This window comes from Streptosporangiales bacterium, assembly GCA_009379955.1.
Lineage (GTDB): Bacteria > Actinomycetota > Actinomycetes > Streptosporangiales > WHST01 > WHST01.
This window is the reverse complement of sequence record WHST01000029.1, coordinates 1-56,720: the sequence shown is the minus strand read 5'-3', so window position 1 is coordinate 56,720 and position 56,720 is coordinate 1. Positions and strand designations below refer to the sequence as shown.

Below are 56,720 nucleotides of genomic sequence, written 5' to 3'. Positions count from 1 at the left end.
CAGGGCGGTGCACGCCGCGGCGTTCGCGAAGCCGGAGAACCCGGCGGAGGTCCCGGTCGAGGCCGGCCTGGTCGACGCGCAGCGCGCCGATCCCGGCTGGCGACCCGAGCTGTCCCTCGTCGCCGTCACCGGCGACGACACGGTGGTCGGCCACGTCGTCTGCACCGACGGTGCGATCGGGACGACCGCAGTGCTCGGGCTCGGTCCGCTCGGGGTGCTGCCGGCCCATCAGGGCAGGCACGTGGGTCACGCGCTCATGCATGCGGTCCTCGGCGCGGCCGACGCCCTGGGCGAGCCGCTCGTGGTGCTGCTCGGCCACACCGACTACTACCCGCTCTTCGGCTTCCGTCCCGCCGCGGAGTACGGCATCACGCCACCCGAGCCGGGCTGGGACTCGCACTTCCAGGTGCGCACGCTGTCGGCGTACGACCCGGCACTGCGCGGCCGGTTCAGGTTCGCCGCCGCCTTCGACGGCCTCTGAGCGTCGCTCAGGCGTCGTCGCGGTGGCAGACCACCTCGAGCATGACGCCGTCGGGGTCGAGCCAGAACGCGGCGTAGTAGCCCGGGTGGTACTCGGGGAACTCGCGGGGCGCGTGCAGGATCTCCGACCCCCGCGCCGCCGCCCACCGGTGCGCCTCGTGCACGGCCGCACGGGTCTTGACGATGAACGCCAGGTGCTGCAGGCCGGGACGGTGACGGGAGTACGGGCTCGCCTCGAGTGCCGGGTGGAAGAACACCCAGGTGCCCGGCTTCTCGTCCGCGGGCAGGTACGAGAGCTGGTCGGGTCCGGTATGGAACGGGACGTACGAGACCAGGGCCATGAACCCGTCGTAGTACGCCTTCGCCCGCGCGAGGTCGGTGACGTTGACGCCGAGATGTCCCAGGGGCACGGCGCCGCCCTCAGCGTGCGCGTTCGAAGTCGATCGCGCTGTACGCGCGCAGCTTGGTGAGGCGGTGCTGGCTCTCGACCAGCCGGACCGTGCCGCTGCGCGAGCGCATCACGAGCGAGTGCGTGGTCGCGCCGCCCGGCGGGTACCGCACACCCTGCAGCAGCTCGCCGTCGGTGATGCCGGTCGCCGCGAAGAACACGTCGTCGGACGCGACGAGCTGCTCGGTCGTCAGCACCTGGTCGAGGTCGAGGCCCGCGTCGAGCGCGTGCCGGCGTTCGTCGTCGTCGCGGGGCCAGAGCTTGCCCTGGATGACGCCGCCGAGGCAGGCGATCGCGGCGGCCGAGATGATGCCCTCGGGGGTGCCGCCCACGCCGAGCAGCAGGTCGACGCCGGTCTCGGGACGCACGACCATGATGGAGCCCGCGACGTCGCCGTCGGTGATGAACTTGATGCGGGCGCCGGTGGCGCGGATCTCCTTGACGAGGTCCTCGTGTCGCGGCCGGTCGAGGACGACGACCGTGACGTCCTCGGCGGTGCCGCCCTTGGCCTTCGCGACCGCCTGGACGTTGTGGCGTACCGGTGCGCCGATGTCGACGACGTCGGCCGCGTCAGGACCGGCGACGAGCTTGTCCATGTAGAACACCGCGGAAGGGTCGTACATCGAGCCGCGCTCGGAGACGGCGATGACCGAGAGCGCGTTGCTCATCGCCATGGCGGTGAGACGGGTGCCGTCGATCGGGTCGACGGCCACGTCGCAGCCGGGACCGGTGCCGTCGCCGACCTCCTCGCCGTTGAAGAGCATCGGCGCGTGGTCCTTCTCGCCCTCGCCGATCACGACGACGCCGTTCATCGACACGGTGCCGATGAGCTGGCGCATGGCGTTGACGGCGGCGCCGTCGGCGCCGTTCTTGTCGCCGCGGCCGACCCAGCGGCCCGCGGACATGGCCGCGGCCTCGGTGACCCGGACGAGCTCCATCGCCAGGTTGCGGTCGGGGGCGGCCACCGCGGTCGCGAGCTCGTCGGGGGTGGTGGACTCCGGGTGCGCTCCGGTCATGATGGCTCCCTCGCCTCCAGGGTCGAATGCCCTCACCCTATAGACCGGTCAGCCTGACCTCGGTCGCCTTGACGCTGACCCACACCCGGGCGCCGGACGTGAGACGCAGCGTGGCCGCGGCCGCCGGGGTGACCTCGGCCACGAGGTCGGGGGAGCCGAGCACGTGCACGCGGACCCGGCCGCCGACGCCGGAGACCTCGCCGACCGTGCCCTGCCAGGTGTTGCGCGGGCTGCCGTCGGGACGTGCCGGGTAGAGCGCGGCCGCCTCGGGGATGACGGTCGCGAGCACACGCGTGCCGGCTGCGGGCAGGTCCGCGGCCACGAGCGTGCCGCCCTCGTCGAGCCGGACAACGCCGTCCGCGACCATCCCCTCGTACGCGTTCATGCCCAGCATCCGCGCCACCCACGGCGAACGCGGCGCCTGGAGCACCTCGCCAGGCGTGCCGTCCTGCACCGTGACGCCGTCCTCCAGCACGACGAGGCGGTCCGCGAGCGTCACCGCCTCGACGGGGTCGTGGGTGACGAGCAGGCAGGTGCCCTCGAACGTCGCGAGGTGGGTGCGCAGGGTGCGGCGCAGGTCGACCGCGGCGGTGGCGTCGACGGCGGCGAGCGGCTCGTCGAGCAGCAGCAGGTCGGGTTCCGTGGCGAGGGCACGGGCGAGCGCGACTCGTTGCGACTGGCCGCCGGACAGTGTCCGCGGGCGCCGGTCCGCCAGCGGGGTGAGGCCGAGCCGCTCGACCCACTCGGCGGCACGCCGGCGTGTCTCCGCCCGGCCGACGCCGCGGGCGCGCAGCCCGTACGCCACGTTCGCGCGGACGCTGAGATGGGGCAGCAGCGCGTGGCGCTGCGGGACGAGCCCGACCCGGCGCGCGTGCGCGGGCAGCCGGGACACGTCGTGGCCGCCGACCCTGACCCAGCCCTCCTCGAGCCGGACGAGACCGGCAAGCACGCGCAGCAGGGTCGACTTCCCCGCGCCGTTCGGGCCGAGCAGTGCCGTGGTCTCCCCGCGCTCGGCCGTGAGCGTGAGGTCGAGCGGGCCCGCGCGGACCGCGGCGTCGAGGTGCGCTGTCGTCCTCATGCGCGCCCGCCTCCTCCCACGCCTCCGGCGCGCTCGTCGAGCTCCTGCGCTGTCGTCATCATGCGACCCGCCCCAGCCACCTGTTGCGGAGCAGGATCAGGACGGCGAGCGAGACCGTGAGGAGCAGCAGGCTCAGCGAGATCGCGGCGTCGGGCTCGTCCTGCAGCAGGACGTACACGGCGAGCGGCAGGGTCTGCGTCGTGCCGGGGAAGTTGCCGGCGAACGTGATCGTCGCGCCGAACTCGCCGAGCGCTCGTGCCCAGGCGAGCGCCGCGCCGGCGGCGATGCCGGGGCCGACGAGCGGCACGGTGACGGTGAAGAAGACCCGCAGCGGCCGCGCGCCGAGCGTCGACGCGACGTCCTCGTGCTCCGGGTCGAGTCCCGCGAGCGCGCCCTCGACGGAGAGGACGAGGAACGGCATGGCGACGAACGCCTCGGCGAGTATCACGCCGGCCTTCGTGAACGGCAGTGAGACGTCGACGGCGGCGAGCAGGTCGCCGGCCAGCCCGCGCCGGCCGAACGCCAGCAGCAGCGCCACGCCGCCGGCGACCGGAGGCAGGACGAGCGGCAGCGTCACGAGTGCGCGGACGACCGCCTTGCCGCGGAAGTCGGTGCGGGCCAGCAGGAAGGCGAGCGGGACGCCGAGGACGAGGCTCAGCAGGAGTGCGCCGAGCGAGCACTCGACCGACAGCCACAGCGCCGACAGGACGTCCGGCGAGGACAGCTGCTCGCCGAGCGACCCCCACGGGGTCTTGGCGAGCAGGCCGACGAGGGGGAGGCCGACGAACAGCACCGCGCCGACCGCGGGCACGACGAGCAGGACGGGTGGGCGCGGCCGCCGGGCGATCGGCGGCCGACCCGCCCTCGTCTCAGGACTCGGTCGGGTCACCGAAGCCGTTCTTGTCGAAGATCGTCTTCGCGTCGGCACCGTGCAGCCACGTGGTGAACGCCTTCGCCGCGTCGGCGTTCTTGCTGTCCTTGACGGTGGCGACCGGGTAGGTCGCGACGAGGTTCTGCTCGGTGGGGATCGCGACGGCCTCGACCTCGGCGCCGGCGGCGGTGATGTCGGTGACGTAGACGATGCCGGCGTCGGCCTCACCGAGCCGGACGGGGGTGATGACCTGGCGGACGTCGGTGGCCTCGCTCTTCGGCTTCACCGTCACGTCCGCCTTCTTCAGGATCTGTCGGGCGTACCGTCCGGCCGGCACGGTGGGACCGGCGAGGACGACCTTGAGCTCCGGCTTCGCGAGGTCGGCGAGCGTCGCGATCTTCTCCGGGTTGCCCTTGCCGACGACGATCGCGAGACGGTTGGTGACGAAGGGCCGCGGGTCGCTGACGTGGTCGGTGAGGCCGTTCATCGTCTTCTCGTCGGCCGTCGCGATGACGTCGGCGGGCGAGCCCGCGCGGACCTGGGCGGCGAGCTCCTGCGAGCCGGCGAACGAGAACCGGAGGGTGACATCGGGTGCCTCCGCCGCGTACGCCGTGCGCACGTCGCCGAACGCGTCGGTCAGCGACGCCGCGGCGAGCACGGTCACCGTCGTCTTCTCGCCGGCGGGCGAGCCCTCGTCCCCACCGCAGCCGGCGACCGGGACGAGCAGCGCGAGGAGCGCGAGCACGGCGCCGAACGTGCGGGCGAGGGAAGACCGGGTCATCGGGGAACCTCCATGGTGACGTTGGTGGCCTTGACGCAGGCGACGACCTCGACGCCGGGCGCGAGGCCCAGCTCGTCGACGGCCTCGGTGCTGAGGAGCGAGACGACCCGGTGGGGACCCGACTGCACCTCGACCTGCGACATGACGTCGCCGCGCACCACCCGGGTGACCAGGCCGGGGAAGGTGTTGCGCGCCGACGTGCGCGGCCGGGCCAGCGGGTGCTCGCCGGACTCCCCGATATCGGCGGCGAAGGCCGCGAGGTCGGCCGAGTCGACGACCCGCCGGCCCTTGGCGTCGCGTCCGCAGGGCAGCCGGCCCGCGTCGATCCACCGGCGGAACGTGTCGGGGCTGACGCCGACCAGCTGAGCGGCGCGACCCACCTGATACTCCGGCATGTGCAAGACAATACCGCGCCGAGCGCTAGCAGATGCAAGCCCTACGTATGCGGCCGGTCGGTCTCCCGTTGATCACGTTAACGTGATCAAACGGGGACTTCACCTCGTGCCGGGACGAGGTGAAGTCCATGTTCGCTGGGTGGAGTGCGTGCTACGACTCGCGGTCGGTGTCGGTGTCGGTGTCGGTGGTGTTGGTGGCCTCCATCGCCTGCTGGAGGCGGATGCGGGCGCCGTCGAGCCAGTCCTGACAGATGCCGGCGAGCTCCTCGCCGCGCTCCCAGAGCGTCAGCGACTCCTCGAGCGTGGTGCCGCCGGCCTCGAGCCGCTGCACCACCTCGGCGAGCTCGGCGCGGGCGTGCTCGTAGCTGATCGCGGGACGGTCGGTCACGGTCACTCCGTCTCTACGTCGGTCACCTGGGCGCCGAACCTGCCGTCGACCAGTCGGACGGACACGGCCGCGCCGGGGTGCAGGTCGCCGGCCGAGCCGACCACGTGTCCGTCGTGCTGCACGACCGCGTAGCCGCGTTGCAGGGTCGCGGCGGGGGAGAGCGCGACGACCCTGGCGCGCACGTGGCGGACGTCGTCGGCGGCGCGGTCGAGCCGGTGGGTGAGCGAGCGCCTGGCCCGGTCGCGCATGGCGAGGACGTCGAGCTCGCGGCGGTCGAGCTCGCGCGGCGGGTCGGACAGCGCCGGCCGCGAGCGCAGTGCGACCAGCGCCGCGTGCTCCCGGCGCAGCCAGCCGGTCAGGTGCCGCCGGCCGCGGTCGCGCAGCTGCCGGATCAGCGCGACCTGCTCGCCGACGTCGGGGACGACGCGCTTCGCCGCGTCGGTCGGCGTGGACGCGCGGATGTCGGCGACGAGGTCGAGCAGCGGGGCGTCCTGTTCGTGACCGACGGCGCTGACGACCGGCGTGCGGCACGCGGCGACCGCGCGGAGCAGGCCCTCGTCGGAGAACGGCAGCAGATCCTCGAGCGAGCCGCCGCCGCGGGTGACGATGATCACGTCGACCGAGTCGTCGGCGTCGAGCCTGCGGACGGCCTCGGCGACCTCGATCGCGGCGTGGAGCCCCTGCACGGCGACCTGCTCGACCCGGAACCGCACCGCGGGCCAGCGGCGGCGCGCGTTCTCGCGGACGTCGCGCTCGGCCGCGGAGTCGCGTCCGCAGATCAGGCCGACGCGCTCGGGCAGGAAAGGCGGCCTGCGCTTGCGCTCGGCCGCGAACAGGCCCTCGGTGGCGAGCAGCTGGCGCAGCCGCTCGATGCGGGCGAGCAGCTCGCCGACCCCGACCGGGCGGATGTCGGTCGCGACAAGCGACAGCCGCCCGCGCGCGACGTACATCTCCGGCTTCGCGTGGACGACGACGCGGGCGCCGTCGACGAGCGGTGGCCGGATCGAGTCGAACAGCTGCCGCGCGCAGGTGACCGGGAGTGACACCTGGGCGACGGGGTCGCGCAGGGTCAGGAACACGGTCGCGGCGCCCGGGCGGCGTGAGACGTCGGTGAGCTGGCCGTCGACCCAGACCCGCCCCAGCCGACCGACCCACTGCGCGATGAGCTGCGCCACGGTGCGGACGGGCACCGGGCGCTCGGGTGTGGTGTCCATCCGACTCGCGCGTTCCATTGCGCACGCGAGCCTACGCGGCGACGCCGACGGCCCCACCGGTCCTCCACAGTTGCCCGTAGGGTGGACATATGCCTGCGTTTCCCGCCGCCCTCCTCCGCTCCGCTCCTCGCTCGGCGGGCGCGTGGTGTCGGCCCCTACTTCGAACCGCTGCGATGCTCACTTCGGAGGGCAGCTCGTGACGCGCCGTGTCCTGCTCGCGAAGCCGCGTGGCTACTGCGCGGGTGTCGACCGCGCGGTCGTCACCGTCGAGCGCGCGCTCGAGAAGTACGGCCGACCGGTCTACGTCCGCAAGCAGATCGTGCACAACACCCACGTGGTCAAGACGCTCGAGGAGCGCGGGGCGATCTTCGTGGAGGAGGTCGACGAGGTGCCCGAGGGCGAGCTCGTGGTGTTCTCCGCCCACGGCGTCGCCCCGAGCGTGCACGCGGGCGCCGCGCAGCGCGAGCTGCGCACCATCGACGCGACCTGCCCACTGGTGACGAAGGTGCACAACGAGGCGAAGCGCTTCGCCCGCGAGGACCGCCAGATCCTGCTCATCGGCCACGAGGGCCACGAGGAGGTCGAGGGCACCGCGGGCGAGGCACCCGACGACGTCGTGCTCGTCGACGGGCCCGAGCAGGCGCGCACCGTGGAGGTCCGCGACCCCGACAATCTCGTCTGGCTGTCCCAGACCACGCTGTCGGTCGACGAGACCAACGAGACGGTCCGCGCACTGCGGGAGCGGTTCCCACAACTCAGCGACCCGCCGAGCGACGACATCTGCTACGCCACCCAGAACCGCCAGAACGCCGTGAAGACCATCGCCGAGCAGTGCGACCTGCTCCTCGTGGTCGGGTCGCGCAACTCGTCCAACTCGGTCCGCCTCGTGGAGGTCGGGCTCTCGTACGGGGCACGCACCGCCTACCTCGTCGACACCGCCGACGAGATCGACGAGGCGTGGCTCGACGGCATCGAGACCGTGGGCGTGACCAGCGGCGCGTCCGTGCCCGAGATCCTGGTCGACGAGGTGCTCGGCTGGCTCGCGCGGCACGACTTCGCCGACGTCGAGCAGGTCGACGCTCCCGACGAGTCCACCCTGTTCGCACTGCCCAGAGAGCTGCGCGAGCGCCGCAGGCAGTCGGCCTCCTGACTCACGCCCTCCCGCTAGGCGCGGGGTGGGGCGCTCGGGTCGTCGGGCTCCTCGGTCGCCGGGTCGTCACCGGTGGGCTTGCGCTGGGCGCGGCCCTGGTCGGCGACCTTGCCCACCCCGTCGGCGAGGCGCTCGTTGGCCTTGCCGAGCTTGTCCGAGTAGCGGCGGCCGGTCTTCTCGTCGAGGAAGCTCGTGACCTTGCCGAGCTTGTCCTTGATGGTGTCCTCGTGCTTGGCGGTCTGCTCGGTGATGCCGTCACGGATCTCGCCGATGCCCTCGACGAAGGCGTCGGCGACCTGCTTGCCTTGCTTGCGGTGGTCCTCGCTGTTCACGGCGCTCTCCCGTACGTAGGTCGTCGGTCAGAGACTACCGTTGTCCGCGCCGCCACCTCACCACCCGCGCGAACGCGAGCAGCACCGAGATCGCGGTGCCCGTGAACAGCCACGGGGCGCCGGAGATCAGCGCGTAGGTCCAGAAGACGCGGAACGCGGTGCCGAACCTGTCGTCGCCGAACATCTGGATCGCGCCCGAGATCGCGACGATCGCCGCGAAGCAGACCGGTGCGGCGACGAACCCGACGACGATGTGCTCGATGCGCACGCGTCCGCCGAGGACCACGCAGCCGATCAGGAACGCGATGCCCGTCGCGACGCCGACGCCCTCGCCGATGACCCAGTCGATGATCGACGCGGCGAGACCGAGGACCACGACGGTGATCACCGCGGCGTACCAGGGGATGCCGCCGCCGGACGGCTGGGAGGGTGCATCCTCGAAGGTGCGCGTCTGCGCGAACATCAGGGCCCCCTTCTCGACACGTGTCGGCGAGCAGTATCGCAGGGTCAGCGCGCGGCGGGCCGGTCCTTGCGGTCGCGAGCCGTCTCGGGCGTCACGCCGTAGCGCTCGTCGACGGGTTCGCCGTCCTCCTCGGTCGGGTCGGAGGCGTAGAGCAGGCGGATCTGCCGCGCCTCGCCCGCGGACTCGACGAGCTCGGCGGTGCTCGGCGCCCGCGGGGTCTCCTCTACGGGACGGGGCGTGGGGAGGTCGCCCTCGACCAGCTGGAGGTCGCGCATGCGGCGCGCGCTGACGAGCACGCGGGTCTCGAGGGAGGCGACCGTGCCGTTGTACGCCGACACCACGCGTGTGATCGCCTTGCCGAGCCCGTCGACGCGGTCGCCGAGCTTGCCGAGGCGGTCGTACAGCTGGCGCCCGAGGTCGAAGACCTCGCGGGCGTTGTCGGTGAGGGCCGCCTGCTGCCAGGCGTACGCCACGGTGCGCAGCATGGACATGAGTGTCGTGGGGGTCGCGATCACGACGTGCCTGCTCATCGCGTGCTCGAGGAGCTGGGGGTCGTGCTCGAGTGCCGGGGCGAGGAACGCCTCGCCGGGCACGAACAGCACGACGAACTCCGGTGCGGGGCTGAACGCCGCCCAGTACTCCTTGGCGGCGAGCTGGTCGACGTGGCGGCGGAGGTTGCGCGCGTGGGCACCCAGGTGGCCCCTGCGACGGGTCTCGTCGGTGCTCTCGACGGCCTCGAGGTAGGACGACAGCGGCACCTTGGAGTCGACGACGACGCTCTTGCCACCGGCGAGATGGACGACGAGGTCGGGTCGCCGCTGGCCGTCGTCGGTGTCGACGGTGCCCTGCCTGGTGAAGTCGCACTGCTCGGACATGCCGGCCAGCTCGACGATCCGCTCGAGCTGCAGCTCGCCCCACCGGCCGCGGACCTGGGGCGCACGCAGGGCGTTGGCGAGTGACGCGGTCTCGTGCCGCAGGTGCTCGCCGGTCTGCCGGACGAGGCCGACCTGCTCGGTGAGTGAGTGATACGCGGCGACGCGTGCCTGCTCGAGCTCGCGCAGCTGCGCCTCGACCTTGGCGAGCGTGTCCTTCAGCGGCGCCACCATGTGCTCGACCGCCTGGCGCCGCTGGTCGAGCTCGCCGGTGGCCTTGGTCTGCGCCTCCTTGAACCGTTCGTCGGCGAGCCGGAGGAACTGCTCGTTGCTCTGCGCGAGCGCGGCGGACGACAGGGCAGTGAACCGTTCGGTCATGGTGCGCTCGACGAGGGCGGCGCGCTCGGCCGCGGCGCGGCGCTCGGTGTCGACCGTCGCCCGCAGGCCCGCCGCCTCGTTCTCCGCCTGTCGCAGGGCTGCGGACGCACGCTCGACGTCGGCGCGCAGCCGGTCGCGCTCGACGACGAGGGAGTCGCGCTCGCCGCGCAGCGAGGCGTCCCTGCTCCGGGAGAGCAGCACACCGATCGCCGCGCCGGCACCGGCGCCGACGAGCAGCCCGGTGACGAGGAGTACGACTGTGATCACGCCCATGCCCATGATCGTGACAGCCGCCACCGACGTCATGGCCCGCAACGCGCCGAATGTGGACAACTGGGTGGGCGTTAGGTTAAGGGGGTGAGTCTCACCATCGGCATCGTCGGCCTGCCCAACGTCGGCAAGTCCACGGTCTTCAACGCGCTGACCAAGGGCGACGTCCTCGCCGCGAACTACCCGTTCGCCACCATCGAGCCGAACGTCGGCGTGGTGGGGGTTCCCGACACGCGGCTGCCCGTGCTCGCGACGATGTTCGACTCCGCCAAGGTGATCCCCGCGTCGGTCAGCTTCGTCGACATCGCCGGGCTCGTGCGCGGCGCGTCGGAGGGCCAGGGCCTCGGCAACCAGTTCCTGTCGCACATCCGCGAGTCCGACGCCGTCTGCCAGGTCATCCGGGTGTTCGACGACGCCGACGTCGTCCACGTCGACGGCAGGGTCAGCCCGAAGGACGACATCGAGACGATCAACACCGAGCTGGTGCTCGCCGACCTGCAGACCATCGAGAAGGCGTTGCCGCGGCTGGAGAAGGAGTCGCGGCTGAAGAAGGACCTCGCGCCCGTCGTCGACGCCGTTCGGCAGGCGCGTGAGGTGCTCGACTCCGGCCAGACCGTCTTCGGCGCCGGCATCGACCGCGAGCCGCTGCGCGACCTGCACCTGCTGACGGCGAAGCCGTTCCTCTACGTCTTCAACGTCGACGACGACGAGATGGGCAACGAGGCACTCAAGGACGAGCTGCGCGCGCTCGTCACGCCCGCGGAGGCCGTCTTCCTCGACGCCAAGCTCGAGCACGAGCTGACCGAGCTGTCGGAGGAGGAGGCGCTCGAGCTGTTGCGGTCGGTCGGCCAGGAGGAGTCGAGTCTCGCGATCCTCGCGCGCGTGGGCTTCGAGACGCTCGGGCTGCAGACCTACCTCACGGCCGGCCCGAAGGAGTCGCGCGCCTGGACCATCCGCAAGGGCGCCACCGCACCCGAGGCCGCCGGCGTCATCCACAGCGACTTCCAGCGCGGCTTCATCAAGGCCGAGATCGTCTCGTACGACGACCTCGTCGACACCGGCTCGATGGCCGAGGCGCGATCCCGCGGCAAGGTGCGCATGGAGGGCAAGGACTACGTCATGCGCGACGGCGACGTGGTGGACTTCAAGTTCAACGTGTAGCCGGCCGACGACGTGTCGCGGGTAGTCGTCAGTAGGCTCGCCGCCCGCCACGTCGGTGAGGTGAAGCTCCGCCGACGATCCTCGCAGCGCACCCGTGAACGGCACCCTCACCGTGCCCCGACACGGTGAGGGTGCCCCTCACGGGTTGCGGCCGCGAGGCGACCGACACCACGACGAGGTCGCCGTACCAGCGGCGATGGATGACTGACAACTGACCAGGGCTCGTGAGCGGCGTGACTGCGCTGTGTCCTCCTCGATGTGCGGGCGTTGCCCGGACCTCGATACGGTGAGTCTCCGGTCGTCACGACTGGTGTCGGCCTCGTCCGAACGGTGACGGCGCATCTGCGGGCCGGTTGACGAGGTCGTCATACGTGGCATGCTGTTGCGAAACGCCCACCAGGTTGCGTATTGCGCAACGTCGCTGACGAGAGCGGGTCGAGGGAGGGCATGTGATCGAGGCGCGAGGCGTCACGAAGGTCTTCGGACTGCCGGAGCGGACGGCCGTCCAGGCACTTACCTCCGGGCGCGGTGACCGGCGGAGCCTGATCGGCGCGGGCGGGGTGTTCGCGGTCGACGACGTGTCGTTCTCCGTCGAGCGCGGTGAGCTGTTCGTCATCATGGGCCTGTCCGGGTCGGGCAAGTCGACGCTCATCCGCATGGTCAACCGGCTGATCGACCCGACGGTCGGTTCGGTGCTCGTCGACGGCACCGACGTCGTCACGATGAACGACAGCGCGCTGCGCGCGCTGCGCAACAAGCGCGTCAGCATGGTCTTCCAGCACTTCGCCCTGTTCCCGCACCGGTCGATCGGCGACAACGTCGCGTACGGGCTGAAGACCCGCGGGGTGGCACCGTCCGAGCGTGCGGCGAAGGCGCGTCAGGCGCTCGAACGCGTGGGGCTCGGCCACCGTCTCGACGCCTACCCCAGCGAGCTGTCGGGAGGCCAACAGCAGCGCGTCGGGCTGGCCCGCGCGCTGGCGACGGACGCCGACATCCTGCTGATGGACGAGCCGTTCAGCGCGCTCGACCCGCTCATCCGTCGGGACATGCAGGATCTCCTGCTCGAGCTGCAGGAGCAGTTCAGGAAGACGGTGCTGTTCGTCACGCACGACCTGAACGAGGCGATGCGCATCGGTGACCGCATCATGGTGATGAAGGACGGCGGCATCGTCCAGCTCGGCACCGGGCCGGAGATCATCGCCGACCCGGCGACCGAGTACGTGCGCGAGTTCGTGTCCGACGTCGACCGCACGCGGGTACTGACCGCGGGCGTCATCATGCGCGAGCCGCTCCTCGTCGTCGACGTCGGAGAGGAGCCGCGCCAGGTGCTCCACAAGCTCGAGGGCATCGAGGCGTCCGGCGTGTACGTCGTCGACGGAGAGCGGCGGGTGGTAGGCGTCGCCAAGGACGCGGCGCTCGCGGGGGCCGGCAGGCGCGACCTCCGCTCCGTCCTCGACGACGACGACTACGAGACGGTCACCGAGGACACCGCCATCAGCGACTTCGCGCATCTCACCGGGCACCACGCCGTCCCGATGGGCGTGCTCGACGGCGACGGACGGCTCATCGGCGTCGTGCCGCGTGCCGCCGTGCTGTCCGCGATATCGGCGGAGTCCGACGACGGGAACGCGACCGCCGGGAGCGACGAGACCGACGTGGACGAGGAGCCGGAGAAGGTGAGTGGCAATGCCTGACACGCCACGGCTTCCCATCGGTACCGCCATCGAGGCGGTCATCGACTTTCTGCGCCTGCACCTCAGTGTCGTCTTCGACGCGATCGCACAGTTCCTGCTGGCCCTCGCCAACCTCGTGTACCAGGTGCTGGCGGCGCCGCACCCGTACCTGCTGATCGCCATCCTGGCGGCGCTCGCCGTCCTGGTCACGCGCAGGCCCGGGCTGCCGATCTTCACGGTGCTCGCGTTCCTGCTCGTCGACGGCATGGAGCTGTGGCGCGCGTCGCTCCAGACCCTGTCCGCCGTCATCGTCGCCGGTGTCTTCGCGATCGTCGTGGGCGTGCCCGTCGGCATCTGGGCGGCCCGGGTCCAGGCGACGAGCGTCATCGTGCGCCCGATCCTCGACTTCATGCAGACGTTGCCCGTCTTCGTCTACCTGCTGCCCGCGGTGTTCTTCTTCGACATCGGGGTGCCCTCCGGCATCGTCGCGACGAGCGTGTTCGCGATCCCGCCGGCCGTGCGGCTGACCGAGCTGGGCATCAGGCAGGTCGACCGCGAGGTGGTCGAGGCCGCGCGCGCGTTCGGGTCCACACCGGGGCAGGTGCTCCGCGAGGTCCAGATCCCCCTGGCGATGCCGTCCATCATGGCCGGCGTCAACCAGGTCATCATGCTGGCGCTGTCGATGGTCGTCATCGCCGGGATGGTCGGCGGCGAGGGCCTCGGTGAGGTGGTCGTCGGCAGCACGCAGAGCCTCGACATCGCCGGTGGGTTCGAGGGTGGTATCGCCGTCGTGATCCTCGCGATCTACCTCGACCGTCTCACGGCAGGCGTGAGCCGGCTGACGCAGCGGCGGGGCAAGAAGAGGCAGCGCGTGGACCAGCGGCCCGCGGCCGAGGAAGACGCGATCGAGAGTGAGAAGCAGAAGAGGCCCGTGCCTGTAGGAGGCGGATCATGATCCGTCGTCGCGGGCGTCAGGCGAGTTCCAGGGAAGGGACAACAGTGCGATTCGGAAGAGTGTGGCGCACAGCCACCGCCGTCGTCGCGGCAGCCGCGATGACGCTCACCATGGCGGCGTGTGCGAACAACGGTGACGACGAAGGCTTCAGCGGCGGGGGCGGCGACGACAAGGGTGCCAAGGAGGTCACCCTTGGCTTCATCGCCTGGGACGAGAACATCGCCGTCACCGAGCTGTGGAAGCAACTGCTCGAGGCCAAGGGCTACAAGGTCAACACCAAGCAGCTCGAGGCCGCGCCGCTGTTCTCCGGCGTGGCGAGCGGCAGTCTCGACGTCTTCATGGACGCCTGGCTCCCCGGCACCCACGCGGACTACTGGAAGCAGTACGGCGAGAAGGTCAACGACATCGGCGTCTGGTACGAGCCGGCCGACCTCGGCCTCGCCGTCCCCAGCTACGTCAAGGTCGACTCGCTCGCCGAGCTGAAGGACCACGCCGACGAGTTCGACGGCAAGATCACCGGCATCGAGCCGTCCGCCGGCATGATGAAGATCCTGAAGGACGAGGTCGTGCCCCAGTACGGCATGGACGGCAAGCTCCGCGTCACGCAGAGCAGCACCCCGGCCATGCTCGCGTCGCTCGACAAGGCGTACCAGGCCAAGAAGCCGATCGTCGTCACGATGTGGCGTCCGCACTGGGCGTTCTCGAAGTACGACATCAAGTACCTCGACGACCCGAAGAAGGCGTGGGGCGAGCCCGACAAGATCCACACGATCACGTCGAAGGACTTCAGCAAGAACAACGCCGAGGCCGAGGGCTGGATGAAGAACTTCAAGCTGACGCCCGACCAGCTCCAGGAGCTGGAGAACAAGATCCAGGAGGAGGGCGTGAAGAACAAGGACGTCGCCGTCAAGGCCTGGATCGAGGACAACAAGAAACTGACCGACAGCTGGCTGACCGCGAAGTAGTCACGCCGCAGCCGATCCGTTCGAACGTGTCAGGGCACCCCGCCGAGGTGGGGTGCCCTGACCGCGTCCGGGGTCGGTCGGCGAGCTGGAAGTGCCAGACGATCGCGACCGGACTCCCGGAGTCTCCGGCGAGGCGCCGCGCGGTCGCTGCTACCTGACGGTGCCGTCGCGGTGGCCGGCGAGGGCGAGCTCCGCCCGCGTCGGCAGTCCCTCCCAGTCGCCGTACGTCGACACCGCGAAGCCGGCGACGGCGATGCCCCGGTCGAGGCGTTCGTCGACGGCGAGGCCGTCGAGTGTCGCGGACAGGTAGCCGGTGACGAACGCGTCGCCTGCGCCGACGGGGTCGACGGCAGTGACCTTCGCGGCCGGGCGGGTGACGGTGCCGGCGGACGTGACGACCTCGGCGCCGTCGCCGCCGCGGGTGACGACGACCTCCCGTGCGCCGCCCGCGAGCAGGTCGGCGGCGGCTTCTGCGGCGTCGGTCACGATCGACAGCTCGTCGGCCGACGCCACGAGCACGTCGACGTACGGCAGCAGCGGACGCAGGGCCTTGGCGGCGTCGTCGCGCGACCACAGCCGGCTGCGGTGGTTGACGTCGAGGCAGACCGTCCAGCCGTGTGCGTGGGCGTGCTCGACCGCGTGCCGTACCGCGTCGGCGGCAGTGGACGACAGAGCGACGGTGATGCCGGTGACGTGCAGGATCGCGGTGTGCTCCGCCAGTGCCGGCGCGATCGCGACCGGCGCGAGGCGGGAGCCGGCGGAGTTGCTGCGGTAGTAGTCCACCCGCACCAGGTCGGCGGTGCGGTGCTCCAGGAGCATCAGGCCGGTCGGCGCGTCAGGATCGGTGGTCACGAAGGCGGTGTCGACCGCCTCGGCGCGCAACGTGCGGGTGACCAGCGCCCCGGTCTCGTCGTCGCCGACCCGGCCCGCCCAGCGCACGGAGTGGCCGAGCCTCGCCAGCCCGATCGCGACGTTGGACTCCGCGCCTGCGACGGTGAGCCGGAACGTGCCGCCGAGACGTAGCGCGCCCTGGCCGCGCAGGTTGGCCATCGCCTCCCCGAACGTCAGGACGTCGGTCACGGGGCGCGCCCCGCCGCGACGGACTCGATGAACGCGGTCGCGCGCTTGCGCAGGAGTTCGAGCGAGCCACCGGACGCGGCGTCGCCGACCAGCGGCGAGCCGACGCCCACGGCGAGCGCGCCGGCGGCGAGGTAGGCGTGGGCGGCCTCGACGTCGACACCGCCGACGGGGATCAGCGGGATGTGGGGCAGCGGGTCGCGCAGCGCCCGGATGTAGCTGGGACCGCCGTGCATCGACGCGGGGAACACCTTGATCGCGGTCGCGCCGGCCTGGTGCGCGGCGACGATCTCGGTGGGCGTGAGCGCGCCGGCGATGACCGGCAGGCCGAGCTCGTGCGCCACGCGCTCGCCCTCGGCACTGGCCGGCGTCACGATGTACGTGGCGCCGGCGTCGCGTGCCCGGCGCGCCTCGTCGCCGGTGAGCACGGTGCCCGCGCCGATCATCGCGCCAGGGCCGGCCTCCTGTGCCGCGCCCGCGAGGACGGCGAACGCGTCCGGCGTCGTGAGCGACACCTCCACCAGTGGGATCCCGCACTGCACGAGCTCGAGCACGGTGTGCAGGGCCGCGTCGGCCTCGGTGCCGCGGACGACGGCGAGCAGGCGGTGCCGGCGAAGGGCGTGACTCAGTTCATCGGGCGTCATGCACCGATCCTGCCATCCGACCCACCGGTGTCGCTCCCGTACCCGCTGGTCACCGTACGTCTTCGTCGAATGACGCCGATCGCCCTGCGTGCGCGCGGGCGACCGGAGTGGGGCACCTGCGCCCCAGGTGTCCCGTATCACCGGGCACGTCCGCATCCTCTACAAGTGGGGCGTCCTGTGCGGAGCGGAGGCACTGGACCGATGAGTACACAGGAGGCGGTCCGACCGGGGCCGCCGACCCGCCGCGACGCGTTGGTCGCGACGGTGCAGCAGGTCGTCACGGCCGTACGCCGGCAGGCGCGGTTCTGGCTCGCGGCAGGTGCCGTGGGTCTGCTGGTCGGCGCCGTCGCGGCCGTCGTGCCCGCGCAGGGCGCGGCGTCGACCCGGCTGCTGCTCGTCCACCGGCAGGGGGACCAGCCCGACGTCGGCATGACGACCGACGTCAGCCTGGCCACCACCCGCACGGTGGCCCAGCGGGTCGTCGACCGGATGGGGCTGTCGACGACGGCGGACGACCTGCAGCGGCAGTACTCCGCGACGGCGCTGACCGACCGGGTGCTCGAGATCTCCGTGACCGCGCGGTCGACGGAGGAGGCGAGGGACCTGGCCAGGACGCTCGGTTCCGTCATCTTGGACTTCCGCATGGAGCAGGCGCGCGCACGGCTCGAGCCCGTCAGGGACGACGTGCGCGACGCGCGGGCACGCGTCTCCGAGCTGCGGGCCGGCGCGGTGCCGGCGAACACCGCGCTGGGCTCCGACGGGTCGGAGCAACGCCGGCGCCTCGCCGACGCCGAGCGCCGGGTCGACGGGCTCGAGGCGGCTCTGGACAAGGAGCAGGACGCGACGAGCGTGATGTCGCAGAGCCGGACCCTCGACCCCCCGCGTGCGGACCGCGGGCCGCTGCTGCCGGCGATGGCGCTCGTCGCGGCGGTCGGCCTGGCCGCGGGCCTCGTGCTCGGCATCGCGTTCGTGGCCGTGCGCGCCCTGCTGTCCGGCCGGCTCTGGCGGCGGACCGCGATCGCGGACGCGCTCGACGCACGCATCGCGCTCCAGCTGGGCCGGGTGACCGGCAGGCGATGGTGGCACCGGCTCTGGCCGCTCGTGCCGCGCCCGTCGGGACCCGAGGCCGTGCGATCCGCGGTGCGGCAGCTGCGCAGCGACGCGGTGTGGGCGCAGGCGTCGAGGCCGACGCTCGCCGTCGTCGCCGTCGACTGCGCGGACGAGGGTGCGCACCTCGTGGCCGAGCTGGCCTCGTCGTACGCGGCCGAAGGACGGAACGTGCTCGTCGCCGACCTGTCGCGTCGTGGCGCCCTGGCCGCACGGCTCGGCGTGACGAGTGCGGGCACCCGTCCGTCCGGGGTCGGCGCGATCGCCGACCGCGTGACCGTCCACCTGCCCGAACGGTCGGCGATCCCCGAGGGACGGCTGCTGCGGCTGAACGACGACGCCGAGGACGACGACCTGCTCGTGGCCTGGGCGGTCGCCGACCTCGTGGTGAGCCTCGTCGAGCTGCGTCCGGCCGTGGGCGGGGACCACCTGCGGAGCTGGTCGACGCGGGCAGTCGCCCTCGTCGCCGCGGGACGGTCGACGGTGACGAGGCTCCGCTCGACGACCGAGATGATCAGGGGTGCGGGCGTGCGGATCGAGTCGGCCCTGCTGCTGCGGTCCGATCGGCCCGACGTGGCCGTACGCGCCGAGTCGCGGCCGCTGCTTCATGCGGCGGGCGTGGCGCGGACCACGACGTTCTCGTCGTAGCTGCGGCGCACCGGGTCCCACCTGCCGCCGCACGTGACGAGGGCGAGTCCCGGCGGCCCGTCGGTCGCGAAGACGCCGAGGCGGTCGAGCCGGGTCTTCGGCGTACGCACCACCGCGGTGACCGCATAGGGGACGACCTCGCCGTCCGCCCGCACGAGACGCACGCGGTCGCCGCGCGACAGCGTGCCCAGGCGGGCGAACGTCCCCCACCGGCCCCACCAGGAGACGTGGCCCGCGACGACCACGGTCCCGCGGCGCTCGCCGGGCGCCGCGCCATAGGCCCACCACGCCACGGCCGCCGCGTCCTTCGGTACGTCGAGTCGCCCGTCGGTGAGCCGCCCGATGGGATGCGGGCGGGTGTCCACGCGCAGCGCAGGGACCACCAGACGGACGGGCGTCCCCGGCCGCGCGGGCTGGGTGGCACCGGGCCACGCGGGCAGGGTGCGCAGCGTCGTCGGCGTGGCGCTGGGGGTGGGGGTGGGGCCGGGCTCCGTCGACCGGACGGGGGCGGGCGTCGCGGACGCGACCGCGACGCCGTCCGCCCGCGTCGTGTCGACCCTCGCCAACACGACACCGGCGGCGAGGAGCACCACCCCGGCGAGGACGGCCGGGATCCGGACGCGGTCAGCGCGTCCCGGCATGCCCGCGCCGGACGCCGACCGCGGCGGCCACCACGACGGCGCCGGCGGCGAGGAGCACGGCCGCCGCGAGGCCGAGCGGAGTGCTACGCACCGGCGGCACGCCGCCGGTGTCGATGCGTCGTACCTCACGGTCGCCGCCGGCCGGGCGCTGCTGGGCCGTGACGAGGAACAGCCTGTCCGCCTTGGCGTCACCGACGACGAAGATCGAGTACATGCGGCCGGCCGGGAGCGTCACGTCGACGGGCTTGCCGATGCCGTCGCCCGCGGTGGTCGCGACCCGCACCCGCTCGCCGCCGGCGGGAAGGGCGTACGCGCCCTGCTTGCCGACGGTGACCGGTGATTTCGCCGACCCGCCGATCCGCACCGCGACGGGCCCGGCGGCCGCGGCGTTGCGCAGGACGACGGCGCGCGGGCCGCGGAACGCCGAGGGCAAGTGGTTGTCGAACACGAAGGCCGTCGGCTTGCCGTCCGCACCGATGGCCGCCACGGCGCTGAGATCCTGCCCCGACTTCAGCGCCAGCGAGGTGTCGAGCTGCGGGTCGGTCTTCGTGCCCGCCTGGTAGATCTGCACCCGGTGTTTGCCGGTGGGGATGGTGAGGACGTCGGTGACGTGCTGGAACCTGAAGCCCGACAGGACGGTCTTGCCGTCGAGGGCGACGTCCGCGACGAAGCCGGGGATCCCGTGGATGAGCGTGATCCGCGCGGTCTCGGCCGCGTCCGCCGTGCGGGCGGTCATCCCGGCGGCGCAGGCAGCGGCCGCCAGCGCTGCCGCCAGGAGCGCCGCGCGTATCCGTCGGGTGGGGGCCGTTCTCGGGGTCGCCGAACTCAGGTGTCGTGTCGTCATGACGTCGTCTTCCCGTCTGCGCAGGGTGCCCCGAACACGAGCAGTATGGGAGCGAGGCGTCAGGTCCGTCCGGACATGACCGAACTACGCGGCGATGCGAGCGCAGGTGACGGAATGCACCCGAATCGCGGGTCGGGTCACGGCATCGCGCGCGCTCACGACGGCTCGCATGCGGCCTTCGTCTCGGCCGCGAGCTCCGCGACGCTCCCGACGACGGTCCGCTGGTCCTTCTCGTACGCCACCTTCGCGGGGGACGATCCGTCGGTGCGCGGAAGGTTGGGCAGGGTGAACTGCACGTCTCTGAGCCGCCTCCAGATGTCGTCGGGGTCGGCGCCCCGTGGCCGGCTCGTCACCACGAGCGAGATCTGCTCCGATGGCGGGAGAGGCTCGTCCACGTCGATCGTCCAGCCGGCGGGCAGCGCGGAGACGTCGACCACGACCCGGCTGCCGCTCGCCCTGCCCTCGGCGTCCCAGACCTCCGCGGAGTCGCCGGGATCGTCGCCGGTCGAGACGTCGAGCGTGACGCCCAGCTCCTCGGTGGGCTCGCACAGCTGCGCGACGACGACCAGGCCGCCCGTCTCGACGTCGACCGCGACGCCGGCCACGCCACCGAACTCCGCGCTACAGGCCGTGAGTGACGCCGCGAGCAGCACGCCGGCTCCGGTGAGTGCCGCGACGCGGCTGCGAGATCCCATGCAGCGAGGATGCCGGTTCGACTCGTCGCGCCGGGGTGGTGGCGTCACGATCGATACGCGTTCGTCACCACTCGGCGAAGGAGCCGTCGTCGTGCCGCCACACCGGTGAGCGCCAGCGGTGGCCGGTGTCGTCCGCGCGGCGCACGGCGTCCTCGTCGACCGCGATGCCGAGACCGGGCGCCTCGGGACGGTGGACGTAGCCGTCGACGAACCGGAAGACCTCGGGGTCGACGAGGTAGTCGAGGAGGTCGTTGCCGACGTTGTAGTGGATGCCGAGGCTCTGCTCCTGGATGAGGAAGTTCGGCGTCGCGAAGGCGACCTGGAGGCTGGCGGCGAGCGACACGGGGCCGAGCGGGCAGTGTGGCGCCAGCAGCACGTCCCACGTCTCGGCCAGCGTCGCGATGCGACGGACCTCGGAGATGCCGCCCGCGTGCGACAGGTCGGGCTGCGCGACGGAGATGCCGGCCTGCAGGGCGGGGAGGAAGTCGTGCCGGGAGTAGAAGCGTTCGCCCGTGGCGATCGGGACGGAACTCGCCGCCGTGAGCCGCCCGAGCAGATGCTGGTGTTCGGGGAGCACCGGCTCCTCGACGAAGAGCGGATGGTGCTCGGCGAGCAGCGGGAGCAGCCGGGCGGCGTTCGCGGCGGACACGCGTCCGTGGAAGTCGACCGCGACGTCGCGGTCGGGGCCGAGGACGTCGCGCACCGTCGCGAGCCGCTCGACGACCTCGGCGGTCTCCGCGGCGCTCGCGATCGGCGACATCCGTCCCGACGCGTTCATCTTCACCGCGGTCGTGCCGCTCGCGAGCTGCTCCTGCACCGCCTCCACGAGCTGGCCCGGCTCGTCGCCGCCCACCCAGGAGTACATCCGGACGCGGTCGCGGACGGGTCCGCCGAGCAGGGCGTGGACGGGCGCGTCGTACACCTTGCCCGCGATGTCCCAGAGCGCCTGGTCGAGCCCGGCGACGGCGCTGGAGAGGATCGGGCCGCCGCGGTAGAAGCCGCCCTTGGTGAGCACCTGCCAGTGGTCCTCGATGCGCAGCGGGTCCTGCCCGACGAGGTACTCGGCGAGCTCCCGCACCGCGGCGCGGACGGTGTCGGCGCGGCCCTCGACGACGGGCTCGCCCCAGCCGACGACGCCCTCGTCGGTCTCGATGCGGCAGAACATCCAGCGCGGCGGCAGCAGGAACGTCTCGATCCTGTCGATCTTCATGCGGTACTGCCGCTGTCGTCGAGTGCCGCGACGTCGCGTTGCGCCTGGTCGAGCAGGGTGCGCATGGCGGTCTCTGCGGCGTCCTCGTCGCCGGCCACCACGGCGTCGAGGACGGCGCGGTGGGCGGGTTCGGCGTCCGCCCAGGTGCCCTGCCCGTGGACGAGGGTGTCGCGGGTGCGCAGGCCGGTCTCGATGACGATCTCCATCCGGGTGAGCAGCTCGTTGTGCGCCGCGAGCAGCAGCGCGCGGTGGAACCTGAGGTCGGCGGCGACGACCTCGTCGGCCGTGGCGTCGGGGTGCCCCGACGCGGCGAGGCTGTCGGTTAGCTCGGCGAGGTCGGCGTCGGTGCGGCGCCGGGCGGCGAGCCGCGCCCCCGCGGGCTCGACGATGGCGCGTACCTCGGCGAGGTTGTCGAGGAAGCCGGTGTCGGTCTCCTTCTCGTACTGCCAGCGCAGGACGTCGGGATCGAGCAGGCTCCAGTCGTCGCGCGGCCGGACGAACGTGCCGCGCTTGGGTCGCGCGTCGACGAGGCCCTTCGCGGCGAGGACGCGCAGCGCCTCACGGATCACCGTGCGGCTGGCGGAGTACTCGCGCTCGAGCGTGTCGATGGTGAGCACCGCGCCCGGAGCGAGCTCGCCGGCCAGGATGCGTCTGCCGATCTCGTTGACCGTCGCCCCATGCATGCCGCGCTGTGGATAGCTGCTCATCAACGCCCCCTTACGAGCTGTCCTTGACGATGCTCCAGCCGCCGTCGACGACGTACGACGCGCCGGTGACGTACGCCGCGTCAGAGGACGCGAGGAACGCGACCACCGCGGCGACCTCGTCCGGTGTGCCGAAGCGGCGTAGAGCGGTCTGCGCGACGCTGCGCTCGCGGTCGCCGGGCGCGATGCCGTCCCACGCGGGGGTGAGGATCGGGCCGGGCACCACCATGTTGACCCTGATGTGGGGACCGTACTCGACGGCCAGCTGCCGGCCGAGGGAGAGGAGGCCGCCCTTCGCCGCGGCGTACGCGGGATGCCCAGGCAGCCCCACCATCGCGTGCACCGACGAGGTGAGGACGACGGCGGCTCCCGGGCGGCGGAACAGCGGGAGGCAGGTGCGCACGCCGAGGTAGGCGGCCGTGAGGTCGACGCCGAGGAGGCGGTCCCAGGACGCCGGCTCGAGCTCGTGGGCGGGTCGGACGTCGTCGGCGTAGGCGTTGCTGTGCAGGACGTCGAGCGCGCCGTACCCGGCCTCGACCGTCGCCGCGACCCGGTGCCAGCACGCCTGGTCGGACACGTCGCCGACCACGACGTGCGCGGAGCCGCCGGCCTTCTCGATCGACTGCGCGACCGTGGTGGCGGCGTCGCCGTCGATGTCGACGAGGATCACCGCGGCGCCCTCGTCGGCGAGCCGGCGTGCCGTCGCGGCCCCGATCCCCGACGCGGCGCCGGTGACCACGGCGGTACGCCCGGCGAATCGGTCCACACAGCTCTCCTCGGCAGAAGGGTTGCCCTGTAACTTACCATCACATAATTTTGTATGACTATTTGTGGCCGAAGGGTGGTCCGGTGATGCAGAAGAGGTCAATGTCCCGGCGCGGGTTCCTGTCCGGGGCGGTCGCGCTCGGTGGTGCGACGGCGCTCGGCGGCTGCGTGAGCGGCGGAGAGCAGCAGCAACAGCAGCAGACCGGCACGCTCGTGATCCAGATCTCGCAGGGCGATCCGAAGCCGGCCAAGGCCCTCGTCGACGTCCTGAAGGGCTACCGCAAGCACGAGGTGACGGCCAACCGGGTGGCGGTGGAGTCGTTCCGCGCCCAGCTCCCGACGTACCTCAACTCGGCGAAGCCGCCCGACGTCCTCACCTGGTACGCGGGCTCGGTGGCGCGTGACTACGCGTCGAAGGGCCTGCTCCTCGACGTCTCCGACCTGTGGACGGGCGACGGCGCGTGCGCGACGTTCTCCCCGGCCCTGAAGGAGCTGTCGACCAGCGAGGACGGCAAGCAGATCTTCGTTCCCACCAGCTATTACTGGTGGGGCGTCTTCTACCGCAAGTCGCACTTCGAGAAGTGGGGCGTGGAGCCCGTCGAGACCTGGGCCGACTTCCTGAAGCTGTGCCGCACGCTCGACGGCAAGGGCATCAGACCGCTGTCGATGGGCACCGGAGGCGGCCAGGCCTGGGTGGCGTCCGGTTGGTTCGACTACCTGAACCTGCGTATCAACGGTGCCGACTTCCACCGTGAGCTGCTTGCGGGCGAGCAGCGGTTCGACGGCCCCGAGGTGCACGACGTGATGAAGGCGTACCGCGAGCTGCTGCCGTTCTTCGACCCGAAGGGACGCTCGCTCGACGGTCAGCAGGCCATCACCCCGCTGGTCAACGGCAAGGCGGGCATGTACCTGTACGGCGCCTTCATGACCTCGGCGCTGTCGGAGGAGGCGCTCGCCGACCTCGACTTCTTCCGTGTCCCCGTCGTCGACGAGGGCGTGTCCAACGCCGAGGAGGCCCCGACGGACGGGTACTTCGCCGCCGCGAAGGGCCGCAACAAGGAGGGGGCGAAGGAGCTCCTGTCGTTCCTCGCCCAGCCGAAGACACAGAAGGACTGGATCGCCAAGGCAGGCTCGTCCAACCTGCCGACGTCGACCGAGGTCGACACGTCGAACTTCTCGCCGCTGGTGCAGAAGGGCATCACCTTCCTCGAGGAGTCCGACGACCTCACCCAGTTCTTCAACCGCGACTCCAGCGACGAGCTGCAGACGACGGCGGACACGGCGCTGACCAAGTTCCTCGACCGGCCCAAGCAGGTCGACGCGATCCTGAAGGAGTGGCAGACGGCCGCCCAGCGGGTGTTCGACAAGTGAGCCGGGCCTCTGTCGCGTGAGTGCGCCAGCCGCGACCGTCGCGCATCCCCGGCGCCGCGCCCCGTGGGGGCGGCGGCTGCGGGCCGTGCCGCTCGGCGTGTGGGTGTTCGTCGCGGTGCCGCTCGCCGTCGAGGCGGTGTGGGTCTTCTGGCCCGCGCTGAACAGCTTCTGGCTGTCGGTGACGAAGTGGAACGGCGTGGGCGTCCCCGAGTTCGTCGGGCTCGCCAACTACGCGGACCTCGCGGGCGACCCCGTGTTCAAGCAGGCGCTGCTCAACAACGTCATCTGGCTGGTCTGCTTCGGCGGGCTGTCGATCGTGGGCGGGCTGGCGCTGGCGGTCGCGCTGAACCGGCCGCGCCGCCTCGTCGGCCTGTACCGCAGCGCGATCTACCTGCCGATGGTGTTCTCGCTGGCCGTGACCGGCCTGTTCTGGCGGGTGCTCTACCAACCCGACGGCACCGTCGACGCCGTACTCGGCGGGCTCGGGCTCGACAGCCTCGTCCGGCAGTGGCTGGCCGATCCCGACACCGCGCTCGGCGCGGTCCTCGTCGCGGCCGTGTGGCGTCAGGTCGGCTACCTGATGGTGCTCTACCTCGCCGGGCTCAAGGGGTGCGACCCGACGCTCGACGACGCCGCGGCCATCGACGGTGCCAACGCCCTCCAGCGGTTCCGCTACGTCACGCTGCCGCAGCTGCGCGGCGTCAACACGGTCGTGTTCGCGGTGACGGTCATCGACTCGCTCCGCACGTTCGACCTCGTCTGGGCGATGACGCGCGGCGGTCCGTACCACGCGACGGAGCTGCTGAGCACGTACATGTTCCAGCAGGGCTTCACGTTCCTGAACCTGGGCTACGGCTCGGCGATCGCGGTGGTCATCTTCCTGCTGGCGATCGGCTTCATCATCACGTACCTGGTCAGGGCGTCCCGGCAGGAGGTGATCTGACATGGCCGTGGCGACCGGCACCCCCGCGCGCGACGCACAGGCGGGTGGCGTGACGCGGCATGCCGGGCACCGGCCCGGCGGCGGGGTCGTGTTCCACCTGGTCATGGCCCCGGTGGCGCTGCTGTGGGTCGCCCCCATGCTCTTCGCCGCGGCGATCGCGGTGCGCTCGTTCGACGACGTCACCGAGCGCGGCCTCGGCGCGCTGCCCGCGTCGTTCACGCTGTCCGGGTTCGTCACGGCGGTCACCGAGGTCGAGCTCGGCACCGCGCTGGTCAACAGCCTGATCGTGACCGCGCCCGCGGTCGTGCTGGCACTGCTGCTGTCGTCGATGGCGGCGTTCGGGCTCAGCAGGTACGAGATCCCGTTCCGGCGGACGATCCTGCTCGGCATGCTCGCCGGCAACCTGCTGCCGCCGCAGGTGCTGCTGATCCCGGTGGCGAAGATGTCGGAGAACATCGGCACGTACGACGCACTCGTCGGTCTGGTCGCGATCCACGTCGGCTTCGGGCTCGGGTTCTACACCTTCGTGCTCTACGGGTTCATGCGGTCGATCCCGCGGGAGGTGACCGAGGCCGCCGTCGTCGACGGCGCGGGGTCGATGCAGGTCTACTGGCGGATCGTCATGCCGCTGTCGCGTCCGGCCCTGGCGGCGCTCGCGGCGCTCGCGACCACGTGGATCTACAACGACCTGGTCTGGGCGCTGACCATCCTGCAGAGCCAGGCGAAGTTCCCGATCACCGCCGCGCTGCTCAACCTGCAGGGCAGCTACGTGAGCCAGTGGAACGTCGTCGCCTCGGGCGCGATGCTCGCCGCGATCCCGACCGCCGTCGTCTTCTTCGCCTTCCAGCGTCACTTCGTGTCCGGCCTGCTCGTTGGCTCCACGAAGTGACGATGCATCGACGTTCGGTGACACCAACCTCCTAGAGAGGGGCTCTGCCCACCCATGCAGCCGGACCTCCCCGACCACCTCCCGGACCGACTGACCATCACGCTGTGGGACTTCTCCTGGTACACCCGCACCGGCGAGGGCGAGCCGTTCGCCGACCTCGACAGGTGCTTCGCCGACGCGGTCGAGCGCGGCTACAACACCGTCCGCATCTGCGCGATGCCGTACCTGCTCTTCGGCTCCCGCATCGACACGTCGGCCCTGACGTTCTCGCCGTTCGGTGGTGAGTACGGCCTGCGCACCCGGTGGTACGACGTACGGCGTACCGCCACGCTCGACGGCAGGCAGCACCTGCTCGACCTCTTCGCGGCGGCCCGCCGGCACGACTGCTACGTGATCCTGTCGAGCTGGGAGTACCAGCAGAGCCCGTGCTTCCTCGACGACCAGAGCTGGATCGACGCCCTGCTCGCGGTGCCGCCCCGCGACCGTCCGGCTGCGCTGGCCGGGGCCCTCGCCGACCTGGTCGACTACCTGGCCGAGCACGACCTCGACGACCGGGTGGCGTTCGTGGAGCTGCACAACGAGGTGCAGGGCAGCCGGCTGGCCGACGTCGCGGAGCCCGGCACGAACAGGCTGCAGGCGCTGGGTCCGCTGCTCGAGGACGCGGTCGAACGCTTCCGCGCGCGTCACCCCGAGCAGCTCGTCACGGTCAACTACGCCGGCGTGCCCGTGGGCGACATGCGGCACCTGCCGACCAACGTCGACGTCGCGATCTTCCACCCCTACGTCTACGGTGTGCTCGGCGAGCTGGTGCAGACGTTCCACCTGCGCGACGACGAGCCGTTCCCGCAGGATCGCGTCAGCGCCGAGCTGCTGCGCGACGACGCGCCGAAGCTCGAGGCGTGGGTCCTCCCCGAGGCCGGCGCCTGGCGGGCCGGGGCCACGGGCATGCGGCACCGCGAGCTGTACGTCCACGACTGGTGCGACCCGGACAAGTGGGACCGCTGGCTGTACGACAGGTACGGCGACCACCGGGTCGCGATGGAGCAGCAGCTCACCATGTGGCTCGACACCGCCGCCGACTGGGCCGCGGCGAACAGCGTGCCGCTGGTCTTCGGCGAGGGCTGGGTCGGTTACACCCCGCTGTACGCCACGTTCGAGGAGGGACCGGTCGGCGCCGAGATCTGCGCCCGGGCCGTCGAGGGGTCGTCGCGGGTCGGCGCGTGGGGCACGATCGTCTGCTCGAACGCGGCACCCCAGCACCCGATGTGGGCCGACGTCGACCTGCAGCGCCGCCTCAACGTCGGGTTCCTCGCCACCGGCTGACCCGCCGGCTGCGCCGTCCGCACGGGCGTCTGCCAGCATCTCCCTCATGTCGGACACGGCGCGGTTGGCGTGGGAGCGCAGGACCGAGTGGCCGCTGACGCTGCTGGCGTTGGCGTTCCTGCTCGCCTACGCCGTCTCCGTGCTGTACCCCGACCTGCCCGAGCCGTACACCGTCGCGGCGAACGTCGTCAGCACCGTGACGTGGCTGACCTTCGCCCTCGACTACCTCGTGCGGCTGGTGCTCGCCGAGCACCGGTGGACGTTCGTCCGGCGGCATCCGCTCGACCTGGCGGTGCTCGCGTTGCCGGTGCTGCGGCCGCTGCGCGCGCTTCGCCTGGTGATCGTGCTGACGGCGATCGACCGGCGGGTGCGCGGGTCGTTCCGCGGCAAGGCCGCCACGTACGTCGGCGGGTCCGCGGTGTTCGTGGTCTTCGTCGGCGCACTTGCGGTGCTCGACGCCGAGCGCGGAGCGCCAGGCGCCACGATCACGACCTTCGGCGACGCGCTGTGGTGGGCGCTCACCACGGTCACGACCGTCGGGTACGGCGACGAGCTGCCGGTCACGGTCACCGGCCGGCTGGTGGCCGCGGGCATGATGCTCGCGGGCATCGTGCTCCTCGGCGTCGTGACCGCGTCGCTGGCGTCGTGGTTCGTGGAGAAGCTCGAGGAGGTGCGCGGCGAGGAGCAGGAGACCCAGGACTCCCTGGAGGCCCTCGTCACCGAGGTGCGGGAGCTCCGCCGCGAGGTCCGCGAGCTCCGCGCCGACCAGGACCGCTAGCCCGCCCCCGCCGGGGTCCCCGGTCGTGGTGCCCGCCCCCGCTGGGGTCCCCAGCAGGCGTCAGTCGGCGTACGGCGAGCCCCAGGTGCCGTGGTGCACGAGGTCGGTCCACGGGCGGCTCGGCTTGGACGGCGTCGACGGGGGCGCGCCGGGCTCGGAGTGGCCCACGGCGACGGCGCCGACTGGCACGTACGTCTCCGGCACGCCGAACGCCTCGCGGAACGCCGGGAGCACCGGCCCCGGGATGCCGAAGTACAGCGCGCCGAGACCCTCGTCGACCGCGGTGAGCAGTACGAGCAGGGCGGCCATGCCGGTGTCGATGTGCCAGAACGGCACCGGCCAGCGGGCCTCGTCGCGGTCGGTCCAGCCCTTGTCGGGCTCGGCGTAGCGGTCGAGATAGACGTCCTTGCTGGACATCGGCACGATCAGCAGCGGCGCGTCCGTCACCGACGGCACCACGGGCATCGTGGGGGCGAGCGCCCGCCAGAACCGGTCGCGCCCGTCCTCGGTGTCGATGACCAGGAACGCGTAGCCGCGGGAGTTGCCGGCCGACGGGCTCCGCGTCGCATTGCGCAGCAGGCGGCGCACTGCCTGCGGCGCGACGGGGTCCGGGCCGAACCTGCGCACCATCCGCCGGCCCGTTACTACATCGTTGAACTCCACGGCTGTACTCCTCGTACTCGGCTGCGCCAGTATTAGCTGCCTTCGGCGGCTGTCGCAGTATGCCGTCGTCACCCCCGACGTGAGGTACGCCCCATGCGTGGAATCAGCAGACCGGTCGCCGCCCTCGCCGCGGCGGTGATGCTCGTCTCGTTCACCGGAGCGTGCGGCGGTGGTGCGGACGAACCGGCAGACGACACGTTCTCGGTCGGCATCGGCGAGCCGACCCACCTGATACCCGGCAACTGTCAGGAGGGTAACGGCATCGCCGTGATCTCCGGCCTGTTCGAGGGGCTCGTCTCGCTGGAGTCCGACGGCGAGCTCACGTACACCGCGGCGTCGTCGGTCACCTCGAAGGACCAGCGCGTGTGGACCGTCAAGCTTCGCGCGGGCCGCACGTTCCACAACGGCGAGAAGGTCACGTCGCAGTCGTTCGTCGACGCGTGGAACGCGGCGGCGTACGCGCCGAACGAGTGGGTCAACAACTACTTCTTCGGCAACATCGAGGGCTACGCCGACCTCAACCCGGAGAAGGGCGAGCCGAAGGTCAAGGAGATGTCGGGGCTGGAGGTCGTCGACGACCTCACCTTCACGGTCACCCTCGACGCACCGTTCAGCCAGTTCCCGCTGACGCTCGCGTACACCGGGTTCAACCCGCTGCCGAAGGCGGCCTTCGACGACCTGGAGAAGTTCGACCGGGCGCCGATCGGCAACGGGCCGTTCCGGATGGACGGTACCTGGCAGCACAACAAGACCGTCAAGCTGAAGGCGTACTCCGGCTACAAGGGCACTCACGAGCCGGTCGCGGGCGGGGTCGAGTTCCGCATCTACACCAAGCCGGAGACCGCGTACAACGACCTCGTCGCCGGCAACCTCGACATCTACGACGAGATCCCGCCGTCCAGCCTCCGCAGGGCGGAGCAGGACCTCGACGGACGCTTCTTCACCGCGCCGAGCTCGTCGTTCCACTACCTCGGGTTCCCCATCTACGACAAGCGGTTCGCGAACCCCGACCTGCGGCATGCGATCGCGATGGCGATCGACCGCAAGGCGATCGTCGACAGCATCTACAACGGCTCCTATCGCCCGGCCGACTCGCTGATCTCGCCGATCGTGCCCGGCTACCGCAAGGGCGCGTGTGGCGAGTGGTGCACGTTCGACCCGGTCAAGGCGAAGCAGCTGTTGGCGAAGGCGGGCGGCTGGAAGGGTCCGATGACGCTCTGGTTGCCCACCGACGAGGGCTACGACGAGGAGATGCAGGCGATCGTCAACCAGCTGCGCAAGAACCTCGGCATCGAGGAGATCACGTTCAAGCAGCAGGTGCAGGCCCAGTACCTCGACGTCCTGCGCGCGCACGACGTCACCGGCCCGTACCGGCTCGACTGGGGTATGGACTACCCGTCGCCGCAGAACTATCTCGAGCCACTGTACTCGAGCAAGGGCTCGTCGAACCGGATCGGCTACTCGCACGAGTCCGTCGACGCGCTCATCGAGCAGGGCAACCGGGCGTCGTCGATCGAGGCCGGCGTCGAGTTCTACAACCGGGCCGAGGACCAGGTGCTGAAGGACATGCCGGTCGCGCCGCTCTACTTCGGCCAGATCCAGGCGGGATACTCCGAGCACGTGTCCGATGTGAAGGAGGATGCCCTGGTCGGCATCCACCTCTGGGACGTCACGGTGACGGGGTAGGGAGTCTCATGGGCACGGCAGGAGGCTCGTGCGGGGCGTAGTCGTGGCCGCGGCCATCCTCGACGACGACGGCAACGTCCTCGTGGCGCAACGGGCCGAGCCGCCGCACCTCGCCGGCTGGTGGGAGCTGCCCGGCGGCAAGGTCGAGCCGGACGAGCGCGACGAGGACGCCCTCGTGCGCGAATGTCGCGAGGAGCTGGGCGTCACCGTCAGGCTCGACCGTCGGATCGGCGGCACCTGGCCGGCGATGGACGACTTCGTGCTGCGCGCGTGGACGGCGCGCGTCGCTTCGGCCGACGACGTCGTCCGACCGCTCGAGCACGCCGCGGTCCGGTGGGTGCCGCCGGCCGAGCTCGGTGACGTCGACTGGCTGCCGAGTGACCACGCGCTGGCCGCGCAGCTCGAGGCGGTGCTGCTGGGCGTCGACGACGAGGTGCCGCTCCAGGGCGGCAACGTCGGCGGCGCGATCCGCGTCGGGCGCACGGTGCGCCGGCCGTGCGGGCCGTGGACGCCAGCCGTGCACGCGCTGATGCGCCACGTCGCCTCCCGTGGCGTCCCCGGGGTGCCGCGGGTGCTGGGCATCGACGACCAGGGCCGCGAGGTCACCGAGTTCATCCCCGGCGACGTCACGCCGTCAGGACCGTGGGCACCGTGGGCGTTGACCGACACCTTCCTGGGCGACGTCGGTCACTGGCTCGCCGCGTACCACGAGGCGGTCGCCGACTTCCCGGCCGACGGGTTGCGGTTCCGGTTCGGCCCCGGCGACTTCTCGCCGGGTGAGCTGATCTGCCACAACGACGTGGGCCCGCACAACCTGGTCGGGTGGGAGGGACGCCTCGCCGGCGTCCTCGACTGGGACACCGCCGGCCCGTCGGCGCCGATGCTCGACCTCGCGTACACCGCCTGGGGCTTCGCGCTCGCCGACCGGCTCGAGCCGTTCGACGTACGCCTGCACCGGCTGCGCGTGCTCAATGCGGCCTACGGCGCCGCGCCTGAGTCCGTGCTCGCCGCCGTCGAGCCGAGGATCCTGCGGATGATCGAGGTCGTCGAGGCCGGCGCGGCGGCCGGCGACGAGGGCCTGCGGCGCCTGGTCGGGCTCGGCGAGATGGCCGCTCACGCAGCCCGCCTCGCCGAGTTCCGCGAGGAGCGCCCGCACCTGGAACGCCGCCTGTCGTCCGGTTGAGCCCGCGACCGTACGCTGCCGGGCCCCGCGAAATGATCACGTTAACCTCGTGAACGTGGACTTCACCTCGTCCCTGCACGAGGTGAAGTCAACGCTGATCACGTTAACGTGATCAACGGGAGCGACGCCCCCAGCTAGGAGCCGCCGGCGTGCCTCGCGACGATCTCGTCGATGTGCTCGGCGAGGTCGACGTCCTTGCGGGTCACGCCGCCGGCGGAGTGGGTCGACAGGGTGAAGTGCAGGGTGCGCCACCGGATGTCGATGTCGGGGTGGTGCTTGCTCGCCTCGGCGATCGTCGCGACGTCGTCGACGATGCGGATCGCGGTGGGGAAGTCGGACGCCTTCACGGTGCGCTTGACCGCCGTGGTGTCACCGGTCCAGCCGGTCAGGTCGGAGAGCGCGGTACGGACAGCGGCGTCGTCGAGAAGCTCAGCCATCCGCCCACCTTCCCACGGGTGACGGGCGGGGGCGAGGGTGCCGAGAGGTCAGTCGCGGCGGGCGGCGCTCTTGGCGTCGGGACTCTTGAACTTGCGCCAGAGGAAGCCGAGCGGGTCGTACTTGGTGTCGATGACGCGTTCCTTCAACGGGATGAGCGCGTTGTCGGTGATGTGGATGTTCTCGGGGCAGACCTCGGTGCAGCACTTGGTGATGTTGCAGAAGCCGAGGCCGAGCTCCTCCTGGGCGAACTTCCGGCGGTCCGCGGTGTCGAGAGGGTGCATCTCCAGCTCGGCGGCGCGCATCAGGAAGCGCGGGCCGGCGAAGTGCTGCTTGTTCTCCTCGTGGTCGCGGATCACGTGGCACACGTTCTGGCACAGGAAGCACTCGATGCACTTGCGGAACTCCTGGCTCCGCTCGACGTCGACCTGCTGCATGCGGTACTCACCGGGCTCGAGACCCTCGGGGGGTGTGAAGGCCTGCACCCGCTTCGCCATCTCGTAGTTGTACGAGACGTCGGTGACGAGGTCCTTGACGATGGGGAACGTGCGCACCGGGCTGACGTTGATGGTCTCCTGCTCGGTGAACGTGCTCATCCGGGTCATGCACATCAGCCGGGGCTTGCCGTTGACCTCTGCGCTGCAGGAGCCGCACTTGCCGGCCTTGCAGTTCCACCGCACGGCGAGGTCGCCCGCCTGGGTCGCCTGGATGCGGTGGATGATGTCGAGGACGACCTCGCCCTCGTTGACCTCCACCGTGTAGTCGCGGAAGCCACCGCCCTCGGCGTTGCCGCGCCAGACCTGGAACCGGGCGTCATAGCTCATGAGACGTTCTCCTCGAAGAGTGCCTTGAGATCGTCGGGCATGACGGGCAGCGGCTGGGTGGCGGTGGTGACCCCGTCGCCCTCGGCCCGGCAGATGATGTTCTTGGTGCCCCAGGTCTCGTCGGGCTGGGGGAAGTCCTCGCGCGTGTGCCCGCCACGGCTCTCCGTGCGCTGTAGGGCGGCCCGGGCAATGCATTCCGAGACCAGCAGCATGTTGTGCAGGTCGAGCGCGAGGTGCCAGCCGGGGTTGTACTGGCGGTTGCCCTCGACGAAGGCGTTCGGGACGCGGCCCTTGAACGTCTGCAGCGCGTCGATCGCCTGCTGCAGCTCGCTGCCGGTGCGGATGATGCCGACGAGGCGCTGCATGGTGTCCTGCAGCTCCTGGTGCAGGGTGTACGGGTTCTCGCCCTCGGCCTCGAACGGTGCCAGGGCGACGCGGCCCGCCTCGGTGAGCCGGGCGTCGTCGATCTGCGGCTTCGCGTCGAGCCCCTTCGCGTACGCCGCCGCGTACTCGCCGGCCCGCATGCCGAACACGATCAGGTCGGAGAGGGAGTTGCCGCCGAGCCGGTTGGAGCCGTGCATGCCGCCCGCGACCTCGCCCGCGGCGTAGAGGCCGGCGACGAGCGACTGGGCCGAGTCGGGGTCGACCTCGACGCCGCCCATGACGTAGTGGCAGGTCGGCGCGACCTCCATCGGCTCCTTGGTGATGTCGACGTCGGCCAGCTCCTTGAACTGGTGGTACATCGACGGCAGCCGCCGCTGGATGTCCTCCGCGCTGCGCCGGCTCGCGATGTCGAGGAACACTCCGCCGTGCGGTGAGCCGCGACCGGCCTTGATCTCGGAGTTGATCGCGCGGGCGACCTCGTCACGAGGAAGCAGCTCGGGTGGGCGCCGGTTGTTGACGTGGTCGTCGTACCAGCGGTCCGCCTCCTCCTCGTTGTCGGCGGTCTCGTGCTTGAAGTACTCCGAGATGTAGTCGAACATGAAGCGCTTGCCCTCGGAGTTGCGCAGCACGCCACCCTCGCCGCGCACCGACTCGGTGATGAGGATGCCGCGCACGGACGGCGGCCACACCATGCCGGTCGGGTGGAACTGGACGCACTCCATGTTGACGAGCGTCGCACCGGCGCGCAGGGCCATCGCGTGGCCGTCGCCGGTGTACTCCCACGAGTTCGACGTCACCTTGTACGACTTGCCGATGCCGCCGGTGGCCAGCACGACCGAGGGCGCCTCGAAGGCGATGAACCGGCCGGACTCGCGCCAGTAGCCGAACGCGCCGGAGATCCGGTCGCCGTCCTTCAGCAGCTCGGTGACCGTGCACTCCATGAACACGTCGATGCCCAGCGAGACGGCGCGCTGCTGGAGGGTGCGGATCATCTCCAGGCCGGTACGGTCGCCGACGTGGGCGAGCCGCGCGTAGCGGTGGCCGCCGAAGTCGCGCTGGGAGATCTTGCCTTCCTTGGTGCGGTCGAAGAGCGCGCCCCAGGACTCGAGCTCGTACACCCGCTGCGGCGCCTCCTGCGCGTGCAGCTGCGCCATGCGCCAGTGGTTGAGCATCTTGCCGCCGCGCATGGTGTCGCGGAAGTGGACCTGCCAGTTGTCCTGCTCCCAGACGTTGCCCATCGCCGCGGCGATGCCGCCCTCGGCCATGACGGTGTGCGCCTTGCCGAGGAGCGACTTGCAGACGATCGCGGTCTTGGCGCCCCGCTCGTGCGCCTCGATGGCCGCGCGCAGCCCCGACCCGCCTGCGCCGATCACGACGACGTCGTACGCGTGTCGCTCTATCTCACTCACGTCAGGTACCTCGGATCAGGAGTTACTCAAAAGAACTGGATGTCGGTGATCGTGCCCATGGCCAGGAGCCGGACGTAGAGGTCGGTCAGCGCGACCCAGACGAGGGAGAACCAGGCGATCTGCTGGTGCCTGCCGTTCAGCTTCGACAGCTGCGTCCACAGCCGGTAGCGCACCGGGTGCTTGGAGAAGTTGTTCAGCCGCCCGCCGAGGGTGTGCCGGCATGCGTGGCAGGACAGGGTGTACGCCCAGAGCGCCGCGGCGTTGATCACCAGGACGAGGGTGCCGACCCCCATGTGGCCCCAGTTGCCGTGGTGGTCGCGGAACGAGACCACGGCCTCGTAGGTGAGGAACACGTTGAGGATCGTGGCGAGGTACATGAAGTACCGGTGCAGGTTCTGCATGATCAGCGGGAACCTGCGCTCCCCGGTGTACTTCTTGTGCGGCTCCCGCACGCCGCATCCCGGGGGCGACTGCCAGAACGACCGGTAGTAGGCCTTGCGGTAGTAGTAGCAGGTGAGGCGGAAGCCGAGCGGCACGATCAGGATGAGGATCGCCGGGCTGATGATCGCCGGCAGCGGGATGCCGCCGAGCATGACCTCCGGGGGGCACGTGGCACCGAGGCACGGCGCGTAGAACGGCGACAGGTACGGCTCGTAGAAGTAGTTGTCGTTGACCATGGCGGCCCAGGACGAGTAGACGACGAACCCGAAGAGGACCAGGAAGGTGACGAGGGGCTGCACCCACCAGTTGTCCTTGCGCAGGGTGCGCGCACTGATGTGCGCGCGCGGGCGCGCCTTCTCCCGCTCCACGGTGCTCACGCGCGCTCGCCTTCTCCCAGAGCTTCGGCAGGTGCCGCGGCGGAGCCGGTGGCGGTGCTCAGAGCACCGCGGCCCCTACCTACGCTCTGCTCGTCGAGCTCCAGCGCTGGGGTGCTCATTCGGGGTCTACCTCTCCTGGAGGGTCGGGGCCGCGCCGGCCAGGCGAAACACTAGTACGCCACTTTTCCCTCACCCTGGGTGAGGTCGCCAGTTCCGGGGGGTGTGACGTCGCGCACGCACGGATGACGACCCATGACCGGCCCGGCGCCGGTGGCCGGATCCGGTCGGGAAGGTAGCCTTCTGGCGACCCAGGGTGGACAAACATCTCACTTGTGACACGACTGGGTAACGAGCCTTTCGCGATGCGTCACCATCGGCGATGGTAGCGACCGCATGGGCTCACGTATCGGCGTCATCAATGGAGGTGTCATGCGCACTGCAACCCGTGTCCTCATCGGGTCGGTCGCGATCGCACTCGTCGCGGCCGCCTGTGGCGGCGGGGGTGGCGAGGGCGACCAACCCAAGGAGAAGTCGTTCTCCTTCCAACTCGGTGAACCGGCTGATCTGACACCTGGGAACAGCAACGAGTCCGAGGGTGGCACCGTCATCGACGCGGTCTTCGACCAGCTGACCAGGGTCGACCCGAAGACCGGCGACGCCGTCATGGTCAACGCCGAGTCGATCGAGTCCACCGACCGCAAGGTCTGGACCATCAAGCTCAAGGACGGCTGGAAGTTCCAGAACGGCGAGCCGGTCACCGCGGAGTCGTACGTGGGTGCGTGGAACGCCGTCCTGACCGAGGCGTGGGCCAACGGGTACTTCTTCAGCGACCTGCTCAAGATCAAGGGCGCGGCGGACGTGCCGAAGAAGTCCAAGACGATGGCCGGCCTGAAGGCCGTCGGCGACACCACGATCGAGATGACTCTCGACGCGGCGAATACGAACGTCCCGCTGATCCTCGGCTACTCGGCCTTCTCGCCGATGCCCGAGTCCGTGCTCAAGAGCAAGGACTGGAAGGCCTTCAAGGAGAAGCCGATCGGCAACGGCCCGTACCAGATGGCCGAGCCGTGGAAGCACAACCAGACCATCAAGCTGAAGAAGTACGGCGACTACTCGGGTGACACCAAGGCCAAGGCCGACGCGATCACCCTGAAGATCTACGACAACTTCGCCACGTCGTACAACGACGTCGTCGCGGGCAACCTCGACGTCTCGACCGTGCCGCCGGAGCGGCTGACCAGCGCCGAGAGGGACTTCGGCGACCGGTTCCTCACCGACCCGTCGACGAGCTTCAACTACTACGGCTTCCCGCTGTGGCAGAAGGAGTTCAAGGACGTCAGGATCCGCCAGGCGATCTCGATGGCCATCGACCGTGACGAGATCAACAAGCAGCTGCTCGACGACACCGTCGTCCCGGCCACGGGCCTGGTCACGCCGATGATCAAGCTCGGCCACCGCGACGACCCGTGCGGCGAGGCCTGCACGTTCAACCCGACGAAGGCCAAGCAGCTGTTCCAGGAGGCCGGCGGCATCGACGGCGCCCTCCAGTTCTGGTTCAACAGCGGCTCCGGCCACGACGAGTACGTCCAGGCGATGGCCAACCAGCTGAAGAAGAACCTCGGCATCAAGGTCACCCTGAAGCAACAGCAGTGGTCCCAGTACCAGACGGCGGTGCAGGACCAGAAGATGAGGGGTCCGTTCCGGATGGGCTGGATCATGGACTACCCGAGCGCCGAGAACTACCTCGGGCCGATGTACACCAAGAACGGCTCCAACAACGGCACCGGCTACAGCAACCCGAAGGTCGACAAGCTGCTCGCCCAGGGCAACGCGGCCGAGACGCCGGAGGAGGCCGTGCCGTACTACCAGAAGGCCGAGGACCTCGTCCTCAAGGACATGCCGGTGCTGCCGCTCTGGTTCGGCACGTCCAAGGTCGTGCACTCGGAGAAGGTGTCCAACCTGAAGCGCAACGGGCTGGGCCGCCTCATGCTCGACCAGATCAAGGTGAGCGACGGCTGATCGTCGCGCGCACGCACGAGTGACGACGTCGCCCGGGCACCGGCAGCAGCCGGGCCCGGGCGACGTCGCATCGGTCACGCGGAGGTCATGGCACACACCGTGACGGAGTGGTGTGTTTGCGCAGGTCAGCAGGGCGGGGATCATAGGGGTTGAGACACGAAAGGGTAACGACACTTCCGCGTGGGTCGGTGATGGCCGAAAGTGTCGCTCGCCTGCTGGTTCTGCCCCTGGGGAGGTGTGATGCGCGCGAGCTCCCGTTTCCTCGCCGGATCGCTCGCCCTCGCGGTCGCGCTCACGCTCCCCGGCTGCGCCGGCGGCGGCTCGGGCGCCGACGACGACGCCGACGCGAAGTCCTTCAGCGCCCAGCTCACCGAGCCCGCCGACCTGATCCCCGGCAACACCAACGAGTCCGAGGGCGGCACGGTCACCGACCTGCTGTTCGCCGGGCTGACCGGGTACGACGACGAGAAGGGTGGGTCGGTCAACCTCGTAGCCGACTCGGTGGAGAGCTCCGACAAGAAGAACTGGCGGATCACGCTCAAGCAGGGCTGGACGTTCCACAACGGGGAACAGGTGACCGCGCAGTCGTTCGTGGGCGCGTGGAACGCCACCATGGCGAACGGCTGGAACAACTCCTACTTCTTCAGCGACCTGCTCAAGGTCAAGGGCGCGGCCGACGTCCACCCGAGGAGCAAGAAGACCGAGATGACCGGGCTCGACGCCGTCGACGACGACACGATCGAGATCCATCTCGACTCACCCAACGCCAACCTGCCGCTCATCATCGGCTACACGGCCTTCTTCCCGATGCCGGAGTCGGTGCTGCGTGAGCGCGACTGGGCGAAGTACAAGGAGAATCCGATCGGCAACGGGCCCTACCGGATGGCCGAGGCCTGGCGGCACAACCAGTACATCAAGCTGGCCAAGAACCTCGACTTCAAGGGCAGGCGGCCCGGCCGCGCGGACACCATCACGTTCAAGATCTACTCGAACCCCGCGACTGCGTACAACGACGTCATCGCGGGCAATCTCGACATCACCGAGGTGCCGCCGGAGCGCCGGTTCAGCGCACCGCAGGACTTCGGCGACCGCTACCTCCGTTCGCCGAGCAGCACCTTCGTCTACCTCGGCTTCCCCCTCTGGCTCGACGAGTACCAGGACGTGCGGGTGCGCCGCGCGATCTCGATGTCGATCGACCGTGAGCAGATCGCGGCGGCGCTGTACAACGACACCATCACCCCGGCGAAGGGCCTCGTCACACCGCTGATCAGGTTCGGCAAGCGCGACGACCCGTGCGGTGAGGCGTGCACGTTCCAGCCGCGCAAGGCCAAGCGGTTGTTCGACGAGGCGGGCGGTCTCGGCGACGCGCCCGTCACCCTCTGGTACAACACGGGGGCGGGCAACGATGACTGGGTGCAGGCCGTGGCCAACCAGCTGAGCAGGACCCTGGGGGTGACCGTCTCGCTGAAGGGGCAGACGTGGGCGGCCTACACGGTCACCACCGACGAGCGCAAGGTCACCGGTCCGTTCCGCCGGGGCTGGCTGATGGACTACCCGGGCCCGGAGAACTACCTCGGGCCGAGCTTCGCCACCGACGGCTCGTCGAACGGCGCGGGGTACTCGAACGAGAAGGTCGACGAGCTGCTGACGAAGGGCAACGCCGCGACGTCACCCGGCGCCGGGATCGCCTTCTACCACCAGGCAGAGGATCGGGTGCTCGACGACCTGCCCGTGGCGCCGCTGTGGTTCGGCCAGAACACCGACGTCCACTCCGAACGGGTCAGCAAGCTGAGCTACGGCGCTCTTGGTCGGCTCAAGTACGACCAGATCGAGGTGACCGGCTGACCATCGCGCGCATCCGAGAAATAACGATGTCATCCCGCCGTCCCTCACCGTCCACCAGAGCCGGGCCGAGCAGGTAAGTTTCTTCCGACCGAGCAGGGTGGTCGACCACCACCGGTCCTGAACCGCTCCATCAGGAGGTCCCATGGGTCGCTACGTCATCCGGCGCCTGCTGCAAGCCATCCCGGTGTTCTTCGGGGTCACCTTCCTCATTTTCGCGATGTTCCACTTCATGCCGGGCGACCCGATCCTCGCGATGTTCGGTGACAAGCCGCCGCCGGAGGCGACCGTGCAGGCCCTGCGGGACCGGTACCACATGGACGAGCCGCTGTGGAAGCGCTACGTGCTCTACATGGGCGGCCTGGCGCAGGGCGACTTCGGGATGGACTTCAACCAGCGCCCGGTCAGCGAGATCATGGCGGAGCGCTGGCCGGTGACGGCCAAGCTGGCCGCCACCGGGTGGGTCATCGAGATCATCTTCGCGATCACGCTCGGCATCGTGGCGGCGCTACGCAGGGGCCGATGGCCCGACTACGTCGTCCTGATGTTCGCGACCTTCTTCATCGCCGTGCCGTCGTTCGTCATCGGCATCGTGCTCCAGGTGGTCAACGCGTCCGTCATGCACCGGGAGCTCAGTTTCGACGTGATCCCGGTCGCGGGCATCGCCGAGGGCTGGCCGTTGTCGTACATCATGCCGGCGGTCATCCTCGCGTTACTCGGCATGGGGTCCGCGGCACGGCTGACCCGCACGAGCCTGGTGGAGAACCTCAGGTCCGACTACGTGCGCACGGCGACCGCCAAGGGCCTGTCGCGAAGACGGGTGGTGGTGCGGCATGCGTTGCGCAACTCCCTCATCCCCGTCGTGACGCTCGAGGGGCTGTCGCTCGGCGGCTTCCTCGGCGGCGCGATCATCACGGAGGGCATCTTCAACCTCCCCGGCATCGGCAACGAGGTGTTCACGGCGATCCAGCGCCAGGAGTTCTCCGTCGTCACCGGCATCGCGACCGCCCTGGTGCTGATCTTCATCCTGATCAACCTGCTCGTCGACCTGCTGTACGGCGTGCTCGACCCGAGGATCCGCTATGAGTGACCCCACGGCCGCGGTGAGCGCAGGCGGCACGCCGGCGGTGGTCAGTGGGCCGGCGTGGCCGGTGCACGGCGGCGGCCCCGCAGGCAAGCCCCGCAGCCTCGCCGGTGACGCGTGGCGCGACCTGCGCCGCAACCCGGTCTTCCTCGTCGCCTGCTTCTTCTTGCTGCTCGTCCTGTCGATGGCGGTCGTGCCGCGGCTGTGGACCAGCGTCGACCCGACGCTGTGCGAGCTCAAGTTCGCGCAGCAGACCTCGTCGCCCGGCCACCCGTTCGGCTACGACGCACAGGGCTGCGACCTGTACTCCCAGGTCATCTACGGCGCCAGGCCGTCCATCATCATCGGCATTCTCGTCACGGTGGTGGCCGGCTTCGTCGCGATCGTGGTGGGGTCGGTCTCGGGCTTCTACGGCGGCTGGGTCGACGGCCTGCTCCAGCGGATCACCGACATCTTCCTGGGCTTCCCCTTCCTGCTGGCGGCGATCCTCTTCCTCTCCAGGATCGAGGCGAGGAACGTCGTCACCGTGTCGGCGGCGCTCGTGGCCTTCGGCTGGGCCACCCAGACCCGCGTCATGCGAGGCGCGGTGATGGGGGTGAAGAACATGGACTACGTGGCGGCGGCCCGCGCGTTGGGTGCGTCGGACGGCAGGCTGATGTTCCGGCACATCATGCCCAACGCGGTGATGTCGGTGATGGTGCTCATGACGTTGACCGTCGGCGCGATCATCGGCGCGGAGGCGGCGTTGACGTTCCTCGGTGTGGGCCTGCAGTTCCCCGAGATCTCCTGGGGGATCCAGCTGAACGCCGCGCAGCGCTACTTCTTCGACTCGCCGCACCTGCTCATGTATCCGGCACTGTTCCTCATCGTGACGGTGCTGAGCTTCATCCTGATCGGTGACGCGATCCGTGACGCCTTCGACCCGAAGCTCCGATGAGCGCGATGGGAGACAGTGTGAAGGACGAGGTCACGGCCGGCGGCGTCGAACGCCGCTCCGACTCGGCAGGGAGCGCCGGTGCGGGCGGGCAGGTCCCGCTCCTCCAGGTCAGTGACCTGCACGTGGAGTTCCGCACCCGTGAGCAGACGGTGCGGGCCAACAACGGCGTCTTCTACCACGTCAACTCGGGCGAGGCACTCGCGATCCTCGGTGAGTCGGGCTCCGGCAAGAGCGTGAGCGCCCAGGCGGTCATGGGGATCATCGACATGCCGCCGGGGCACATCCCGGCCGGCGAGATCAAGTTCAACGGCACCGACCTGCTGAAGCTCACCGAGGAGCAGCGGCGCAAGGTGCGCGGCAACGACATCGCGATGATCTTCCAGGACGCGTTGAGCGCCCTGAACCCGGTGATGACCGTCGGCGACCAGATCGGCGAGATGTTCCGGGTGCACCGCGGCGTGTCCAAGTCCGAGGCGAGGAAGCGCTCGATCGAGCTGATGGACCGGGTGCGCATCCCGGCGGCGAAGAGCCGGGTCGACGACTACCCGCACCAGTTCTCCGGCGGCATGCGGCAGCGCGTGATGATCGCGATGGCGCTGTCGCTCGAACCCGATGTCCTCATCGCGGACGAGCCGACCACCGCGCTCGACGTCACGGTGCAGGCGCAGATCATGAAGCTGCTGTCCGACCTGCGCACCGAGACGAACATGGGCCTGATCCTCATCACCCACGACCTCGGCGTGGTCGCCGACGTGGCCGACCGCATCGTGGTCATGTACGCCGGCAAGATCGTCGAGACCGCGGAGGTGTACGAGCTGTACGGTAGGCCGTCGCACCCGTACACCGAGGGACTGCTGAACTCCATCCCGCGGCTCGACCAGAAGGGTGAGGAGCTCACCCCGATCCCCGGGGCGCCGCCCAACCTCGCCTCGGTCCCGCCGGGCTGCTCGTTCCACCCGCGGTGCCACCGCGCCCGCGACATCTGCAGCCAGGACGTACCGCCGCTGTACGAGGTCGGCGCGAACCGCTACAGCGCCTGCCACTTCTGGGAAGAGGTGATCGCCGATGCCGAGCGCTAAGCCCTCGACGAGCGCGGAGAACGTCCTCGAGATCCGCGACCTGGTCAAGCACTTCCCGCTGACGCAGGGCATCGTGTTCAAGCGCACGGTGGGTCACGTGAAGGCGGTCGACGGTGTCAGCTTCGACCTGAAGGCGGGTGAGACGCTCGGCCTGGTCGGCGAGTCGGGGTGCGGCAAGTCGACGCTCGCCAAGCTGCTGATGGCGCTCGAGAAGCCGACGGCCGGTTCGATCCTCTACCGCGACCAGGACATCGCGCGGCTGCGGCCGGGGCAGATGCGCCGGATCCGCCGGCAGATCCAGATGGTCTTCCAGGACCCGTACACGTCGCTCAACCCTCGTATGACGGTCGGCGACATCATCGGCGAGGCGTACGAGATCCACCCGGAGGTGGCGCCGAGGAACAGCCGCCGCGCCCGGGTGCAGGAGCTCCTCGACGTGGTGGGGCTCAACCCCGACCACATCAACAGGTACCCGCACCAGTTCTCCGGTGGCCAGCGGCAGCGGATCGGGATCGCGCGCGGTCTCGCACTCCGTCCGGAGATCATCATCTGCGACGAGCCGGTCTCGGCGCTCGACGTGTCGGTGCAGGCCCAGGTGATGAACCTGCTGGAGTCGCTCCAGGACGAGTTCAACCTGTCGTACATCTTCATCGCGCACGACCTCTCCGTCGTGCGCCACATCGCCGACCGTGTGGCGGTCATGTACCTCGGCAAGGTGATGGAGGTCGGCGACCAGGCCGAGCTCTACAAGGAGCCGACGCACCCGTACACCCAGGCACTGCTGTCCGCGGTGCCCGTGCCCGACCCGACGCTGCGCGGCAAGCGCGAGGAGATCGTGCTCGAGGGCGACGTGCCGAGCCCGGCCAACCCGCCGTCCGGCTGCCGGTTCCGTACCCGGTGCTGGAAGGCGGAGGACATCTGCGCCGAGGAGGTCCCCGAGCTCGTCGTCCGCGAGGGCAGCCCGCACCCCAGCGCCTGCCACTTCGCGAAGCAGCGCGAGATCATCCACCTCGACTGAGCCTGAGGCGGGTCAGTCGCCGAGGGCGTCCTTCAGGAACCGCACCTGCAGCAGGAGGAGGTTCTCGGCCACCGTCTCCTGTGACGCCATGTGGGTGACGCCGGACAGCGGCAGCACGGTGTGCGGCCGGCCCGCGGCGAGCAGGGCCGACGAGAGCCGCAGCGTGTGCGCGACGACGACGTTGTCGTCGACCAGGCCGTGGATGATCAGCAGTGGGCGGGTGAGGTTCGGTGCGTCGTCGATGATGGACGACCGCCGGTACGTCTCCGGGCTGGTCACGGGGTCGCCGAGGTAGCGCTCCTGGTAGTGCGTGTCGTACAGGCTGAGGTCGGTGACGGGGGCGCCGGCGACGCCGACCCGGAACACGTCGGGACGGCGCAGCACCGCGAGGGCGGCGAGGTAGCCGCCGAACGACCAGCCGCGGATGCCGACCCGGTCGAGATCGAGGTCCGGGTACACCTCGGCAGCGCCGTGCAGCGCGTCGACCTGGTCCTGGAGCACCGGTGTCGCGAGGTCGCCGTGCACGGCGCGCTCCCAGGCGGCGCCGCGTCCAGGCGTGCCGCGTCCGTCGGCCACGACGACCGCGAAGCCCTGGTCGGCGAACCACTGCGACTCGTAGAACGCCCGGCGGCTCGCCAGCACCCGCTGGGCGTGCGGCCCGCCGTACGGGTCGAGCAGCACGGGCAGGCGCGCCGAACCCGGCTCGTGACCGGTCGGCAGCAGCACCGCCGTGCGCAGCTCGCGCTCGCCGGTGCGGATGAGCGTGACGGACGGGCGGACGGACGGGGTGTCGGCGAACGACCTGACCTGCCACGAGAGGTCGGCACGGGTCACCGTCGACGTGCCGAGGTCGGCGTCGAGGGTGGTGGAGGTGACGACCGTGGTACCGGCGGCGCGCACCGCCGCGTGCACGCCAGGCACGTCGGTGACGGGAGCCACCGAGCCGTCCGGTCCCCAGGCGTGGACGTGCACCTCGGTCGGCTCGGTCGACGCGGTGAACAGGACGCCGTCGTCGTCCGCGGCGAGGACGTGCCGCACCTGCAGGCCGTCCGGGGTCACCGGCGCGCCGTCGACGACGAGACGCCGCCACCCGTCGACGTCGCTCACCCACACGAGACGGTCGCCCGCCCACGCGGGGACGCCGCCGACGAGCTCGACCCACGCCGGGTCGGTGTCCTCGCGGACGACGGCGGTGTTGCCGGTGTCGGGGTCGACGCTCAGCAGCCGCACCGTGCGCTGGTCGCGCGACTGCACGACGAGGTGCGGTCCCTGCGCGGGCCACACGACCTGGGCGAGGTACTCGAAGGCCGCGCGGTCCCAGCGCACCTCGACGCGGCTGCCGTCGAGTCCGAGGACGAACAGCCGGACGTCGGCGTTCGCCGTGCCCGCGGCGGGATAGGGGTGCTCGACCGGCGGGCGCTCGGGGTGCGCGGGGTCGGCGATGTACCAGCGGCGCACGGGCGCGTTGTCGACCCGCGCGACGAGCACACGCTCGCCGTCCGGCGCCCACCAGAAGCCACGGGTGCGTGACATCTCCTCGGCGGCGACGAACTCGGCGAGGCCGTAGCCGACGTCGTCGCCGTCGGCCTGCTCGTCCGCCGGGTCGGCGAGCGCGCGGTCGTCGCCGTCGATGTCCGCGACGCGGAACGCTCCCGCGTGGACGTACCCGATCCTGCGTCCCGTGGGGTCGATGCGCGGGTCGACCACCGGTGTCCTCGCCGTGACGGGGCGTGGGTCCGCACCCCCGCGGACGACGTACGGCCGTCCGCCCAGAGCGAACGTCACGGTGTCGGCGGCGTCGTCCGTGGCGTAGCCGACGATCCCGCCGGCCGCCTCGCGCATGCGCTCCCTGCGCGCCCGCTCCTCGGGCGGGAGGTCCTCGACCCCGGCGCCGAGCAGGCCGACGGGGTCGGCGAGCAGGGTCTCGTCGCCGGACTCGACGTCGAGGGACCACAGGCAGGTCATCGGGTCGTCGCCCGCGCGGGACCGCAGGTACAGCACGCGCTTGCCGTCCGGGGTGACGGAGAACGCACGCGGCGCACCGAAGGTGAACCTGCGGGTGCGGGCGGTGTGACGGGGGTAGCTGAGCTCGTTTTCGCGTGACACGCGCGCGATCCTCTCACGGTCGCGACCCCGTTCGCGGTGCCTCACCTCACGAACGTGGACTTCACCTCGTCCCTGCACGAGGTGAAGTCCTCGTTGATCACGTCAACGTGATCAGCAGGGACGGGCGCGGGCCGGACCGGCGGCAGGATGTCCGAGGTGCGGCATAGGGTTTGGCCCATGAGTACTGGTTCCGCGCGGCGTCTGCTGCTCGTTCACGCGCATCCCGACGACGAGACGATCGGCAACGGCGCGACGATGGCGAAGTACGTCGCCGAGGGCGCGCAGGTGACCCTGGTGACGTGCACGCTGGGGGAGCAGGGCGAGATCCTCGTCCCCGAGCTCGAGCACCTCGCCGCCGAACGGGAGGACGGCCTGGGCAAGCACCGCATCGGTGAGCTCGCCGAGGCGATGCGGGTGCTCGGCGTCACCGACCACCGGTTCCTCGGCGGTGAGGGTCGTTACCGCGACACCGGCATGGTCTACACCGAGGAGGGCGGCGTCGGCGCGCCGTCCGACGTGCGCAAGGAGGCGTTCTGGGCCGCCGACCTGCTCGCGGCGGCGGACGACCTCGTCGCCGTCATCCGCGAGCTGCGTCCGCAGGTGCTCGTGACGTACGACCCGTGGGGCGGCTACGGCCACCCCGACCACGTGCAGGCGCACCGGGTGACGATGTACGCCTCGATGCTCGCGGCCGGTCCCTCGTACCGGCTCGACCTCGGCGAGGCGTGGGACGTGCCGAAGGTCTACTGGAACGCCATGGACCGCGACCGGCTCCTCGACGGCACCCGCCGGCTGAAGGAGCTCGGTGTGGAGTCACCGTTCGGCGACTGGTTCGCCGAGGACGCTCCGCTCCCGCCGACGATCGTGCCCGGCGAGTGGGTCACCACCGAGATCGACGGCACGGCCCACGCGGAGCGCAAGGCCGAGGCGATGCGGGCGCACGCCACTCAGATCACGGTCGACTTCCCGTTCTTCGCGTTGTCGAACCATCTCGGCAACGAGGTGATGGGCCTGGAGGCGTACCGCCTGGTCAAGGGTGCGCTCGGCCCGACCGGCGCGAACGGGCGCGAGGACGATCTGTTCGCCGGTGTCGAGTAGCCACGACGTCGCGGTGAGCGTGTCGGCGCCGAGGGCCACGGGCACCCCGGACGCGCTCGCGGTGGTGGTCGCGGTCGCGCTCGTCGTCGTGCTCGCGGTCCTTGGCGTCGTCGTGGGCGTGGTCGAGGCGTTCGTGCACCCGGTCCGGCTGTGGGGCCTGCCGGCGGGTGTGGCGGTCACCGTCGTCGTCAACTTCCTCGTCCCGCAGCTGGTGGGCCGGGGTACCCGGTCGCGGATGTTCGCGCTGGTCCCGTGCGCGACGTGGTTGCTGTCCGTGATCATGCTGTCGGTCGGGCGGCCGGAGGGCGACTTCGTCGTCCCGGGCAACGGCACGGGTTACGCCTTCCTGTTGGCGGGCACGATCGCGTCGGTCCTCGGCGTCGTGTTGCTGCCCTGGTACGGCCTGCCCGCGCGGGTGGCCCAGGCACCCGGGCGCCCCGGCGGGTAGCTTGCCTGGGTGCACGCAGAACCTGACGACGGTGAGCGCGTCGACACCGCACACTTCCGCAAGGTCATCGGGAGGTTCGCGACCGGCATCGCCGTGGTGACCACGCGCGACGGCGACGTCGACCACGCGATGACCGTCAACTCGCTGACCTCGGTGTCCCTCGACCCCGTGCTCGTGCTGTTCTGCGCCGAGAAGGTCGCGCGGTTCCACGACGCCGTGCTGCGGGCGGGAACCTGGGCGGTGTCCGTGCTCGGTGAGCACGGAGAGCCGGCGAGCAGGTGGTTCGCGCATCGCGGACGTCCGCTCGAGGACCAGTTCGGAGCCGTGGCGCACGTGGCGGCGCCGTTGACGGGAGCCCCCGTGCTGACCGGCGCGATCGGTGTGCTGGAATGCCGTACGCGCGCTGTGTACGACGGGGGTGACCACAGTATCGTGCTCGGAGACGTGCTCGCCGCGTCCGTGCCCGACGGTGCGGCCCGACCGCTGCTGCACTTCCAGGGGTCGTACCGAAGGCTCGAAGGGGGAGTCTCGTGAGAGCGCTGTTCGGACGCGCGCTACCTGTGCTGCGCCGCCGCTCCGTCTGGATCCCCTGCGTCGTCGTGGGCGCCCTCCTGCTGTCCTACGCCGGTGCCTACGTCTACGTGGGCGGCGGCGTACCTCGGGGCACGTCGGTCCGCGGCGTCGACATCGGCGGCATGTCGGCCGCCGGCGCGGAGCAGAAGCTCTCGCGTGAGCTCGGTGACGCGGCGACGGACCCGCTCCCGGTCCGCGTCGACGACGAGACGTTCGAGATCGACCCGAAGGACGCCGGCCTGGTGTTCGACGCCGAGGCGACGGCGCAGTCCGCTGAGGGGCGCAGCCCCAACCCCCTGCGACTGGCGCGCCAGATCGCGGGCCGCGCCGAGCTCGATCCGGTCGTCCGCGTCGACCGGGAGAAGCTTGCGGCGGCGCTCGAAGGCGTCGCGAAGAAGTTCGACCGCGAGGTGCGCGAGGGCAAGGTCACGTACGAGGGCACCGAGCCGATCGCGACGCTGCCGCGCGACGGGCGCATGCTCGACCGGCGCGCCGCGGCCGCCACCGTGCGCACGGCCTTCCCGACCGACCGCACGCTCGACCTGCGCGCGCGGACCGTCCGGCCCAAGAGCACCGACGACGCCGTCCGCAAGGTCGTCGAGGGCGCGGCACGCACCGCGGTCGCCTCGCCGGTCACGCTGGGCACGGGAAAGAACGAGCTCTCGGTGTCGCCGAAGGCGATCGCGGCCAACACCGAGTTCGTCACCGGGGCCGCGGGTGAGCTCGCGCCGAAGGTCGACGGCGAGGGCCTCGCCGACGACATCGGCCGTTCGCTCGACAAGCTCGAGAAGGAGCCGAAGGACGCCACCTTCGCCATCAAGAACGGCAAGCCGAAGGTCGTGCCCGCCGTCGAGGGCCGCATGGTCGATCGCACGCGCCTCGGCCAGGCGGTCGCCCGGGTCCTCGGCAAGGCCGATGACCGCGAGGTGTCGGCTCCGGTGTCCGGGGCCGAGCCGAAGCTGACGACGAAGAAGGCCGAGTCGCTCGGCATCAAGCAGAAGGTCAGCGCCTTCACGACCAACCACCCCTGCTGCGAGTCGCGGGTGACCAACATCCACCAGGCGGCGAAGATCCTCGACGGCACGCTCGTCAAGCCGGGCAAGACCTTCAGCCTCAACGGCACGCTCGGCGAGCGCACCAGGGAGAAGGGGTTCGTCCCCGCGCCGATGATCCTCGAGGGCCGGCACGTCGACAGCGTCGGCGGCGGCGTCTCGCAGATCGCCACCACCACCTTCAACGCGATGTTCTTCGCCGGCCTGAAGGACGTCCAGCACCAGCCGCACAGCTACTACATCTCGCGCTACCCGCTCGGTCGTGAGGCGACGGTCTCGTGGACCCAGCCCGACCTGCGGTTCAAGAACGACACGAAGACGGGCGTCTACATCACCACGTCGTACTCCGACACGTCCATCACGGTGACGATGTGGGGCACCAAGCACTACGACGTCGACGCCACGGCGCCCAAGAAGTCGAACTACCGCAATCCGCAGACCATCCGTGACAAGAGCCCGACCTGCACACCCGAGTCACCGGCGATCGGGTACGACGTCACGTACTCCCGGGTCTTCAAGCAGGACGGCGCGGTCGTCCGCACCGAGCCGTTCCGCACGGTCTATCTCGCCACTCCCCACGTCATCTGCGTGAAGGACGAGAAGAAGAAGGGCGACGACGCCGCGGACCAGCCGGCCGACCGCACCGAGGACGGCTGACCGACCCGTGCGCGCCGGTCAACTGATCGCCGGGCGGTACCGCCTGGACGAGCGGGTCGGGTCGGGTGGCATGGGCGTCGTCTGGAGCGCCACCGACCAGAAGCTGGGACGGGTCGTCGCGATCAAACGGGGCTGGGTCGCCGGCGGCGACGAGGGGTCGACCCGGCGCGCCGAGCGCGAGGCGCGGATCGCGGCCCGCCTGCACCACCCGCACGTCATCACGCTGCACGACGTCGAGAGCGACGACGACGACACGCGCTGGCTGGTGATGGAGTACTTCCCGTCCCGCAGTCTGGCCGACATCCTGGGGCACCGCGGCACGCTGCCCGAGCGCGACGTCGCGCGCCTCGGCGCGCAGATCGCCGGCGCCCTCGAGGCGGTGCACGCCCAGGGCGTCGTCCACCGCGACGTCAAGCCGGGCAACGTCCTCGTGGGCGACGACGGTGTCGCCAAGCTGACCGACTTCGGCATCGCCCGCCCCGCCTGGGGTGACGTGACGCTGACGAGCAGCGGCGGCTTCGGCGGCACCCCCGCCTACTTCGCGCCCGAGGTGGCCAGGGGAGCGGAGCCGACCGAGGCGTCCGACGTGTTCTCCCTCGGGGCCACGCTGTTCACCGCCGTCGAGGGTGCCCCGCCGTTCGGCGAGCCGGACAACCCGGCGGCCATGCTCGGACGTGCCGCGGCCGGCGAGGTGACGCCCACGCGCCGCTCGCACGGTCTCGTGCCCGTGCTCACCGCCCTGCTCGCCACCGACCCGGCGCGACGGCCCACGGCGGCCGCCGCCCGGAGCCTGCTCCGCGAGCTCGTCGGCACGGGCGACGACACGTGGGACATCCCCGTCGTCCCCCTGCGGCGGCGGTCGCGCAGGCGCGCGGTCACGACCGTTGCCGCCGCGGCGGTCGCGCTCGCGGTGACCGTCTCCGCCGTCGCCCTGCTTGCCGGCGACCGCAGGCCGGGACGTACCGCCGCGGGGGCCGGCACCCCGGCGGCGTCGACCGGTGCGGTGATCGACGACCCCCACACGGCGGACCCGTGCGGACTCATCCAGGCCGAGACGTACGAGCGGTTCGGCGACGCGGAGCTCAACCGCACGTACGGCAACTTCGACCGGTGCGACGTCGTCGTGGAACCATCGGGCGACCAGGAGATCGACGTCGCGGTGGAGCTCGCGCCTCCCGACCCCGCGGACATCCCGGCGGGCACGACGGAGAAGGTCGGTGCCCTGCGCGTCGTGCGGGAGCCGGAGGGCGAGGGCACCTGTGACCGTACGGTGCTCCTCGCCGACGACCATCGAGTCGACCTCACCGCCAAGCAGTACGACGGACGCTCGACCAAGCTCTGCACGATGGCCGACATCGCCACCGAGCACGCCGTCGACGTGCTCTCCCGGGGCACCTTCCCGCAGCGCCCCGCACCCCCGCCCGAGTCGCTCGCCGGCCTCGACGCGTGCCGGCTCCTCGACGACGAGGCGCTCGCCCGCATCCCCGGCGTCGACGCGAACGACCCGCGGGTCGGGTTCGGCAACTGGGGATGCTCCTGGGAGAGCACCACCAACGACCTGACGGTCGACCTGCTCTTCGACAGGGACATGCCGCTGTCCGCCGCGGACGACGGCCACCCGATGCGGGTCAGCGGGCGCAAGGCGTACGTCGAGCCGAAGGGCGACGGCGACGAGACGTGCCTGGCGCAGACGGAGTACCGCACCTTCTCCGAGCACGACTGGCGGAAGGCGGAGCTGCTGTACCTCGTCGTCCGCGGCGACGGACCGACCAGCAGGCTCTGCGACATCGCCTCCGACCTCACCAAGGACGCGGCCGCGGAGCTGCCACCACCGCGCTGAGGCCGCGACGTCAGGGCAGGTAGTTCCCCGGCAGCGGCGGCCAGAGGGGGTACCACTTCCCGTCGACCTCGCTGAGCATGTAGGCGTCCTCGGCCTCCAGGTCCGGTGGGTCGCCGAGACCCGTCGTGCGCACCGACGGCAGCCGGGGGACGATGTCCGCCGAGCTCACCGTGGCGACCTCGTCCCGGTCGACCTTGGTGACCCGGGCGTCCCGCGCGTTCGCCAGGTGGACGCGCCGCCAGTGGTCGCTGCCGAGCCAGAGCATCGAGCTGAAGCACTCGCGGTACCTGCGGCTGCCCTCCCGCAACGGGCGTTCCGTCTCGTCCGTGAGGGAGACGGCCATCGCGCACGCCTTGTCGTAGTCGCGGTGACCGATGTGGTGCAGGAAGTGCTCGAGGCTCGTCGCGGGGTCACGCGACGCACCGTTGGTCGTGACCGCGAGGACCACCGCCGTCGTGCCGACAAGCACGGCCATCGCGAGGACGCCCGCCAGCACGAACACCGCCGGCCGCGGCCACGACCACGCGCCGCCGGGTGCGATGCGACCGGTGATCTCCGCCCTGGGCTCGTCCGGTTCGACCGCAGGCTCGTCTGCGTTCACTGGTTCCTCCGCCTGTTCCACCACGTCCGCCACCGCTCGTACCCGAACCGGACGACCGCGTACACGACCATCGCCGCGGTCGCGAGGCTCGACCCGCCCACCGGCGGCTGCGGGGTACCGGGCGCGGGCGGCACCGGTGTCTGGGTCTTGGGGGTGAGGATCTGCTCGACCTTCTTGATGCCCGGCGCGGCGTTGGTGAAGCCCTTGCGGATCCGTTCGATCGTCGCCGCCGAGTACGTCCCCCGGTAGAGCCGGTTCGCCAGCGTGGCGATGAGGTCGTCGACGGCCTTGCCCCACTCCTCGGCGGCCCGCTTCAGAGCGTCGGCGATCTCCGCCGCGCGTGCCGCCGCATCCCGTGCCTCGTCGGTGCCGGCGTCCCGGAGTCCACGCCACGCCGCCTCCGCCGCCTCGGCCAGCTCCCGCGCGGGCTCGTACAGCCGGCGCAGACCGTCGAGACCGTCGTGGACCGCGACGGCCAGGAAGGCCAGCGCGTCGGCGGAGCCGACCACGTCGACGTCGTCCTGGACGAGAGCGGGACTGTCCAGGAGGTCCCGCAGGACTCCGGGGACCGCGGGCAGGTCCGCGGCCGCCGTGGCCTCCGCGTCGCGCGCGGCTGCCGCTGCGGCCTCGGCCAGCTCCGCCCGGCCGGACGCGTCGCCCGCGTTCTGCGCGGCGGCACCCTCGAACGCGTCGGCCTTCTCGACCGCTCGCATGCGGATCGTGTAGAGGGAGTGGACCAGGTCCAGGAGCGCCGTGACCTCCGCCGGCAGGGCGTCGCCGGCGGCGTCGGAGTCTGGGCCGGGACTGTCGCCGTCGTCGCTCCCGCTGTCGCCCTCGCCCTGGCCCTCGCTGTCTCCTTCGTCACCTCCCTCGGCGTCCTCGCCGTCGGTGCCGTGGCCCTGGTCCTCCGCGTGCAGCGGTTCGGCTACGGGCATCGGCAGCGGATCCGGGTCCACCGGGGCCTCTGGGTCGGGTGCGTCGGGCGCCTCCGGCCCTTCGACACCGGGTTCGGAGCCCGGCGTCTCCGGAACCCCTGGCGGGGGCACGCCGTCGGGGGCGACCTGCGGCGGAGCCGTGCCCGGCGCCTCCTCCGGGACCGTGCCGGGCAGTGGCACGTCGTCCGGCGCGGTCTGTGGGAACGGAACCTCGGTCTGCGGCTCCGGGGTGAGCCCGAGCACGACGCGTTCGAACCACGAGCCGCCGACCGTGACGACCGACGTCGATACCAGCGCGATCACGAGCAGCCCACCGAGCGTCACGGCGACGATGCCCCAGGACACGCCGACCCCCACCCAGGGCAGCATGCCGGCGCAGCCGGCGACGTCGTTGACGTCACCGCCGCAGTCGCGGTCCGGCGGGGCGTACGCGGCGAGCGTCAGGAGTGCGGTCATGCGGGGCTCTCCTGTCGCGAGACCGCCGGAGGCAGCGGGGCCTGTCGCGAGACCGTGGTGCCCGCGGGCGCCGGCGTCGCGACGAGGCCGAGCAGGCGGAGTCGCAGGATGCGCCTCCGCAGGCGACTCTCGGCGCCGTCACCGCCGCCCGTATGCGCCCGGTGCCAGTGCACGTAGGCCAGCTCGAGCTGCGCCTCGTGCAGTGCCCTGACGTGTCGGTACCGGCGGAGGTCACGCCGGGCGAGCAGCCGCAGGCGCAGCCGGAACCGTGCGCTGGCACTGCTCAGCACCGGCACCTCACCCGGCCGGATCGCCCCGAGACCGACCGACGCCTCGGTGTGCAGCCCACGTCGGAGACCGCGCAGCTCGTACCGCTGCGCCCCGATGACGAGTGCGCAGAACAGGACGATCGACGGGCTGTGGAAGACGAACGCGTTCACCGGCTGCGCGACGAAGATCAGCAGCGCCGAGCTGTCGGGACGCCACGTCAGCCCGACCGACACGGCGACGTTCCACGCCGCATGGGCCGTGACCGCGGCGAGGAAGCCGGCGCCCGCGCACAGCACCCGCGCCAGCGCGCCGCGATAGTGGAAGGCGAGGCCGAGACAGGCGCCGGCGATGCCGGTGTAGACCAGGTGTGACGCGAACAGGCCCGCGTACTGCCGGGTCCAGAACTGGTAGAGCATCTCCTCGGAGTCTCCTCCCGCCATGTAGAGGACGGACTCGGTGAACTGGAAGCCGATCCCCACCACGGCACCGGTGACGAGCCCGCCGAGGACGCCGTTGATCCTGCTGCCGAACACGACCAGGACGGCGAGCACGCCGAGGGCCTTCAGTCCCTCCTCGTTCACCGCGGTCACGACGTTGTCGACGTACATGAACGCCGTGCCGGGCGTGACCAGGCGCGTGACCACGAGGTTGCGCAGGTCGGCCGTCGCCAGCGCGGACTGCGTCGCGACGCACGCGCCCCACAGGAACGGCGCGGCGAGGAGGAGCCAGGACACGCGGCGGTTGCGCTCCGCCCGCCGCATCAGGACGAGGCCGAACAGCGTGGACGGGACGCAGAGCAGTGTCGTCGTCCAGTACGGCGCGAGACGTGCCGTCGTCAGCAGCACGAACCACACGACCACGACGGCGGCGAGGACGCCGACCGCCACCATGGCGCGGCGGCGCAGCCACTCGTCGGGATGGGACCACAGGCGGACGGCCACGATGCCGGCGACCGCGGCGACGGTGAGCAGCGGGATCGCCCAGAGCAGCTCGTGGTAGGCCGTCTCGTCGTCGAACGCCGCGAGCTGGTAACCGGCGCAGACCAGGACGACGACCGGCGCCACGGCGATGAGGGCGAGCCCGGCGGCCAGGCGTCGGGGCCCGGCCGAGAACGCCTCCGCCCACGCCGGGCGGTCGTGAGTGGGTGCAGGCGTCACCGGACGTCCACCACCGTGACCTGGGTGCGCGCGTCGATGCGTACGAAGCGATCGCGTCTGGTGTCCCACGGCCCGAACACGAACGTCAGCGTGCCCTGCGGCGCGATCCCACCGGTCGTGACGGGGATCGGTTGCGCGAGGTACTTCTTGCGCCTGCTCTCGACGTACGCGTGGCCGTCGCCGGACGTGTCGTACCAGATCGCGCGGTACGTCCGGCGGTCGAGAGTGACGCCGTCGAGGTCGAGCACCGCAGCGGGCAGCGACCCCCGGTACTCGTACCGCGTCCTCGGCGGGCCTCTCACCTCGCTCTGCGTCCGCACGTAGTCCCGGACGACGACGCTCACCTCACGGTCGGCCGTGGGGACGAACGGACCGGACCTGACGAACCCGACCCCGAGCAGGACCGAGGTGAGCACGGCGACGACGCCGACGGCGGCGACGAGCGGCCGCAACGGATACCGCCGACTTCGGGTCGATACCTGCTGCACGCGTTCCTCCCGGAGTCTCCGGACCGGACGGTCCGGTGGGGACTTCCTAGCGCGAGTATCGGGGAGGGGTCCCCGAGAGTGCGAACACAATCGGCGCATGCGGAAGAATCGAGCGGCAACAGACACGGAGACCGGGACCGAGGGGGACGTGGACGACGCCGCGATGCCGATGGACGCGCACCGGTTGCCGAAGGGACACGGCAGCCTCGAGCTCGGCGTGCCGTCCTCCCAACCGGGCACCCTCTTCGCGCTGTCGCTCACCGGCGGCATCGCCATCGGGCCGCGCGAGGGCCGCGCCATCCTGTTCGGCCGCAACCTGCCGGACGTCCACGTCTGCATCGGCGAGGACGACCGGAAGGTGAGCCGCCAGCACGGCGCCCTGACCTACCGTGCCGGCACCTGGTGGCTGCGCAACACCGGCCACCTGCTCCTCCACCTGCCCGGCCCGCGCCGGCTGTCCAGTGGCGACGAGGAGATGCCCCTCGGTGAGGGCTACACGCCCGTCGTCATCCGCGGCACCGGCGCCCGCGAGCACCTGCTCGAGCTGTACGTCACCGGCGTGGCCGGCGAACGCCCGTCCCCCCGCCACCGCGACGTCACCCAACCCCCGCGACGGTGGCAGCTCGACGACGACGAACGCCTCGCCGTCGCGGTGCTCGGCCAGCGCTACCTGCTCGGCGACAGGTACCCCCAACCCCTCACCTGGCGCGCCACCGCCGCCCGGCTCGCCGAGCTGCGACCCGACGCCGGCTGGACGACGAAGAAGGTGGAGCACAAGGTCTCCGACATCCGCACCCGGCTGTCGCGCGCCGGCGTCCCCGGCCTGACCGAGGACGAGGTCGGCCAGCCGGTGGGCAACGCGCTCAACGACAACCTCATCAAGGAGCTCCTGCTGTCGACCACGCTGGGGGCTTCGGATGTGGGGCTGTTGGGGGACTGAGGCCTTTCCTGGGTGGCTTTCTGTGGGCCGCTGCCTCACGTTGACCGCTGAAGCGTCCCGGGTTTGATGCCGCTTCCTTTCTTGAGAAGGATGTGGATCATGCCCCGGAAGTATCCGAAGGATCAGCGTGAGCGTGTGACCAGGATGGCGTTGGAGCGTCTGGGTGAGTACTCCTCGGCGTGGGCGGCG

55 protein-coding genes and 1 pseudogene (1 of these 56 running past the window's edge) are annotated in these 56,720 nt (G+C 71.0%); 27 read left to right on the top strand and 29 right to left on the bottom strand.

The window, feature by feature from the left end; genetic code table 11:
* On the top strand, positions 1-481 hold the 3' portion of the coding sequence (locus GEV10_11470; protein MQA79077.1) for a GNAT family N-acetyltransferase. Its footprint begins 41 nt before the window's first position; 481 of the gene's 522 nt are visible here — the last part of the coding sequence; the start codon falls outside the window, past its left edge; its stop codon occupies positions 479-481.
* Positions 482-488: 7 nt separating this feature from the next.
* On the opposite strand, the gene GEV10_11465 is transcribed toward GEV10_11470, so the two are convergent.
* The 8 genes from GEV10_11465 to GEV10_11430 form a co-directional block, all read right to left on the bottom strand.
* Positions 489-890, bottom strand: coding sequence for an extradiol dioxygenase (locus GEV10_11465; protein MQA79076.1), 402 nt, complete (start codon positions 888-890; stop codon positions 489-491).
* A gap of 10 nt (positions 891-900) precedes the next feature.
* Complete coding sequence (gene glpX / locus GEV10_11460; protein ID MQA79075.1) at positions 901-1,944, bottom strand: class II fructose-bisphosphatase; 1,044 nt, start codon at positions 1,942-1,944, stop codon at positions 901-903.
* A gap of 37 nt (positions 1,945-1,981) precedes the next feature.
* A complete protein-coding gene (locus GEV10_11455; protein MQA79074.1) occupies positions 1,982-3,022 on the bottom strand; it encodes an ATP-binding cassette domain-containing protein in 1,041 nt (346 codons plus the stop codon).
* 58 nt (positions 3,023-3,080) lie between these two features.
* On the bottom strand, positions 3,081-3,869 hold the full coding sequence (gene modB / locus GEV10_11450) for a molybdate ABC transporter permease subunit (protein ID MQA79073.1): 789 nt from the start codon (positions 3,867-3,869) through the stop codon (positions 3,081-3,083).
* 22 nt (positions 3,870-3,891) lie between these two features.
* Positions 3,892-4,674, bottom strand: coding sequence for a molybdate ABC transporter substrate-binding protein (modA, locus tag GEV10_11445; GenBank protein ID MQA79072.1), 783 nt, complete (start codon positions 4,672-4,674; stop codon positions 3,892-3,894).
* Positions 4,671-5,069 (bottom strand): helix-turn-helix domain-containing protein, encoded by a 399-nt coding sequence (locus GEV10_11440; GenBank protein ID MQA79071.1) that lies wholly within the window; start codon positions 5,067-5,069, stop codon positions 4,671-4,673. The genes modA and GEV10_11440 overlap by 4 nt, the downstream gene beginning before the upstream one ends.
* A gap of 151 nt (positions 5,070-5,220) precedes the next feature.
* Positions 5,221-5,457, bottom strand: a complete 237-nt coding sequence (locus GEV10_11435) for an exodeoxyribonuclease VII small subunit (protein MQA79070.1) — start codon at positions 5,455-5,457, stop codon at positions 5,221-5,223.
* Between the two features lie 2 nt (positions 5,458-5,459).
* Positions 5,460-6,671 (bottom strand): exodeoxyribonuclease VII large subunit, encoded by a 1,212-nt coding sequence (locus GEV10_11430; protein MQA79069.1) that lies wholly within the window; start codon positions 6,669-6,671, stop codon positions 5,460-5,462.
* On the opposite strand from GEV10_11430, the gene GEV10_11425 reads away from it, so the two are divergent.
* Positions 6,619-7,821 (top strand): 4-hydroxy-3-methylbut-2-enyl diphosphate reductase, encoded by a 1,203-nt coding sequence (locus tag GEV10_11425; GenBank protein ID MQA79068.1) that lies wholly within the window; start codon positions 6,619-6,621, stop codon positions 7,819-7,821. The genes GEV10_11430 and GEV10_11425 overlap by 53 nt on opposite strands.
* A 14-nt stretch (positions 7,822-7,835) precedes the next feature.
* Here the strand turns inward: GEV10_11425 and GEV10_11420 are convergent, their stop codons facing one another.
* Genes GEV10_11420 through rmuC form a run of 3 tightly spaced genes read right to left on the bottom strand, consistent with a single transcriptional unit; the run spans position 7,836 to position 10,139 of the window.
* Positions 7,836-8,153: a hypothetical protein gene (locus tag GEV10_11420; protein MQA79067.1), complete on the bottom strand. Its 318-nt coding sequence runs from the start codon at positions 8,151-8,153 to the stop codon at positions 7,836-7,838.
* A 34-nt stretch (positions 8,154-8,187) separates the two neighbouring features.
* On the bottom strand, positions 8,188-8,616 hold the full coding sequence (locus GEV10_11415) for a hypothetical protein (protein MQA79066.1): 429 nt from the start codon (positions 8,614-8,616) through the stop codon (positions 8,188-8,190).
* Positions 8,617-8,660: 44 nt separating this feature from the next.
* A complete protein-coding gene (gene rmuC, locus GEV10_11410) occupies positions 8,661-10,139 on the bottom strand; it encodes a DNA recombination protein RmuC (GenBank protein MQA79065.1) in 1,479 nt (492 codons plus the stop codon).
* A gap of 84 nt (positions 10,140-10,223) precedes the next feature.
* On the opposite strand from rmuC, the gene ychF reads away from it, so the two are divergent.
* The 4 genes from ychF to GEV10_11390 all read left to right on the top strand — a co-directional run bounded on the left by ychF (position 10,224) and on the right by GEV10_11390 (position 14,890).
* Complete coding sequence (ychF, locus tag GEV10_11405) at positions 10,224-11,297, top strand: redox-regulated ATPase YchF (GenBank protein MQA79064.1); 1,074 nt, start codon at positions 10,224-10,226, stop codon at positions 11,295-11,297.
* A gap of 449 nt (positions 11,298-11,746) precedes the next feature.
* Positions 11,747-12,991 (top strand): betaine/proline/choline family ABC transporter ATP-binding protein, encoded by a 1,245-nt coding sequence (locus tag GEV10_11400; GenBank protein ID MQA79063.1) that lies wholly within the window; start codon positions 11,747-11,749, stop codon positions 12,989-12,991.
* Complete coding sequence (locus tag GEV10_11395) at positions 12,984-13,925, top strand: ABC transporter permease subunit (GenBank protein MQA79062.1); 942 nt, start codon at positions 12,984-12,986, stop codon at positions 13,923-13,925. The genes GEV10_11400 and GEV10_11395 overlap by 8 nt, the downstream gene beginning before the upstream one ends.
* Positions 13,922-14,890 carry a hypothetical protein gene (locus tag GEV10_11390; protein ID MQA79061.1) on the top strand — a complete coding sequence of 323 codons (969 nt, stop codon included), beginning with the start codon at positions 13,922-13,924 and terminating at the stop codon, positions 14,888-14,890. Before GEV10_11395 ends, GEV10_11390 begins: the two co-directional genes overlap by 4 nt.
* Before the next feature lie 150 nt (positions 14,891-15,040).
* On the opposite strand, the gene GEV10_11385 is transcribed toward GEV10_11390, so the two are convergent.
* Positions 15,041-15,970, bottom strand: coding sequence for a sugar kinase (locus GEV10_11385; protein ID MQA79060.1), 930 nt, complete (start codon positions 15,968-15,970; stop codon positions 15,041-15,043).
* Positions 15,967-16,611, bottom strand: a complete 645-nt coding sequence (locus tag GEV10_11380; protein MQA79059.1) for an aldolase — start codon at positions 16,609-16,611, stop codon at positions 15,967-15,969. The genes GEV10_11385 and GEV10_11380 overlap by 4 nt, the downstream gene beginning before the upstream one ends.
* 201 nt (positions 16,612-16,812) lie before the next feature.
* On the opposite strand from GEV10_11380, the gene GEV10_11375 reads away from it, so the two are divergent.
* The gene (locus tag GEV10_11375) at positions 16,813-18,366 is read left to right on the top strand and encodes a hypothetical protein (GenBank protein MQA79058.1); all 1,554 of its coding nucleotides are present in this window, start codon (positions 16,813-16,815) and stop codon (positions 18,364-18,366) included.
* Here GEV10_11375 and GEV10_11370 read toward each other — a convergent pair.
* From GEV10_11370 to GEV10_11360, 3 genes are all read right to left on the bottom strand, one after another.
* Positions 18,324-19,007 carry a sortase gene (locus GEV10_11370; protein ID MQA79057.1) on the bottom strand — a complete coding sequence of 228 codons (684 nt, stop codon included), beginning with the start codon at positions 19,005-19,007 and terminating at the stop codon, positions 18,324-18,326. The genes GEV10_11375 and GEV10_11370 overlap by 43 nt on opposite strands.
* Complete coding sequence (locus GEV10_11365) at positions 18,991-19,851, bottom strand: DUF4397 domain-containing protein (GenBank protein MQA79056.1); 861 nt, start codon at positions 19,849-19,851, stop codon at positions 18,991-18,993. Before GEV10_11365 ends, GEV10_11370 begins: the two co-directional genes overlap by 17 nt.
* Before the next feature lie 155 nt (positions 19,852-20,006).
* A complete protein-coding gene (locus GEV10_11360) occupies positions 20,007-20,246 on the bottom strand; it encodes a hypothetical protein (protein ID MQA79055.1) in 240 nt (79 codons plus the stop codon).
* Between the two features lie 5 nt (positions 20,247-20,251).
* Between GEV10_11360 and GEV10_11355 the strand changes: the two are divergent.
* Positions 20,252-20,374, top strand: a pseudogene (locus GEV10_11355) (2-oxoglutarate dehydrogenase E2).
* 236 nt (positions 20,375-20,610) lie between these two features.
* On the opposite strand, the gene dgoD reads toward GEV10_11355, so the two are convergent.
* Genes dgoD through GEV10_11340 form a run of 3 tightly spaced genes read right to left on the bottom strand, consistent with a single transcriptional unit; the run spans position 20,611 to position 23,226 of the window.
* Complete coding sequence (gene dgoD, locus GEV10_11350; protein MQA79054.1) at positions 20,611-21,756, bottom strand: galactonate dehydratase; 1,146 nt, start codon at positions 21,754-21,756, stop codon at positions 20,611-20,613.
* Complete coding sequence (locus tag GEV10_11345) at positions 21,753-22,463, bottom strand: FCD domain-containing protein (GenBank protein ID MQA79053.1); 711 nt, start codon at positions 22,461-22,463, stop codon at positions 21,753-21,755. The genes dgoD and GEV10_11345 overlap by 4 nt, the downstream gene beginning before the upstream one ends.
* A 10-nt stretch (positions 22,464-22,473) precedes the next feature.
* Positions 22,474-23,226 (bottom strand): SDR family oxidoreductase, encoded by a 753-nt coding sequence (locus GEV10_11340; protein MQA79052.1) that lies wholly within the window; start codon positions 23,224-23,226, stop codon positions 22,474-22,476.
* A 101-nt stretch (positions 23,227-23,327) separates the two neighbouring features.
* Here GEV10_11340 and GEV10_11335 point away from each other — a divergent pair, with 101 nt between their 5' ends.
* The 5 genes from GEV10_11335 (at position 23,328) to GEV10_11315 (ending at position 28,529) form a co-directional block, all read left to right on the top strand.
* Positions 23,328-24,596: an extracellular solute-binding protein gene (locus GEV10_11335; protein MQA79051.1), complete on the top strand. Its 1,269-nt coding sequence runs from the start codon at positions 23,328-23,330 to the stop codon at positions 24,594-24,596.
* Positions 24,597-24,693: 97 nt separating this feature from the next.
* Complete coding sequence (locus tag GEV10_11330; protein ID MQA79050.1) at positions 24,694-25,539, top strand: ABC transporter permease subunit; 846 nt, start codon at positions 24,694-24,696, stop codon at positions 25,537-25,539.
* Position 25,540: 1 nt separating this feature from the next.
* Entirely contained in the window at positions 25,541-26,428 is an 888-nt protein-coding gene (locus tag GEV10_11325; GenBank protein ID MQA79049.1) for an ABC transporter permease subunit, read from the top strand.
* A 54-nt stretch (positions 26,429-26,482) separates the two neighbouring features.
* Positions 26,483-27,751 carry a hypothetical protein gene (locus GEV10_11320; GenBank protein MQA79048.1) on the top strand — a complete coding sequence of 423 codons (1,269 nt, stop codon included), beginning with the start codon at positions 26,483-26,485 and terminating at the stop codon, positions 27,749-27,751.
* 46 nt (positions 27,752-27,797) lie between these two features.
* Positions 27,798-28,529: a two pore domain potassium channel family protein gene (locus GEV10_11315; GenBank protein ID MQA79047.1), complete on the top strand. Its 732-nt coding sequence runs from the start codon at positions 27,798-27,800 to the stop codon at positions 28,527-28,529.
* Positions 28,530-28,589: 60 nt separating this feature from the next.
* Here GEV10_11315 and GEV10_11310 read toward each other — a convergent pair whose 3' ends face one another.
* Positions 28,590-29,192, bottom strand: a complete 603-nt coding sequence (locus GEV10_11310; protein MQA79046.1) for a nitroreductase family protein — start codon at positions 29,190-29,192, stop codon at positions 28,590-28,592.
* A gap of 93 nt (positions 29,193-29,285) precedes the next feature.
* On the opposite strand from GEV10_11310, the gene GEV10_11305 reads away from it, so the two are divergent.
* Both GEV10_11305 and GEV10_11300 read left to right on the top strand, forming a co-directional pair.
* Positions 29,286-30,878: an ABC transporter substrate-binding protein gene (locus GEV10_11305; GenBank protein MQA79045.1), complete on the top strand. Its 1,593-nt coding sequence runs from the start codon at positions 29,286-29,288 to the stop codon at positions 30,876-30,878.
* Between the two features lie 28 nt (positions 30,879-30,906).
* A complete protein-coding gene (locus GEV10_11300; GenBank protein MQA79044.1) occupies positions 30,907-32,061 on the top strand; it encodes an NUDIX domain-containing protein in 1,155 nt (384 codons plus the stop codon).
* A 134-nt stretch (positions 32,062-32,195) separates the two neighbouring features.
* Here GEV10_11300 and GEV10_11295 read toward each other — a convergent pair whose 3' ends face one another.
* The 4 genes from GEV10_11295 to GEV10_11280 are packed head-to-tail and all read right to left on the bottom strand — an operon-like array spanning position 32,196 to position 35,922.
* A complete protein-coding gene (locus GEV10_11295) occupies positions 32,196-32,498 on the bottom strand; it encodes a 4a-hydroxytetrahydrobiopterin dehydratase (GenBank protein ID MQA79043.1) in 303 nt (100 codons plus the stop codon).
* Positions 32,499-32,546: 48 nt separating this feature from the next.
* Positions 32,547-33,320: a succinate dehydrogenase/fumarate reductase iron-sulfur subunit gene (locus tag GEV10_11290; GenBank protein ID MQA79042.1), complete on the bottom strand. Its 774-nt coding sequence runs from the start codon at positions 33,318-33,320 to the stop codon at positions 32,547-32,549.
* Positions 33,317-35,113, bottom strand: coding sequence for a fumarate reductase/succinate dehydrogenase flavoprotein subunit (locus GEV10_11285; protein ID MQA79041.1), 1,797 nt, complete (start codon positions 35,111-35,113; stop codon positions 33,317-33,319). The genes GEV10_11290 and GEV10_11285 overlap by 4 nt, the downstream gene beginning before the upstream one ends.
* 26 nt (positions 35,114-35,139) lie before the next feature.
* The gene (locus GEV10_11280; GenBank protein ID MQA79040.1) at positions 35,140-35,922 is read right to left on the bottom strand and encodes a hypothetical protein; all 783 of its coding nucleotides are present in this window, start codon (positions 35,920-35,922) and stop codon (positions 35,140-35,142) included.
* Positions 35,923-36,324: 402 nt separating this feature from the next.
* On the opposite strand from GEV10_11280, the gene GEV10_11275 reads away from it, so the two are divergent.
* The 6 genes from GEV10_11275 to GEV10_11250 all read left to right on the top strand — a co-directional run bounded on the left by GEV10_11275 (position 36,325) and on the right by GEV10_11250 (position 43,910).
* The gene (locus GEV10_11275) at positions 36,325-37,950 is read left to right on the top strand and encodes an ABC transporter substrate-binding protein (GenBank protein ID MQA79039.1); all 1,626 of its coding nucleotides are present in this window, start codon (positions 36,325-36,327) and stop codon (positions 37,948-37,950) included.
* 240 nt (positions 37,951-38,190) lie between these two features.
* Complete coding sequence (locus GEV10_11270; protein MQA79038.1) at positions 38,191-39,795, top strand: ABC transporter substrate-binding protein; 1,605 nt, start codon at positions 38,191-38,193, stop codon at positions 39,793-39,795.
* Between the two features lie 142 nt (positions 39,796-39,937).
* Positions 39,938-40,882: an ABC transporter permease subunit gene (locus GEV10_11265; GenBank protein MQA79037.1), complete on the top strand. Its 945-nt coding sequence runs from the start codon at positions 39,938-39,940 to the stop codon at positions 40,880-40,882.
* Positions 40,875-41,813, top strand: coding sequence for an ABC transporter permease subunit (locus GEV10_11260; protein ID MQA79036.1), 939 nt, complete (start codon positions 40,875-40,877; stop codon positions 41,811-41,813). The genes GEV10_11265 and GEV10_11260 overlap by 8 nt, the downstream gene beginning before the upstream one ends.
* Positions 41,814-41,818: 5 nt before the next feature.
* Positions 41,819-42,892 carry an ATP-binding cassette domain-containing protein gene (locus GEV10_11255; protein ID MQA79035.1) on the top strand — a complete coding sequence of 358 codons (1,074 nt, stop codon included), beginning with the start codon at positions 41,819-41,821 and terminating at the stop codon, positions 42,890-42,892.
* The gene (locus GEV10_11250; protein ID MQA79034.1) at positions 42,879-43,910 is read left to right on the top strand and encodes a dipeptide ABC transporter ATP-binding protein; all 1,032 of its coding nucleotides are present in this window, start codon (positions 42,879-42,881) and stop codon (positions 43,908-43,910) included. Before GEV10_11255 ends, GEV10_11250 begins: the two co-directional genes overlap by 14 nt.
* Before the next feature lie 12 nt (positions 43,911-43,922).
* Here GEV10_11250 and GEV10_11245 read toward each other — a convergent pair whose 3' ends face one another.
* The gene (locus tag GEV10_11245; GenBank protein MQA79033.1) at positions 43,923-46,016 is read right to left on the bottom strand and encodes a prolyl oligopeptidase family serine peptidase; all 2,094 of its coding nucleotides are present in this window, start codon (positions 46,014-46,016) and stop codon (positions 43,923-43,925) included.
* A 177-nt stretch (positions 46,017-46,193) separates the two neighbouring features.
* Between GEV10_11245 and mshB the strand changes: the two genes are divergently transcribed.
* The 5 genes from mshB to GEV10_11220 are packed head-to-tail and all read left to right on the top strand — an operon-like array spanning position 46,194 to position 51,684.
* Entirely contained in the window at positions 46,194-47,114 is a 921-nt protein-coding gene (mshB, locus tag GEV10_11240; GenBank protein MQA79032.1) for an N-acetyl-1-D-myo-inositol-2-amino-2-deoxy-alpha-D-glucopyranoside deacetylase, read from the top strand.
* Complete coding sequence (locus GEV10_11235) at positions 47,104-47,562, top strand: hypothetical protein (GenBank protein ID MQA79031.1); 459 nt, start codon at positions 47,104-47,106, stop codon at positions 47,560-47,562. Before mshB ends, GEV10_11235 begins: the two co-directional genes overlap by 11 nt.
* A gap of 9 nt (positions 47,563-47,571) precedes the next feature.
* Entirely contained in the window at positions 47,572-48,096 is a 525-nt protein-coding gene (locus tag GEV10_11230) for a flavin reductase (GenBank protein ID MQA79030.1), read from the top strand.
* Positions 48,093-49,844 (top strand): vanomycin resistance protein VanB, encoded by a 1,752-nt coding sequence (locus GEV10_11225; GenBank protein ID MQA79029.1) that lies wholly within the window; start codon positions 48,093-48,095, stop codon positions 49,842-49,844. Before GEV10_11230 ends, GEV10_11225 begins: the two co-directional genes overlap by 4 nt.
* Positions 49,845-49,851: 7 nt before the next feature.
* Complete coding sequence (locus GEV10_11220) at positions 49,852-51,684, top strand: protein kinase (protein MQA79028.1); 1,833 nt, start codon at positions 49,852-49,854, stop codon at positions 51,682-51,684.
* 10 nt (positions 51,685-51,694) lie between these two features.
* Here the strand turns inward: GEV10_11220 and GEV10_11215 are convergent, their stop codons facing one another.
* The 4 genes from GEV10_11215 to GEV10_11200 are packed head-to-tail and all read right to left on the bottom strand — an operon-like array spanning position 51,695 to position 55,591.
* On the bottom strand, positions 51,695-52,285 hold the full coding sequence (locus GEV10_11215) for a hypothetical protein (protein MQA79027.1): 591 nt from the start codon (positions 52,283-52,285) through the stop codon (positions 51,695-51,697).
* Complete coding sequence (locus GEV10_11210) at positions 52,282-53,676, bottom strand: hypothetical protein (GenBank protein ID MQA79026.1); 1,395 nt, start codon at positions 53,674-53,676, stop codon at positions 52,282-52,284. The genes GEV10_11215 and GEV10_11210 overlap by 4 nt, the downstream gene beginning before the upstream one ends.
* On the bottom strand, positions 53,673-55,103 hold the full coding sequence (locus tag GEV10_11205; GenBank protein MQA79025.1) for a PrsW family intramembrane metalloprotease: 1,431 nt from the start codon (positions 55,101-55,103) through the stop codon (positions 53,673-53,675). Before GEV10_11205 ends, GEV10_11210 begins: the two co-directional genes overlap by 4 nt.
* A complete protein-coding gene (locus GEV10_11200; protein ID MQA79024.1) occupies positions 55,100-55,591 on the bottom strand; it encodes a hypothetical protein in 492 nt (163 codons plus the stop codon). Before GEV10_11200 ends, GEV10_11205 begins: the two co-directional genes overlap by 4 nt.
* A gap of 169 nt (positions 55,592-55,760) precedes the next feature.
* Between GEV10_11200 and GEV10_11195 the strand changes: the two genes are divergently transcribed.
* On the top strand, positions 55,761-56,531 hold the full coding sequence (locus tag GEV10_11195) for an FHA domain-containing protein (GenBank protein MQA79023.1): 771 nt from the start codon (positions 55,761-55,763) through the stop codon (positions 56,529-56,531).
* The last annotated feature ends 189 nt before the right edge of the window (positions 56,532-56,720 follow it).

Excerpts from the sequence above, each read along its gene's own strand:
- GEV10_11255 (MQA79035.1), top strand. The coding sequence starts at position 41,819 with ATGGGAGACAGTGTGAAGGACGAGGTCACGGCCGGCGGCGTCGAACGC.
- GEV10_11260 (MQA79036.1), top strand. The coding sequence starts at position 40,875 with ATGAGTGACCCCACGGCCGCGGTGAGCGCAGGCGGCACGCCGGCGGTG.
- GEV10_11380 (MQA79059.1), bottom strand. The coding sequence starts at position 16,611 with ATGACGCCCGATGAACTGAGTCACGCCCTTCGCCGGCACCGCCTGCTC.
- GEV10_11390 (MQA79061.1), top strand. The coding sequence starts at position 13,922 with ATGATCCGTCGTCGCGGGCGTCAGGCGAGTTCCAGGGAAGGGACAACA.
- mshB (MQA79032.1), top strand. The coding sequence starts at position 46,194 with ATGAGTACTGGTTCCGCGCGGCGTCTGCTGCTCGTTCACGCGCATCCC.
- GEV10_11195 (MQA79023.1), top strand. The coding sequence starts at position 55,761 with ATGGACGCGCACCGGTTGCCGAAGGGACACGGCAGCCTCGAGCTCGGC.
- GEV10_11345 (MQA79053.1), bottom strand. The coding sequence starts at position 22,463 with ATGAGCAGCTATCCACAGCGCGGCATGCATGGGGCGACGGTCAACGAG.
- GEV10_11395 (MQA79062.1), top strand. The coding sequence starts at position 12,984 with ATGCCTGACACGCCACGGCTTCCCATCGGTACCGCCATCGAGGCGGTC.
- glpX (MQA79075.1), bottom strand. The coding sequence starts at position 1,944 with ATGACCGGAGCGCACCCGGAGTCCACCACCCCCGACGAGCTCGCGACC.
- GEV10_11455 (MQA79074.1), bottom strand. The coding sequence starts at position 3,022 with ATGAGGACGACAGCGCACCTCGACGCCGCGGTCCGCGCGGGCCCGCTC.
- rmuC (MQA79065.1), bottom strand. The coding sequence starts at position 10,139 with ATGGGCGTGATCACAGTCGTACTCCTCGTCACCGGGCTGCTCGTCGGC.
- GEV10_11430 (MQA79069.1), bottom strand. The coding sequence starts at position 6,671 with ATGGACACCACACCCGAGCGCCCGGTGCCCGTCCGCACCGTGGCGCAG.
- GEV10_11440 (MQA79071.1), bottom strand. The coding sequence starts at position 5,069 with ATGCCGGAGTATCAGGTGGGTCGCGCCGCTCAGCTGGTCGGCGTCAGC.
- GEV10_11365 (MQA79056.1), bottom strand. The coding sequence starts at position 19,851 with ATGACGACACGACACCTGAGTTCGGCGACCCCGAGAACGGCCCCCACC.
- GEV10_11290 (MQA79042.1), bottom strand. The coding sequence starts at position 33,320 with ATGAGCTATGACGCCCGGTTCCAGGTCTGGCGCGGCAACGCCGAGGGC.
- GEV10_11375 (MQA79058.1), top strand. The coding sequence starts at position 16,813 with ATGAGTACACAGGAGGCGGTCCGACCGGGGCCGCCGACCCGCCGCGAC.
- GEV10_11325 (MQA79049.1), top strand. The coding sequence starts at position 25,541 with ATGGCCGTGGCGACCGGCACCCCCGCGCGCGACGCACAGGCGGGTGGC.
- dgoD (MQA79054.1), bottom strand. The coding sequence starts at position 21,756 with ATGAAGATCGACAGGATCGAGACGTTCCTGCTGCCGCCGCGCTGGATG.
- GEV10_11370 (MQA79057.1), bottom strand. The coding sequence starts at position 19,007 with ATGCCGGGACGCGCTGACCGCGTCCGGATCCCGGCCGTCCTCGCCGGG.
- GEV10_11320 (MQA79048.1), top strand. The coding sequence starts at position 26,483 with ATGCAGCCGGACCTCCCCGACCACCTCCCGGACCGACTGACCATCACG.
- GEV10_11415 (MQA79066.1), bottom strand. The coding sequence starts at position 8,616 with ATGTTCGCGCAGACGCGCACCTTCGAGGATGCACCCTCCCAGCCGTCC.
- GEV10_11275 (MQA79039.1), top strand. The coding sequence starts at position 36,325 with ATGGGCTCACGTATCGGCGTCATCAATGGAGGTGTCATGCGCACTGCA.
- GEV10_11265 (MQA79037.1), top strand. The coding sequence starts at position 39,938 with ATGGGTCGCTACGTCATCCGGCGCCTGCTGCAAGCCATCCCGGTGTTC.
- GEV10_11270 (MQA79038.1), top strand. The coding sequence starts at position 38,191 with ATGCGCGCGAGCTCCCGTTTCCTCGCCGGATCGCTCGCCCTCGCGGTC.
- GEV10_11335 (MQA79051.1), top strand. The coding sequence starts at position 23,328 with ATGTCCCGGCGCGGGTTCCTGTCCGGGGCGGTCGCGCTCGGTGGTGCG.
- GEV10_11210 (MQA79026.1), bottom strand. The coding sequence starts at position 53,676 with ATGACCGCACTCCTGACGCTCGCCGCGTACGCCCCGCCGGACCGCGAC.
- GEV10_11250 (MQA79034.1), top strand. The coding sequence starts at position 42,879 with ATGCCGAGCGCTAAGCCCTCGACGAGCGCGGAGAACGTCCTCGAGATC.
- modA (MQA79072.1), bottom strand. The coding sequence starts at position 4,674 with ATGACCCGGTCTTCCCTCGCCCGCACGTTCGGCGCCGTGCTCGCGCTC.
- GEV10_11425 (MQA79068.1), top strand. The coding sequence starts at position 6,619 with ATGAGCTGCGCCACGGTGCGGACGGGCACCGGGCGCTCGGGTGTGGTG.
- GEV10_11295 (MQA79043.1), bottom strand. The coding sequence starts at position 32,498 with ATGGCTGAGCTTCTCGACGACGCCGCTGTCCGTACCGCGCTCTCCGAC.
- GEV10_11305 (MQA79045.1), top strand. The coding sequence starts at position 29,286 with ATGCGTGGAATCAGCAGACCGGTCGCCGCCCTCGCCGCGGCGGTGATG.
- GEV10_11315 (MQA79047.1), top strand. The coding sequence starts at position 27,798 with ATGTCGGACACGGCGCGGTTGGCGTGGGAGCGCAGGACCGAGTGGCCG.